Source organism: Bradyrhizobium sp. SZCCT0153 (genome assembly GCF_018129995.1).
GTDB classification, from domain to species: domain Bacteria; phylum Pseudomonadota; class Alphaproteobacteria; order Rhizobiales; family Xanthobacteraceae; genus Bradyrhizobium; species Bradyrhizobium japonicum_G.
In genome coordinates, this window is the sequence record NZ_JAFCKS010000004.1 from 115,344 (window position 1) to 173,014 (window position 57,671).

Sequence of the window (57,671 nt, forward strand, 5' to 3'; positions counted from 1 at the left end):
GAACGCCCAGGTCTCGCCGCTCTGGAGATGATAGGGCAGCAGGTCGGGCGTGCTCACGAACAGGTTCGGCCGATAAAAGTCGCGCTCGGGATAGCGCGTCAGCTCGCCGAGATATTGCTCCAGTTCCCACCTTGCCGTCCGCCACGGGAAGTAGCTGAAGGATTGCGCAAAGCCGAGCTTGGCGAGGCCCTTCATCAGCTTCGGCCGCGCAAAAGTCTTGGAGAACAGGATCACCTCGGGATGCCGGCGGCGGATGTCGCGGATCAGCCACTCCCAGAATGGAAGCGGCGCGGTATCGTGATTGTCGATGGCGAAGATGGTGACGCCATGGTCGATCCAGAACAGCATGGCGTCGCGGAAGGCGTTCCAAAGCCCGATCCGGTCGACCGAGGCGAAATCGGGGATGATGATGTCCGAATAGGGGCCATCTGCCGTCCGCACCGAACGGTCCGGCCGCCATTTGAACCATTCCGGATGCTGCGTCAGCCAGGGATGATCCGGCGAGCATTGCACGGCGAAGTCGAGCGCCAGCTCGAGGCCGTATTCGAGGCAGGTCGCGACCAGCGCGCGAAAATCCTCGATCGTGCCGAGCTCGGGATGCAGCGCATCGTGCCCGCCCTCGGCGGCACCGATTGCATAAGGCGAGCCGGGATCGCCCTCGGTCGCCACCGGCGCATTGTTGCGGCCCTTGCGGCGGGTGCGGCCGATCGGGTGGATCGGCGTGAGGTAGAGCACGTCGAACCCCATCGCGGCGATGTCGGGCACGCGCGCAATGCAATCGCGGAGCGTGCCGTGCCGGCCCGGGATCCGGCTCTGGCTCCGCGGCATGATCTGATACCAGGCCCCAAAGCGCGCCTTGTCGCGGTCGACGATCAGCGGGAAGGGCACCGAGCGGGTGAGGTCGGGCCGCGACTGGCTCTCGGCCATGGCTTCACCGAGCTCGGTTGAAAGCAACGGGGCGACGTCCCCGGTCTGAAGATAATTCTCGCACTGTCTGACGATGACGGCCGCGGCGTCCTGCTGCGCGCCATGCGCCTTGGTCAGAAGGCCGGCGCCCTCGATCGCGTCGAGGCTGACATCCGCGCCGGTGCGTTGCTTGCGCGCGACCCCATGAGACCAGGTCGCGAACTCGTCGGTCCAGGCTTCGATGGCGTAGACATACTGGCCGGGCTCGACTGGCGTGAATGCGCCGGACCAACGATCATTGCCGCGATGGATCATCGGCTCGCTCCGCCAGTCCCGGTCCTGCTCACCGCGCCAGATCAGCGCGGCGCCGATCACGGCGTCGCCGTCGCGATAGACGTCGGCCCAGACCTCGACCCGTTCGCGCGCGATCCGTTTCACGGCAAAGCGACCGCCGTCGATCGAGGGGTAGACGTCTTCGATGAGGAAAGCGCTGCCGGCTGCGGCACTTTCGACAGTTTGAATTGTCTTGTTCACGGTGATGCCATTGACAAGAAAGCAGGACCCCGTTTCCCTTGTCGGGAACCTACGCTTGGTACCTATATAGAAAGCCGGTTGTGTGTCATTAGTTCCCTGGGAACGGTCAGCGCGGTTTGCGAGTTGACTCCGACTAACGTCTTCCACCACCTCGTTAAAATCGATGCCCCCGGCCCAAAAATGGCCTGCAAGCTGCGTGCCGAATGGATCTTTTAGCTCAAGCCCGGATCAAGGGCGTTCAGTCCGAATTCGTCGATGCCCTCGGAAAGTTGCGGGTTACCGATCCCGTGGCGCTCAAATCCATCCTCGACGCCCTGCCGGAGAAGCGGGTTTACCGCTTCGTCAGCGGGCCCGTGGTGGTCCGGGCCCTGGGACATCCGCGCACCGAATTGGCGACGATGGGCGCGCCGCCGCTGCAATGGACATTGCGCGCAAACGGCAATGTGATTGCGCAGGGCGAGACGCGCGAGCCCGTGATCGCCTGGCCCGCCGATCTGCCGCTCGGATATCACCGGTTGACGCTGACCGATGCCGAGGGTGTTGCGGAAGAGGTGCCGATGATCGTGGCGCCCGAACGGGCCTTTGGCGGCGAGTTCGACCGCGGCTGGCTGCTCGCCGTGCAGCTCTACGGCGTCCGCTCGGAGCGCAATTGGGGCATCGGCGATTTCACCGACCTTGCCGATCTCGTCCGGCTCGCCAAGCAGCTCGGTGCCGACGGTGTCGGGCTCAATCCCCTGCATGTGCTGTTCGACAATCATCCGGCCGATTGCAGTCCTTATTCGCCGAACAGCCGGTTGTTTCTCAATCCGCTCTATATCGACGTCGAGGCGATCCCGGAATTTACCGCGGATCTCGTCCCCGACGCGGCCGCGACCGCCGCGCGCCTGCGTGAAGGCAATCGTGTGCCCTACGCCGACATGGCGGCCTTGAAGTGGCTGGGCTTGCGCGCCGCCTATGGCAGCTTCGTGACCAGCGCGAGCGGCGTCCGCCGCAACCAGTTCGACGCCTTCCGGGCCGACCGCGCGCCGCTATTGTCCCGCTTTGCCTGCTTCGAGGTGCTGCGGCATCGCTTCACTGGACCGTGGTGGGAATGGCCGTCCGAATGGCAGCAGCCTGACGAGGCCAAGTGCGCCGAGTTGCGCAACGGTCCCGACAAGCGCGATGTCGAATTCATCGAATTCGTGCAATGGACGGCAGATTCGCAGTTGCAGGCCGCCAAGGAGCTTTCCATCCAACTCGGCATGCGCGTCGGGCTCTATCTCGACGTCGCCGTCGGCGTGCAGTCCAACGGCTTCGATGCCTGGAACGAGCAGGCGGCAATTTCCCGCCATCTCGCCGTCGGCGCGCCGCCCGACGTGCTCAACACCGTCGGCCAGGATTGGGGTCTTGCCGGCTTCAATGCGGGCGGCCTCGAAGCGCAATCCTTCGTGCCGTTCGCCGACATGCTCGCCGCCTCGATGCGCCACGCCGGCGCCATCCGGATCGATCACGTGCTGGGATTGAAGCGGCTTTATCTGGTGCCACGCGGCTTCAAGCCCGACAATGGCGCCTATGTGCAGATGCCGTTCGAGGCGCTGCTCGGCGCCATCGCACGCGAGAGCACGGTGCATCAATGCATCGTGATCGGCGAGGACCTCGGCACCGTGCCGGAAGGTTTTCGCGAGACCATGCAGGATTTCGGCATCTGGTCCTATCTCGTCATGATGTTCGAGCGCGACGATGCCGGCCATTTTCGCAACGTCGACTTCTATCGGCCGAACGCGCTGGTGACGCTGAACACGCACGACCTCTGCACCTATGCGGGCTGGCGCTCTTTCAGCGATCTCAGGGTTAAGCTGTCGCTCGGGCTGGACCCCGGCGAGAGCGATCAGGCGCGCTGGGACGCGCTCGGCAGGCTCGACGAGATCCTGCGCCAGAACGGCATCAGCGCCAACGATCTCTATTCGGTGCTCGCCTTCCTGTCGCGCACGCCGTCGCGGCTGCTGGCGGTGTCGATGGAGGATCTGCTCGGCGTGATCGACCAGCCCAACATTCCCGGCACGATCGACGAGCATCCGAACTGGCGCCAGCGCCTGCCCGTTGCGCTCGACAAGATCGCGACCAAGGTCGATCTCGCAGCTTTGAAGGCCGCCACACGGGAACGTTCCTTGATCGGCGGGAGTTGATCGCCGGGGATTTTTTAGGCTCGCAAAACATTGTCTCAGAAGATCGAAGACTACGCGCTGATCGGCGACTGCGAGACGGCGGCGCTGGTCGGACGCAACGGCTCGATCGACTGGCTGTGCTGGCCGGCCTTCGATTCCGATGCCTGTTTTGCCGCGATCCTCGGCACGCCCAAGAACGGGCGCTGGCTGATCGCGCCGAGCGAGGACGTCACCGCGACCTCGCGCCGCTATCTCGGCCATACCCTCATCCTCGAGACGCGCTTTGAGACGAAGACCGGCACCGTCGCGCTGATCGACTTCATGCCGCCGCGCGGCAAGGCCTCCGACATCGTGCGGCTGGTGCGCGGTGTCAGCGGCACTGTGAAGCTGCGGATGGAGCTCGTGATCCGCTTCGGCTTCGGCGTCGATATCCCCTGGGTGCGGCGGATCGACCATTCCCTGCTGGCGGTCGCCGGCCAGGATATGACCGTGCTGCGGACGACGGCGAAGACTCGCGGCGAGGATATGACCACGGTGTCCGATTTCGAGGTGAAGCAAGGCGACACCGTGCCGTTCGTGCTGACCTACGGCCCCTCGCATCTCGATCCGCCCGCGCCGATCGACCCGGAGCTCGCGCTCCAGGAGACCGAAAAATTCTGGAATGACTGGTCAAGCCGCTCCACGCATGACGGCGAGTATCACGATCTGATCATGCGCTCGCTGATCACGCTGAAGGCGCTGACCTTCGCCCCGACCGGCGGCATCGTCGCGGCGCCGACCACGTCATTGCCGGAGAAGCTCGGTGGTGCCAGGAATTGGGATTACCGCTTCTGCTGGCTGCGCGATGCCACCTTCACGCTGCTGGCGCTGATGAACTCGGGCTATACCGAGGAAGCCTCGGCCTGGCACAATTGGCTGTTGCGCGCCGCCGCGGGGTCGCCGGCGAACATGCAGATCATGTACGGCATCTGGGGCCAGCGGCGGCTTTTGGAATGGGAGGCCGACTGGCTCGACGGCTACGAGGGCGCGCAGCCGGTGCGGGTCGGCAATGCCGCGCATGCGCAGCTGCAACTCGACGTCTACGGCGAGTTGATCGACGCCTTCCACCAGTCGCGCATGGCCAAGCTGAAGCTCGACGATGAAGCGACCTGGGCGCTGGAATGCGCCGTGCTCGATCATCTCGCCGAAGTCTGGGACCAGCCCGACCACGGCATCTGGGAGCGGCGCGGACAGCCGAAGCACTATGTCTTCTCCAAGGTGATGACCTGGGTCGCCTTCGACCGCGGCATCAAGAGCGCGGAGACCTTCGGCTTCAAGGCGCCGCTGCTGCACTGGCGGACCCTGCGCGATGCGATTCATCGCGACGTCTGCAACAGGGGTTTTGACGCGGAGGAGAATGCGTTCGTCGAATCCTACGGCTCAAAACTGCTCGATGCCAGCGTGCTGCTGCTGCCGGCGGTGGGCTTCCTGCCGGCGCAGGACCCACGCATCCGCGGCACCGTCGCCGCCGTCGAAAAGCACCTGCTGCGTGACGGCTTTGTGCTGCGCCACGATCCGCGGGAGATGTCCGAGGAGACCCAGCCGATCGAAGGAGCGTTCCTCGCCTGCAGCCTGTGGCTGGCCGACGCCCATGTGCTGTCCGGCAATCTCGACAAGGCGCAGGCGCTGTTCGACCGCGTGGCTGCGCTTGCGAACGATGTCGGACTGCTGGCCGAGGAGTATGACTCCCTTGCGCGGCGCCAGACCGGAAATTTCCCGCAGGCGCTGACCCACATCGCGCTGATCAACACTGCGCACAATCTGTCGGCGGCGAGGCAAGAGTGCGATAAGCCGGCAGTACAGCGATCGAAGCAGTGAACGCCTTGACTGCATCGCCAGCGACGGTTCGCTCCCTCTCCCGCCTGCGGGGGGAGGGCTGGGGTGGGGGTGTTTCCGCCGGGCGAGAACCCCCGAGAGGAGAGAACCCTCACCCGCCGCTACGCGGCGACCTCTCCCGCAAGCGGGGAGAGGTGAAGCGAGCCGGAAGCCCGTTCAGCCAACCCCGTTCCGCTTCAGGATCATCTCCATCGCCTCGGCAAAACCATCCCGCTCGTTGCTCGAGGTGACGTTGGTCGCCTGCTCCTTGACGGTGTCGGTGGCGTTGCCCATGGCGATCGAGGTGCCGCTGACGCGGAACATCGCGAGATCGTTCTGCATGTCGCCGATGGTGGCGACCGCGTCGGTCGAGATACCGAGCCGCTTGGCCATGGCCTGCACGAACGTGCCCTTGTCGAAGCCGGGCGGGGTGATGTCGAGATAGTAGGTCTGCGAGCGAACGGCGGTGGCCGCGCTGCCGAGCGCCTCCTGCATCGCCTTCTCGCAGGCCTCGAGCCCGGCCGCATCGGCGCTGGCGCCGACGATCTTGCAGGCGCCGGAGAGATACGGCGTAAAATCCGTCACGACGGTCGGATCGGACCGGATCGTGTGCTGTTCATGGGGGACGTACTTGCCATCGGGATTGTCGATCAGCCATTTGTCGGTGGTGAACAGCCAGATGTCGGCGCCGAACTCGCGCAGGATCTGCAGCGACCGTTCGGCCGCGGTCGCCGGGATCAGATGCTGCTCGACCGGGTGCATCTCGGGATCGACGATGGAGGAGCCGTTGAACGGGCCGACCGGGAGCCAGAGCGCCAGCGGCTCGATCAGGAACCGCATGCCGATCGCGGGGCGGCTCGACGTGATCGTGAAGCCGATACCGGCCTGGTGCAGCCGCTGCACCGCGGACCTCGCACGTTCCGTCAGCGTCTTGTCCTTGGTCAGCAGCGTGCCGTCGACGTCGGAGACCACGAGTGCGATTTTCGTCATGGCAGGACCTTGGCTTTCCCGAGGATGATTGGCCTCAGCGTTTCGTGCCGCGCGGTTTCAGTTGCCGCACGATGCCGTCCACGATCGCTTCGACGGATTCGTCGATCGAGACGGTGATGACGTGCTCGCCCGTCGCCGGCGGCTCCAGCGTGTTGAACTGGCTCGTCAGCAGCTCCGGTGGCATGAAGTGACCCTTGCGGTGCGCGAGCCGGTCGGCGATCAGTTCCTTCGTGCCCTTCAGGAAGACGAAGCGGACGTCGTCGCGCCCCCGCAGCAGCACGTCACGATAGGTGTGCTTCAGCGCCGAGCAGGCGATGATGACATGCCCGCCGCGTTCGCAGACCCGTGCGATCTCGTCGGCGATGGCGTTGAGCCAGGGCCAGCGGTCCTCGTCGGTGAGGGGGTGGCCGGCCCGCATTTTCTCGACATTGCTGGCGGGGTGAAAGCTGTCGCCGTCCTCGAAGCGCCAGCCGAGCCGCTGGCCCAGCGCTTCCGCAATCGTGCTCTTGCCCGAGCCCGACACGCCCATCACGATCAATGCACAAGGTGCTTCAGCGCGGCCCACGAATTCCCTCCGGAAGCGCGGCCTGGTCGACCAGCCAGACGGTCTCGCCATTCGAGCGCGCGCGCAACGCCGGCAGAGTCTCGCCATTGAGGAGGCGCGTCAAGATCGGCTGCTTGTCATGCCCGGCAATCTCGAACAGCATTTCACGGCAGGACGCCAGCGCGGGCAGGGTGAGCGAGACCCGCGGCACGAACGGCGCCACATTGGCCTTGGGCACCCCCACCACCCAGCGTTCGGTCTCCTCGATCGCGGGATAGCCGGGAAACAGCGAGGCGGTGTGGCCGTCCGGTCCGGCGCCCATCAAGACCAGGTCGAACAGCGGCCGTGCCGGATCGAGCCGGTCCGCGCCGTAGAAAGCCTGCAGCTCGCGCGCATAGGCCTCGGCGCTTTGATCCGGATTGTCAGCCGTGGTCGGGATCGGGTGGATATGCCCGGAGGGCGCGTTGCGATCGAGAAAGGCCGCGCGCGCGACCGCCATGTTGTTGAGGGGATCGCTTTCGGCCACGAAGCGCTCGTCGCCGATGAACCAGTGCACGCGATCCCACGGGATTTTCTCGCGCCAGGCGTCGCTGCCAAGCAGCTGATAGAGCCTCTTCGGGCTGGAGCCGCCGGTCAGGCAGATCGCGATGCGCCCGGGATTGGCCGCGATTCGCGCCGTCACCCGTTCGGCCGCGGCCTGTGCGAGGGCTTCGGCGTCGGCTGCGACGATCAGCTCGGGCTGGCCGGCCGCCGTCATCGCGAAAACTTCCGCCAGCTTCGTCCGTCGCGCCGGAGCAGCTCGTCGGCGCAGGCCGGGCCGTCGCTGCCGGCTTGATAGGTCTCGATGCCGTTGGTGCCGGCCTGCTTCCAGGCGTCCAGGAAAGGCTGCACCGCCTGCCATCCGGCCTCGACGCCGTCGGCGCGCTGGAACAGGATGTTGTCGCCGATCATGCAGTCGTAGATCAGGGTTTCGTAGCCGGTCGAGGGATCGGCCTGAAAATAGTCGCCGTAGCGAAACTTCATCTCGACGCCGTCGATGGTGATGCTCGGCCCCGGAATCTTGGCGTTGAACTGCAGCTCGATGGTCTCGGTCGGCGCGATGCCGATCGTGAGGAAATTCTGCGACAGGCGGTCGACCGTGGTGCCCGAGAACATCGACAGCGGCGCCTGCTTGAACTTGATCGCGACTTCCGTGCGCTTGTGGCCCAGCGCCTTGCCGGTGCGCAAGTAGAACGGCACGCCGGCCCAGCGCCAATTGTCGATCATCAGTTTCAGCGCGACATAGGTCTCGGTGGTGCTGCCGGGCTTGACGTCCTCGGTCTTGCGGTAGTCCGGAATCTCGTCGTCGCCGATGCGTCCCGCGAGATATTGCGCACGGACCGAATTCTTCAGCGCTTCCTCGTCGGTGGGCTGCTGGATCGCCGAGAGAACATCGGCCTTTTCGGAGCGGACCGAATGGGCGTCGAAATGGGTCGGCGGCTCCATCGCGACCAGCGACATCAGCTGGAACAGATGGTTGGGCACCATGTCGCGCAGCGCGCCGGTGGCGTCGTAGAAGCCGCCGCGATGGCCGACGCCGAGCTTCTCCTCCACCGTGATCTGGATGTGGTCGATATGGTTGCGATTCCAGATCGGCTCGAACATGCCGTTGGCGAAGCGCAGCACCAGGATGTTCTGCACCGTCTCCTTGCCGAGATAATGATCGATCCGGTAGATCTGGTGCTCGTCCATGATCTTCAGCAGCTCGGCGTTCAACGCGCGCGCCGTGACGAGATCGGTGCCGAACGGCTTTTCGATCACGAGCCGGCGCCAGGCGCCGTTCTCCTTCATCATGCCGGTACGGCCGAGCTCGCGCGCGGTCGGCGCGAACGCCGCGGGCGGGGTGGCCAGATAGAACAGCCGGTTGCCGCCGGTGTCCTGCGCGCATTCGAGCGAATCAAGATGCTCGCGCAGGCGGTCGAAGGACGGCGGGTCCTTCGGATCGGCCTCGACGAAGGTCACGCATTGCAGCAGCTTCTGTGCGATGTCGTCGTCCACGGGCCGCGTTGCGAACTGGCGCAGGCCCTTCAGGAGGCTGTCGCGCAGCTCGCCGTCCGACTGGCTCTTGCGGGCCACGCCGACGACGCAGAACTTTTCCGGGAGCAGGTGCTCGGCGGCAAGATTGTAGAGCGATGGCATCACCAGACGGTGAGTGAGATCGCCGGTTACGCCAAAGATGACGAAGGCGCAATTTTCCGGCTTGCGCTTTACTTGCGGGTCTTTTGTCACGAACGATTGGCCTTCGCTTTGTTGCGCCCTATTTGGGTTTCGAAGCACCCGGCTGCTTCGGCTCCTTGTGGCCGCCGAACCCCGCACGCATCGCGGAGAGAATTTTCTCGGCGAAGGTGTGTTCCTTGCGGGAACGGAAACGTGCGTAGAGCGCCGCGGTCAGCACTTCGGCCGGCACCGCCTCGTCGATCGCGGCATTCACGGTCCAGCGTCCTTCGCCGGAATCCTCGACGAAGCCGGAATATTCCGCCAGCGCCGGGCTGTCGGCGAGCGCGGTTGACGTGAGGTCGAGCAGCCAGGACGGGATCACGCTGCCGCGCCGCCAGACTTCCGCGATATCGGCGAGATCGAAATCGTAGCGATGCTCCGCCGGCAACGCCTCGATGCTGGCGTTCTTGAGGATGTCGAAACCTTCGGCATAGGCCTGCATCAAGCCGTATTCGATGCCGTTGTGGATCATCTTGACGAAATGCCCGGCGCCGACCGGGCCGGCATGGATGTAGCCCTGCTCGATGCGGGGATCGCGGCCCTCACGTCCTTCCGTGCGCGGAATGTCGCCGGCGCCGGGCGCGAGCGCGGCGAAGATCGGGTCGAGCCGGTCGACCACCGGTTTCTCGCCGCCGATCATCATGCAATAGCCGCGGTCGAGACCCCAGACGCCGCCGGAGGTGCCGACGTCGACATAATGAATGCCGCGCTCCTTCAGCGCCTTGCCGCGGCGGACGTCGTCCTGCCAGAACGTGTTGCCGCCGTCGATGATGACGTCGCCGTCCTGCATCGCGCGAGCGATCGTCTCGATCGTGGTCTCGGTGATGTGGCCTGCCGGCAGCATCACCCAGGCGGTGCGCGGCCGTTCCAGTTTGGCGACGAACTCTTCCAGCGTCGCCGAGCCTTGCGCGCCGTCTGCGGCAAGGCCGGCGACGGCCTTGGCGTCCTTGTCGTAGACCACGGTCGAATGGCCGTGGCGCATCAGGCGTCGAACGATGTTGCCGCCCATCCGGCCGAGGCCGATCATGCCGAGTTGCATTTGAGGGATTCCCTTAGTTCAGCGCGTCGTTGAGCGCCGCGTTGAGCGCCGCGAGACCTTTCTTGAGCCCGCCCTTCAGATGGACGCGGAGCGCGCGACGGCCGCGCTCGGTGAGCACGTCGAAGTCGCCGCGCGCCTGCGCCGCCTTGATGACGCCGAAGCTCGCTTTCTGGCCTGGAACGGCCAGATCCTTGGCCTCGTCGGCGGTGATCTGGAGGAACACGCCGCTGTCGGGTCCGCCCTTGTAGGCCTGCCCGGTCGAGTGCAGGAAGCGCGGCCCGAACTCGGCGCAGGTTGCGACATGCCGCTTCTCGCGCACTTCGAGCCGCATGGCCTGAAGTGCGTCGATCGTCGCCTTGTCGCGCGCGATGTAGCCGAGCAGGGCGACGTAATCGCCATGACCGGAGCGGGAAAGATGCGCCTTCAGCCATGAGGTGAGGTCGCCATTGGCGCCGGCGGCGCGGAGCGCCGCGGCGTTTGCCTCGTCGGTGTAGAGATCGGCATCTGCGGTGCTGACCACCGGTTCCTCGGCCGGCAACGAACCGGTCTTCTCGAACGACGCGGTGAGTTCGCGGGTCTTGATCTTGGCCGCTTCGACGTCCGGCTGGTCGAACGGGTTGATGCCGAGAATGCTGCCGGCGACGGCCGTTGCCATCTCGAAGCGGAAGAACTCCTGGCCGAGATGGTCGATCGACTTCATGACGATGCGCACGACGGGATGGCCGGCCGCTTCGATCGCAGCCAGCTGCGAGTCATGGGCGGCGTCGGCCTCGCCCTCGATACGGATGTCGATGAAGAGCCGGTCGTTGCCGTAGACCGAGGGCTCGCCCAGCGGCTCGCCGTCGATCGGGATCAGGCCCTTGCCTTCCTTGCCGGTCGATTCCGCGATCAGCTGTTCGGCCCAGGCGCCGAAATCGGCGATCTTCTTCGACGACAGGATCGTCACCTTGTCGCGGCCTTCGAGCGCCGCAAGGCCCATGGCAAGGCCGAGCTGCACGCCGGGGTTCTCGGCTGGCGGCACGTCCGGTCCGCAGGAGCGCGCCATCGCGAGCGCGTGCTTGATGAAGGTCTTGACGTCGATGCCCGCGGTTGCCGCCGGCACCAGGCCGAACGGCGAGAGCACGGAATAGCGACCGCCGATCGAGGGCTCGCCATGGAAGATTCGCGCGTAGTTCAGCTTCTTCGCCGCCTTCTCCAGCGAGGAGCCGGGATCGGTCACCGCGATGAAGCGATGGCCGGTCTTCACCTTCGGGCCGACCGCCTGCGCGACGCGCTCATGGAAATAGTCCTTCATCGCATTCGGCTCGGTGGTGCCGCCGGACTTGCTGGAGACGATGAAGACGGTGTTGGCGATGTCGATCTTCGCCTCCATCGCCCGCACCTGCGCCGGATCGGTGGAATCGAGCACATGCAGCTTCGGGAAGCCTGACTTTCGCGCGAACGTTTCGGCCAGCACTTCGGGCCCGAGGCTCGATCCGCCCATGCCGAGCACGACGGCGTCCGAGAACTTCTGGCCCTTCACGCGGCTGGCATAATCCTCATAGTCGGCGACGTCGGCCTTGGCGGCGCTGTCGAGCCAGCCGAGCCATTTGTCCTCGTCCGTGCCTGTCCAGACCGATTTGTCGCGCTGCCAGAGCCTGCGGATCCTGGCTGACGCCCGCCATTCCTCCGTGCTCTTGGCCACCGCCTTGCCGAGCCCGTCGCCGAGCGAGAGAAGCTGGCGGTCGATCGCGGGGCCGAGCACGGTGGCGCGCTTATGGGCGACCGCGCCATACAGCTTGTCGGCCGCGTCGGCGAACTGCCTGACGCCGTCCTTGACGAGTTCCTCGGTGATGGCGTCCAGCGAGACGCCGGAGCGCTCCAGCTCCTCCAGCACGCGCCGGGCGTCGTCGACGTTCTCTTCCAGGCTGTCGCGCGGCTTGCCGTGGTCGCGGAACGCATCCAGCGTGGCCGGGGGCACGGTGTTGATGGTGTCGGGGCCGATCAGCTCCTCGACATACAGGACGTCGCTATAGTCCTTGTTCTTGGTGCCGGTGGAGGCCCAGAGCATCCGCTGCGGCTTGGCGCCCCTGGCGGCGAGCTTGTCCCACCGCGCGCCCGAGAACAGGCGTTTGTAATCCTGGTAGGCGACCTTGGCGTTGGCGATCGCGACCTTGCCCTTCAGCGCCGCGAGCCGCTCCTTCTCGGATGGATCATTGGCGCGGGCGATCTTCTCGTCGAGCTGCTTGTCGACCACCGAGTCGATGCGGCTGACGAAGAAGCTCGCGACGCTGGCCACGTGCGAGGGGTCGCCGCCACCTGCGACATATTTCTCCAGACCGGCGAGATAGGCCTTGGCGACCTCCAGATAGACGTCCCTGGAGAACAGCAGCGTGATGTTGATGCTGATGCCGTCGCCGATGAGCTGTTCGATCGCCGGCAGGCCTTCCGGCGTCGCCGGCACCTTCACCATCAGGTTCTTGCGATTGACGTCCTTCCAGAGCCGCCGTGCCTCGGCGACCGTGCCGGCGGTGTCCATCGCCAGATAGGGCGAGACTTCCAGGCTGACATAGCCGTCGCCGCCCTTGAGGCGATCATAGACCGGCCGCAGCACGTCGGCGGCGTTCTGGATGTCGTCCACCGCGACAGCCTCGAACAGGTCGGCGACCGACCGATCGCCACGCTTCAACGCCTTGCCGATCGGCGCGTCGTACTCGTCCGAGCTGCCGATCGCCTTTTCGAAGATCGAGGGATTGGAGGTGACGCCCTTGACGCCATCGGTTTCGATCAGCCGCTTCAGGTCGCCGTTGGCGATGAAGCCACGGGCCAGGAAGTCCAGCCAGACGGCTTGTCCGTGCTTTTCCAGTTCTTTGACGGGATTCATGGTGCTTATTTATCTCCAAGCCTGCGGGCGAGGGGTTTCCGCGCCGGTCCTGACGCGCTATCCTCTAGCTTACATGCTTCCTTGAGGGAACCAATCAAGGGTATGGGAGTCATACCCTCCAGTGTAACTCCGTCGCCATGATGGCGATCCCGGTGGAAGAAGCCGAGTTGCGTAAATAGTCGTTGGCCGTGAGTTAATCGGCCGAAGTCTGGTTGCGTAACGTCAGCTGCTTCGCCTCGTCGCTCGTGGCTGCGCGGATTACCATCGGCGGATTCCGGTCCGCCTGATGCATTGTGGCTCGGTCGCGAATGGCCATGCTGGGGGTAAGCATGCACGCACATCATGACCGTCTGACGCTCGCGATCGCGGAGAGCCCGCCATCGACCGCGGCGACCCCATGCGTCGACGCGTCCCCCGACCTCGAAATCGGTCCATGTACCGTCCAACTGCGGCTGCTGATCGCGGCGGGCTTCGCGATGACGTTGCTCAGCGCAACCCTCGCCTTCGACTGGTGGGACGGTCTTGGCGATTACGATACCGTGGCCGGCTCTGCCGGCGTCGCGGTGTTCGCCCTGTTGACCATCCGGCTGATCTGGATGCTCCCCGCCGAGCGGGGACCGGTGGTGGTCGTCACCCCCTATGGCATCCGCGACCTCCGCATCGGCAATGAATTTCTGCTGTGGGACTCGATCGCGAGGATCTCGGCTGAAGAACGCCGCGGGCGCAAGATGATCGTGCTGACGCCGACGCCGGCCTTGCAGCGGCAGCTCCGCAGCATCCGCACCCTGGCCCGAAGTGCGCAGGGCGATCGGATCGTCATCCGGACGGAGGACCTGGCGACCGATTTTGATACACTGCTTCGCGCCTGCCGCGACTGTCACGCGGCCAGAGCTCCGCGCACCGCATTGCAGCAGGAAGATGAACGCGGCGCGCAAGGCTTCGCCGTACAAGCGTCATAAGATCGCCGCTCGCCGATCGCTATGCTGCGGCGCCGGATGGCCTCATATCCGGTAATGCCCGGATGTTGCGACCGAGTGACATTTTCTGGAAATGCGCCAATATAGAGAGAGATTCGCACAAATTACAGGCATGTGCCTGTTCGTAACTCAACGAGTGCCTACGTTGTGCGTTGCGTCGAGTCGACACCCGGGTGTCCAATGATCGTCATGTGCTCACGCTGATTCGATCCGGCCTGAGGAACGGTCCGGTAACTGCTTTCGTTTCAGCTTGTAGCGGAACTCACGCGGAGAGGGATCATGTACAACGATTCGCTATTCAACGCTTTCGCTAAGTCGTTCGAGGCGAGAAGCCAGCACGACATGTCGATGGCGGAATATCTGGAATCGTGTCGAAGCGATCCCATGAAATACGCGAATGCGGCCGAGCGACTGCTAGCAGCGATCGGTGAACCCCAGACGATTGACACGGCCAAGGACCCACGCCTTGGCCGTATTTTTTTGAACCGCACGATCCGCACCTATCCGGCCTTTGCCGGCTTCTACGGCATGGAAGAAACCATCGAGCGCATCGTTGGTTTCTTCCGTCACGCGGCGCAGGGCCTCGAAGAGCGCAAGCAGATCCTCTATCTGCTCGGCCCGGTCGGCGGCGGCAAATCCTCGCTCGCCGAGCGGCTGAAGTCGCTGATGGAAGTGCACCCGATCTACGTGCTCAAGGCCGGCGACGAACTCTCGCCCGTGTTCGAGAGCCCGCTCAGCCTGTTCGATCCGGATCAGCTCGGTCCGATGCTGGAAGAGAAGTACGGCATTCCGCGCCGCCGGCTCACCGGCCTGATGAGCCCGTGGTGCTACAAGCGGCTGGAAGCCTTCGGCGGCGACATTTCCCAGTTTCGGGTCGCAAAGATCCAGCCGTCGCGGCTGCGCCAGATCGCGATCGCCAAGACCGAGCCGGGTGACGAGAACAACCAGGACATCTCCTCGCTGGTCGGCAAGGTCGACATCCGCAAGCTCGAGACCTACGCGCAGAACGACCCCGACGCCTACAGCTATTCCGGCGGCCTCAACCGCGCCAACCAGGGCGTGCTCGAGTTCGTCGAGATGTTCAAGGCGCCGATCAAGATGCTGCACCCGCTGCTCACCGCGACGCAGGAAGGCAACTATATCGGAACCGAGAACATCGGCGCGATTCCGTTCACCGGCGTCATTCTCGCGCACTCCAACGAGGCCGAGTGGTCGAGCTTCAAGGCCAACAAGAACAACGAAGCCTTCATCGACCGCATCTGCGTGATCAAGGTGCCATACTGCCTGCGGATCACCGAAGAGCAGAAGATCTACGAGAAGCTGATCCAGGGCTCCGAGCTCGCCTCCGCGCCTTGCGCGCCCTCGACGCTGGAGACGCTGGCGCGGTTCTCGGTGATGTCGCGGCTGCGCCGGCACGAGAATTCCACGGTGTTCGCCAAGATGCGGGTTTACGACGGCGAGAGCCTGAAGGAATCCGATCCGAAGGCGCGCAGTGTCCAGGAATATCGCGACGCCGCCGGCGTCGACGAGGGCATGGACGGCGTCTCCACGCGCTTTGCCTTCAAGATCCTGGCCGCGACCTTCAACCATGATCCGCAGGAAGTCGCCGCCGACGCCGTGCACCTGATGTACGCGCTGGAGCAGTCGATCAAGCGCGAGCAGCTGCCCGAGGAAGTCGAGAAGCGCTACCTCGAATTCATCAAGGCGGATCTGGCGCCGCGTTATGCCGAGTTCATCGGCAACGAGATCCAGAAGGCCTATCTCGAATCCTACTCGGATTACGGCCAGAACCTGTTCGATCGCTACGTCGACTATGCCGACGCCTGGATCGAGGACCAGGACTTCAAGGATGCAGATACCGGCCAGCTGCTCGATCGCGAACTGTTGAACCAGGAACTGACCAAGATCGAGAAGCCGGCGGGCATCGCCAACCCCAAGGATTTCCGCAACGAGGTGGTCAAATTCTCGTTACGGTCGCGGGCCCAGAACGGCGGCAAGAATCCGACCTGGATCTCCTACGAGAAGATTCGCGATGTGATCGAAAAGCGGATATTCTCCCAGGTCGAGGACCTGCTTCCGGTCATCTCGTTCGGGTCGAAGAAGGACGGCGAGACGGAGAAGAAGCACGGCGAGTTCGTCGCACGCATGGTGGAGCGCGGCTACACCGAGCGTCAGGTTCGCCGTCTGGTCGAATGGTACATGCGCGTGAAGCAAGCCGGTTGAGGCGGATGAGAAAGTGGCCATTCACATCATTGACAGGCGCCTGAATCCAGGCGGCAAGAGTCTTGAGAACCGGCAGCGGTTCTTGCGTCGGGCCAAATCCCTGGTGCAGGGCGCCGTCAAGAAGACCTCGCAGGAACGCGACATCAAGGACGTCCTGGAGGGTGGTGAGATCACGATACCGCTCGACGGCATGCACGAGCCGCGTTTCCGCCGCGAAGGCGGCACGCGCGACATGGTGCTGCCCGGGAACAAGAAGTTCATTGAAGGCGACTACCTCCAGCGCTCGGGGCAGGGCAGCGCCAAGGATTCCGGTCCGGGCGAAGGCGACAGCGAGGACGCCTTCCGCTTCGTGCTGAGCCGCGACGAGTTCGTCGATCTCTTCCTCGACGACCTCGAGCTGCCTGATCTTGCCAAGCGCAAGATCGCGCAGACCGAGAGCGAGGGCATCCAGCGCGCCGGCTACACCACGTCCGGCTCGCCGGCGAATATCTCCGTCAGCCGGACGGTGCGGCTCGCGCTCGCGCGCCGCATCGCGCTCAAGCGTCCGCGCAAGGACGAGATCGAGGAGCTGGAAGCCGCGATCGCCGCATGCACGGACGAGGACGAGCGGGTGGTGCTGCTCGCCCAGCTGGAAAAGCTGAAGGCGAAGACCAAGCGCATTCCCTTCATCGATCCGCTCGACATCCGCTACCGCCGCTTCGAGACGGTGCCCAAGCCGGTCGCCCAGGCGGTGATGTTCTGCCTGATGGACGTGTCAGGCTCGATGTCCGAGCACATGAAGGATCTGGCCAAGCGCTTCTACATGCTGCTCTACGTGTTCTTGAAGCGCCGCTACAAGCATGTCGACATCGTCTTCATCCGCCACACCGACCGCGCCGAGGAGGTGGACGAGCAGACGTTTTTCTACGGCCCGGCCTCTGGCGGCACGCTGGTCTCCAGCGCGCTCCAGGCGATGCACGAGATCGTGCGCGAACGCTTCAATCCCTCGGACTGGAACATCTACGCCGCGCAGGCCTCCGACGGCGACAATTCCTATTCCGACGGCGAGCTCACGGGCATGCTGCTGACCGACAAGATCCTGCCGGTCTGCCAGTTCTTCGCCTATCTCGAGGTCGGCGAGTCCGGCGGCAGCGCCTTCGATCTCTCCGACTCCTCGCTCTGGACCCTCTACGAACGCCTGCGCAACAGCGGCGCACCGCTCTCGATGCGCAAGGTCAGCGAGCGCAGCGAGATCTTCCCGGTGTTCCACGACCTGTTCCAGCGCCGCGAAACTGCCCAGGAGAAAGCCGCTCCATGACGGAACGCTTGTTCGAAGGCGCCGATTGGGATTTCCACACCTTGCAGCGCATCACCGATGCCTGCGAGGAGGTGGCATTCAAGGATCTCGGGCTCGACGTCTATCCGAACCAGATCGAGGTCATCACCGCCGAGCAGATGCTGGATGCCTATTCCTCGGTCGGCATGCCCTTGTTCTACAAGCACTGGTCGTTCGGCAAGCAGTTCGCGTACCACGAAGCGTCCTATCGCAAGGGCCTGATGGGGCTCGCTTATGAGATCGTGATCAACTCCTCGCCCTGCATCTCCTATCTGATGGAGGAGAACACGGCGACGATGCAGACGCTGGTGATCGCGCACGCGGCTTTCGGCCACAACCACTTCTTCAAGAACAACTATCTGTTCAAGCAGTGGACCGATGCCGACGGCATCCTGGACTACCTCGATTTCGCCAAGAACTACGTCATGCAATGCGAGGAGCGCTACGGCCGCACCGAGGTCGAGCGCACGCTGGATGCTGCGCATGCGCTGATGTCGCACGGCATCGACCGCTATCCCGGCAAGAAGAAGCTCGATTTGCGCGAGGAAGAGAAGCGGGCAGGGCGCCGCCGCCAGCACGAAGAGGAAGTCTTCAACGATCTCTGGCGCACGGTGCCAAAGGGAGCGTCGAAGACCCGGTCCGCGATCTCGCTCGAACGCCGCCGCAAGCTGCTCGGCCTGCCGCAGGAAAACCTGCTCTATTTCCTTGAAAAGAGCGCGCCGCGACTGGCGCCATGGCAGCGCGAGCTGCTCCGCATCGTCCGCCACATCGCGCAATATTTCTATCCGCAGAGCCAGACCAAGGTGATGAACGAGGGGACGGCGACCTACGTCCACTATCGCATCATGACCAAGCTGCATCAGCAGGGCCGCATCACCGACGGCAATTTCCTCGAATTCCTGGGATCGCACACCAATGTGGTGTTCCAGCCCGAATTCGACGATCAGCGCTTCTCAGGCTTCAATCCCTATGCGCTCGGCTTCGCGATGATGCAGGACATCGAGCGCATCGTCACCAGGCCGGAAGACGAGGACCGCGAATGGTTCCCGGACATCGCCGGCAAGAACGACGTGATGGGCGTGCTGCGCGACGTCTGGGCCAATTATCGCGACGAAAGCTTCATCGCGCAGTTCCTGAGCCCGAAGCTGATGCGGCAACTCCGCATGTTCCACCTGCATGACGATCCCGAGGAGCGCGCCGGCATAAGGGTCGATGCGATCCACGACGAGCGCGGCTTCCGCCGGGTGCGGCGCGAACTGGCGCGGCAGCACGATGTCGGTTACATCGACGCCAATATCGAGGTGGTCGACGTCGATCTGTCCGGCGACCGCCGGCTGATCCTGCATCACCATGTCATCAAGGGCGCGCAGCTCAACGAAACCGACGCCAAGCGGGTGCTGCAGCATCTCGCCGATCTCTGGACCTACGACGTCGCGCTGATCGAGGTCGACGCCAACGACAAGGTCCTGCGCGAATATGTGGTGAGCCCGCGCCCGATTCCGGCGGCGGCTTGACGCCGCCGTCTATGCCGAACGTTTGGCCGGCTTCTTCCTGGCCTTGGACCTGTTCAAGTCCACGGCCGCGCGGATCAGTGCCTTCAGCGCCGTCTCGTTGATCTTCTCGCCCTCGCGAAAATCGATCGCGCGCCGCACATTGCCCTCGAGGCTGGAATTGAACAGGCCGGTCGGATCGTCCAGCGCCGCGCCCCTGGCAAACGTCATCTTCACCACCGCCTTGTAGGTCTCGCCGGTGCAGATGATGCCGTCGTGCTCCCACACGGGAACGCCGCGCCATTTCCATTCCTCCACGACCTCGGGATCGGCCTGCTTGATCAGGCCGCGGATCTTCCCCAGCATTTCGCCGCGCCAGTCGCCGAGCTCCTTGATCCTGCCGTCGATCAATTTGGAGGGTGAGGCTGCCTTTGCTTCCGTCGGACCACTCCTGGTCGCGGTCACGGCTTTCTTCATGATCTCGCCTCGCTTCGCACAGCGTCGCTGCGGCCGAGATAGGGCAGTGCGAACAGATACAGCCCGGTCGCGAGCAGCGGGATCAGCGGGACCAGCGCCATCAGGCCGATCCACACGGCCTGGAGCTGCATGATCATGGCGACGATGTTCGCGATGACGGCGATCGTGAAAGCCATCGACAGCCAGCGATGAATCTGTCGAATCCACATGTTCGTGCTCAATGAGACCTCCTTGGCAAATGATCGGAACGGACGCCGGCCGAGCTACTCAGCCCGTGCCAGCACCTCGTCCAGCTTGGCGAAAAACTGCTTCCAGCCGGCATGCGCGCCGCCAAAAGCCTGCTTCTGCGTCGGGCTGAAGCCGGCTTGCTCGACACGCAGGTGCGTGCCCGCACCCGTCGGCGTCAGCGTGAAGGTCACGACGCTCTTGAGATCGAACGCTGCGTCCTCATGCGCAAAATTCCAGGTGTAGGCGAGGGTGCGCTGAGGCTCGATGGCAAGCACCTCGCAGTCCAGCACGCCGCCCCACTCGCCGCGCAGGTTGAAGCGATGGCCGACGGTCGGCTTGAAGTCATTCTTCATCAGCCATTCCTCGATCAGATGCGGCTGCGTCAGCGCGCGCCAGATCCGCTCTGCGGGAAAGGCAAATTCGCGCTCGATGACGACGGAACGTGTCTCGGTTGCAGCTTCGGTCATTGGTCCATCCTCTTCAGGAGATCGTCGAGTGCGTCGAGCCGGTTCTGCCAGAAGCCGGCCATCTGGCTGGTCCAGTCGACCAGCGGATTGAGCGCACCGGGCTGCGCGCTGTAATGCGTCTGGCGTCCTTCATGCCGGTCGCGCACGAGGCCAGCCTGCTTCAGCGCGCCGAGATGTTTCGAGACCGCCGGCTGGGAAACGCCCGATCGCAGCGTCAGTGCCCCGACGGTCTGCTCGCCCTCGCGGCAAAGCCGTTCGAAGATCGCTCGCCGCGTCGGATCGGCGAGCGTTCTGAAAAGAAGGTCGGGTGCGGCGGACATAAGATCCATAACCAGAAAGTTATGGATTTACTCATAACCGTAGGGTTATGGGTGTGTCAAGCCCGATGGGGGATGTGGACTCGTTGGCGCAACGCGCACTACCGTCATTGCGAGGAGCCCTTGCGACGAAGCAATCCAGTCTGTCTCCGCGGACGGACTGGATTGCTTCGCTACGCTCGCAACGACGGAGGAGGTGGCGGCGCCTACGGCCGCAGATAGAGGTAGCCCTGCGATTGAAGCTCGGCGAGGCGGACCACGCCGCCTTTCTCCGCGCTGACGAAGCCCGGCAGCAGATCCGTCAGCGTGATGTTCTGCGCCTTCATCGTGTTGCCGCAGGCGGCGAGTTCGACGCCGTCCTTGGAGAAATCGCCGACGCGCTTGCTGACGTCGGGGTTGGCCTGCGCCGCGTGAAACGCCTTCAGCGCCGGCCCATGGATGACCAGCGCGATCGTGACGTGATCCGGGCCGCCGACACCGTCGATGTGGTTCTGGATGTTGCCGAGCACGAAATTGACCTTCTCGGCGTCACTGAGATGGTAGACCACCTTGAGCTTGTTGCCCGGGCCCGCGTCCGTCGCGGCCTTGGCGCTGGAGGCGCCAAGCGCGACGCCCAACGCCGAGACGGCGCTCCACAAGATGTTCCGGCGGTTCATGGCGATCTCCCTCGGCTGACCTGAATTTGCCGGAGACATATCATTTGTGACGGAGGGCGGCGAGTTCCTTGCGGTCGGTCACGAGCGAGGCGCACTCCGCGGTGTCGGTGCGGTCGAGGCGGAAAATGCCGTCGTCGGCGCCGGCGACCAGCGACTGCTCGGCATCGTCATCCGGCTTGTTGTTCTGCCAGACCCTGACCCGTGCCAGCCGCACGATTGCCGATTTGTCGTCCTTCGACAGCGCCACGCCGATGCCGCCGCCTTCGCAGTCGACGCCGCAGCCGAGGCGGATCTCGGTGCCGTCCTTGGTGAACACGGCGTGGTTACAGGAGCCGCTGGAGTCGAAATCGCCCGAGCGATGGCGATATCTGAAGCCGAGGCGGAAGGAGTTGTGGAGCTGCTTGTCTTCCTGGTCGGCCTCCGCGGAGATCAGCAGCTTCATGGCGGCGACCTTCTGCTTCGGATGCCGCGCCAGATGCCCGGCATCGTAGCGGCGCACGAAGCAGGCGTAGGCCTTGCTGCCGGGCGTGCCCGCATACATGCGCGCGTTGAAGGTCTCGGCCTCGGCCTTGGTGGCTTCGCGGATGTCGTCGGCCTCATCGGCCCGGGCAGCGCCGACGTAGGCGGCAAGAGCAAGCGGAAGGACGAGGGCAAGCTTCATGATCGCACCGGATGCGTGAGCCGTCGGCGGCCCGCCTGGTGAGGCGGGGCCGGTTGGCGGTTAGTCGCAGGCGGAGCGGCCCGCGTTCAAGTGCTTCCGCCTCACCCTGCTGCGGGGAGCCTCGCGCAAGGTTCCAGCCCTAGAAGGAGGGCGTTGATATTCCCCTGGTTGTTGCAGATGGCTGGTGGCGGTCACGATGTCCGTAAGTCAGAACTTGCCCAACCTTGCGATCGGCTATTCCCTGGCGCGGCTGCTCGGGCTCCTCGGAGCCAGCCTGTTGCTGACGCTGCTGTGTGCCGCACTCGCATTCAACTGGCACGACGCCAAGAACATCACCGCGTTCCAGATCGCGATCTGCTATTTCGGCGTCGCGTTGTTCGGCCTGGCCACCTGCAAGATGCTCCGGACGCTGATCTCCTCGCGGGAGCCGGTCGTCTTCGTCACCCGTGTCGGCATTCGCGATATCAGGATCGCCGATGACACCATCTCCTGGCGTTCGGTGCGGGACATGTCGATGTGGCGATACCGCAGCCAGAAGATCGTTGTGCTCCAGCTCGATCCTCTTCTCGCCGACCGGTTCGCCGGGAGCTTTCTGAAGCGCGTCTTGTCGCTGATGAACAAGCCGATCGGCGCGGACGGCGTGCTCGTCAATGCAGGCGGCCTGACCATGGACGGCGAAGCGCTATTCGAAACCTGCCGGCAATACTGGACGGCCGGCCGGTTGGCATATTCGGGCCGCTCCGCAACCGAGCCCGAACCCGAGCCGGTCCATTAAAGCGCGATGCGCCGAGTCCGGGCACAGCGTGCCCGCTTCCAGCGAGCTGTGATCGAGGCTCCGTGCGTTGCCTTAGTCGCAGGCCGGGCCAGGAAGGTTCACGCAATGCAAGCCCTCGGTTCGCTGGAACTCGATGTCGGCTGATCCTTCGACATTGTCCCGATTCGTCAGTGTGATAGCCTTCACAGACGAATGCCTCTCGAAGTCGTAGGGTGCGGCTGCCTCTTGCAAGTTTGTGGAGTGCCCCGCAATGGGCGAAATTCGCAACTTCAGATCCGGAAGCCACGATGACCCGCCGCCAAACGGCAGGATGTCTCGTCGTCTCGCCGCGATTATTGTCGGAGACATTGCTTCCTACAGTCGCTTGATGCAGGCCGACGAGGAAGGCACGCATGTTCGCGTCAAGCGGATCGAGCGGGACCTCATCGAGCCCAGTATCGTCGAGCATCACGGCAGCCTGGTGAAGACGACGGGGGACGGCTTCATCGCTATTTTCGACAGTCCGGTTGAGGCCGTCCGCTGCAGTATCGTCATCCAGCAAAATCTCATTGGCCGCAACGCCTCGCTGGCGAAGGAGTCCCGGATCGAATACCGGATTGGAGTCAATCTCGGTGACGTCATCGTGGAGCCGGACGACGTCTATGGCGATGGCGTCAACATCGCCACGCGGATCGAGGGCATCGCCGAGCCCGGTCAGGTCTATATCTCGGGCGCGATCTACGAGCAGATCAAGCACAAGGTGGTGTGCGGTTACGAAGCGCTTGGCGACCGCAAGGTGAAGAACATCACCGATCCCGTGCGCATCTACCGTGTGCTGCCGGATGCGGATGCCGTCGGCAGGACGCGCGGTCGGCGCGAGAATGTGCTGATATTCCTGCTGGGACTGACACTGCTTGTTATTGCGAGCGGCGTACTTTGGTATCTGCTCATGCAGTCACACAGCCCCGGCGAGCAGGCTGCGGCTCCCCCGCTGCCGGTTCCGGCAGCATCCCCGACGTCGCAATCCGCTCAAGCCGAACCCGGTTCTTCGACCCAGACGCCGCAGGCAGCACCTGCGGCTTCTCCCTCGACCGCAGCAGCGCCCGCAACCTCGCCATCGCCAGTTCCGACGCAATCCGCGATGTCGGTCCAGGAGCCGGAAATGGTTGCGATCCGCGGCGGCAGTTTCGCGATGGGCAGCAACGATGACCCGACGGAAAGACCCGTCCACCAGGTCGCGATCAAGCCGTTCGCGATCGGCAAATACCCGGTGACGGTGCAGCAGTGGAACGAATGCGCAGCCGCAAAGGCGTGCGCCTTCACTGCCGTCGGCAAGGACGATGCGCCGATCACCAATGCGAGTTGGACCGACGCACAGCAATATGCTGCGTTCCTCGCGCAGGCGACCAAGAAGTCGTACCGGCTCCCAAGCGAAGCCGAATGGGAATATGCGGCGCGGGGCGGAACGCAGACCAAATACTGGTGGGGCGACAAGCTCCAGCCGGGCATGGCCGGGTGCAAGGATTGCGGCGACGCCGCGGCCGAGCAGCCGGCGAAAGTCGGCAGCTTCAAGCCCAATCCATTCGGGCTCTACGATATGGGCGGCGGCGTCGACCAATGGGTCGAGGATTGCTGGCACAAGACCTATCAGGGCGCGCCCAATGACGGCTCGGCATGGAGTGGGGGGGACTGCAGCTCGCACGTCCTGCGCTCGGGCTCCTGGAAGAACGACTCGCGATACGTGCGACCGTCCAACCGCGATGGTTACGATACCAATGTTCGTTACCCGACGCATGGATTCCGCGTCGCTCTCAGTCCCTAGGTGCTGGAGTAAATCTGATGCAAATCCTTCGCTGCGTTGTGCTGTCGGCTGCGCTCGCATTGATTCCAGGCATCGCCTGTTCGCAGGGCAAGACCGCTCCCAAGGACGCAAAGCTCTATTTCATCACCCCGTATGACGGGCAGAAGGTGCGCGGCGGATTCCTGGTTCGGTTCGGCCTGCGCAACATGGGCGTGACGCATGCCGGCGACGACTACCAGAACGCCGGCCATCATCATTTGCTGGTCGACGTCAGCGAACCCCTCGATCCGAAGGAGCCGATCCTGCAGGACAAGTCGCATCTGCATTTCGGGGCAGGGCAAACCGAAACATTTCTCGAGCTTCCGCCCGGGACCCATACCCTTCAGCTGGTGCTGGGCGACGCGAAACACTATCCGTTCGAGCCGCCTGTCGTGTCGGACAAGATCACCGTGCGAGTCAGGCCGCCGCTTCAGCGCGGCAAATGATCAGCGCAGGCTGGCGTTGAACTTGTCCAGTGCCGCCGAGCCCGGGCACAGCGTGTCCGCTTCCAGCGTGTTGAGCGGCGTCTCGACCGTGTTGAGATGCGCGTGCATATCTTCCGCATCGGGGTCGACATAGAGGAGCCCGGTGACGATCTGCCCCTTGGCGGCGTGCCTCGCGAGGAACGTCTGCGCGCCGAGCCGGTCGTGCGGATCGTAGTCGGCGTCGATCTTGCGCAGCGCGATCTTGCTGCCGTCATGCTGCTCGACCATTTGCACGGTGCCCGGCGCGTAATCCACCGCGATCGGGTCGCGGCCGACCAGCACGTCGAGCCGGTTGACCGCGTCATTGTGCTCGCGGACGTAGTCGAAGCTCTTGGTCGAGCCGGCGTGGTTGTTGAAGGCGATGCAGGGGCTGATGACGTCGATGAAGGACGCGCCCTTGTGGCGGATCGCCGCCGCAATCAGCGGCACCAGCTGGGTCTTGTCGCCGGAGAACGAGCGCGCGACGAAAGTGGCGCCCAGTTGAAGTGCGATCGCGACGAGATCGATGGCGTTGTCGGTATTGGTGACACCCTTCTTGGACTTCGAGCCGCGGTCGGCGGTCGCCGAGAACTGCCCCTTGGTCAGGCCGTAGACGCCGTTGTTCTCGACGATATAGGTCATGTTGACGCCGCGCCGGATCGAATGGGCGAACTGGCCGAAGCCGATCGAGGCGGAATCGCCGTCGCCGGAGACGCCGAGATAGATCAGGTCGCGGTTGGCGAGGTTGGCGCCGGTCAGCACCGACGGCATGCGGCCGTGCACGGAGTTGAAGCCGTGCGAATTGCCGAGGAAATAGTCCGGCGTCTTCGACGAGCAGCCGATGCCGGAGATTTTTGCCACCCGGTGCGGCTCGATCGACAGCTCGTAGCAGGCCTCGATGATCGAGGCCGTGATCGAATCGTGGCCGCAGCCGGCGCACAGCGTCGAGATCTTGCCTTCGTAGTCGCGGTGGGTGTAGCCGAGCTCGTTCTTCTTGAGGCCCGGATGGTGGAATTTCGGCTTTGCAATGTAGGTCATGATACGGCCTTGCGGAGCGGGGTCACCTTGAGGTGATCCTGGTGGTCGCCAATGGCTTTTGCGATGAAACGGGCGGTGATCGGCGAGCCGTCGTAATGCACGATCGGCACGAGCCGCACCGGGTCGATGCCGTTCTCGTTGACGATGAGCTGGCGCAGCTGGCTGTCGCGGTTCTGCTCGACCACGTAGACGAAATCGTGCTCGGCGAGGAAGCTCGCGACGCTGGAGTGGAACGGGAAGGCGCGGATGCGCAGGCGGTCGAGCTGATGCCCGCGTGCTTCCAGGAGGGCGATCGCCTCGTCCATCGCCGGCGAGGTCGAGCCGAAATAGATCACGCCGTATTTGGTCGGACGTTCGGCATTGGCCTGGAGCGGACGCGGCACCAGATCCTGCGCGGTCTCGAACTTGCGCATCAGGCGCTGCATGTTGTCGGCGTAGACCGAGCCCTCCTCGGAGTAGCGCGCATAGCGATCGCGCGACGTACCGCGGGTAAAATAGGAGCCCTTGGTCGGATGCGTGCCGGGATAGGTGCGGTAGGGGATGCCGTCGCCGTCGACGTCGAGATAGCGGCCGAAGTCGCGGCCTTCCTCCAGCATCGCCGCGGTCATCACCTTGCCGCGGTCGTACTGCCTTGCGTCATCCCATTTCAGCGGACGGCAGAGCCGGTGGTTCATGCCGATGTCGAGGTCGAGCATCAGGAAGATCGTGGTCTGGAGCCGCTCGGCGAGATCGAAGGCGGCGGCCGCGAATTCGAACGCTTCTGCGGGATCTTCCGGGAACAGCAGCACGTGCTTGGTGTCGCCGTGCGAGGCATAGGCACAGGCGATGATGTCGCATTGCTGGGTGCGGGTCGGCATCCCGGTCGAGGGGCCGGCGCGCTGGATGTTCATGATCACGGCCGGAATTTCGGCGAAGTATGACAGGCCGATGAACTCGGTCATCAGCGATATGCCGGGGCCGGAGGTCGCGGTGAAGGCGCGGGCGCCGTTCCAGGAGGCGCCGATCACGATGCCGATCGAGGCAAGCTCGTCCTCGCCCTGGACGATGGCGTATTTCGCCATGCCAGTATCAGGGTCGTGCCGGTACTTCTTGCAATGGGCGGTAAAGGCTTCCGCCACCGACGACGACGGCGTGATCGGATACCAGGCGCACACCGTCGCGCCGCCATAGACGGCACCGAGCGCGGCGGCGCTGTTGCCCTCGATGAAGATGCGGTCGCCGACCTTGTCGGACTTCTTCACGCGCAGACCGATCGGGCATTTGAGGTTCTGCAGCGCCCAGTCGCGGCCGAGATGCAGTGCGTGGACGTTGGAGGAGAGCAGCTTCTCCTTGCCCTTGTACTGCTCGCCGATCAGCTGCTCGATCAGCTTCGGGTCCATGTCGAGCAGCGCACTGAGCGCGCCGAGATAGATGATGTTCTTGAACAGCTGGCGCTGGCGCGGATCGGTGTAGGTCGAGTTGGTGATCGCCGTCAGCGGCACGCCGATCACGGTGATGTCGTCGCGGAATTTGGTCGACGGCATCGGCTTGGTGGAATCGTAGAACAGATAGCCGCCGGGCTCGATGCCGGCGACGTCCTTGTCCCAGGTCTGCGGGTTCATCGCCACCATCATGTCGACGCCGCCGCGAGCGCCGAGATGGCCGTCTTCGGTCACCCGCACCTCGTACCAGGTCGGCAGCCCCTGGATGTTGGAAGGGAAGATGTTGCGCGGTGACACCGGAACGCCATGGCGCAGGATCGCGCGCGCGAACATCTCGTTGGCGCTGGCCGAACCCGATCCGTTGACGTTGGCGAAACGGACGACGAAGTCGTTTACGCTGCTGATCGGCTTCTTGTCGGACATGATGATCCCGCTTGAGTCATTTCGATCAAATATTTCTGCATGTCCCAGGCTCCGGTGGGACAACGCTCGGCGCACAGCCCGCAATGCAGGCAGACATCCTCGTCCTTGACCATCACGCGTCCGGTCTTGAGGTCACGGGAGACGTAAAGGTCCTGGTCGGGGTGCAGCGACGGTGCCTTCAGGCGCTGGCGCAGATCGGCTTCCTCGCCATTCTCCGTGAAGGTGATGCAGTCCATCGGGCAGATGTCGACGCAGGCATCGCACTCGATGCAGAGCGAAGTCGAGAACACGGTCTGGACGTCGCAGTTCAGGCAGCGCTCGGCCTCGCCCAGCGCCAGCTTGACGTCGTAGCCAAGCTCGACCTCGGTGCGGATGTCCTTCAGCGCGATCACCTTGTCGCGATGCGGCACCTTGAAGCGCTTGTCGTTGGAGATGTCGTTGTCATAGCTCCATTCGTGGATGCCCATCTTCTGCGAGGAAACATTCACCTCCGGCAGCGGCCGTTCGGTGATGTCCTCGCCCGACAGCAGCTTGTGGATCGACAGCGCGGCGTCATGGCCTTGGGCCACGGCCCATATGATGTTCTTCGGACCGAACGCGGCGTCGCCGCCGAAGAAGACCTTGGGGTTGGTCGAGACGAACGTCTTCGGATCGACCTTGGGCATATGCCATTTGTCGAACTCGATGCCGCAATCCTGCTCGATCCAGGGGAAGGCATTCTCCTGGCCGACCGCGACCAGCACGTCGTCGCATTCGATGGTCTGGTCGGGTTCGCCTGACGGAACGAGATTGCGGCGGCCCTTGGCGTCGTACTCGGCCTTCACCTTCTGGAAGGTGATGCCGGTGAGCTTGCCGTTGTCGTGGATGAAAGAAACCGGAACAAGGAAGTTGAGGATCGGGATGTCCTCGTGGATCGCATCCTCCTTCTCCCAGGGCGAAGCCTTCATCTCCTCGAAGCCGGAGCGCACGACGACCTTGACGTCCTCGCCGCCGAGCCGGCGCGCGGTGCGGCAGCAATCCATCGCAGTGTTGCCGCCGCCGAGCACGACCACGCGCTTGCCGATCTTGTCGGTGTGGCCGAACGACACCGAGGACAGCCAGTCGATGCCGATATGGACGTGGGCGGCAGCTTCTTTCCGGCCGGGAATGTCGAGCTCGCGGCCGCGCGGCGCGCCGGAGCCGACGAAGATCGCGTCATACTTCTCCGCGAGCAGCGCCTTCATGCTCTCGATGCGGTGGCCGCCCTTGAACTCGACGCCGAGATCCAGGATGTAGCCGGTCTCCTCGTCGATCACCGAGTTGGGCAGGCGGAATTTCGGGATCTGCGTGCGCATCATGCCGCCGGCTTCCGGATCGCCGTCGAACACGGTGCAGTGATAGCCGAGCGGCGCGAGGTCGCGCGCCACCGTCAGCGACGCGGGGCCGCCGCCGACGAATGCGACGCGCTTGCCGTTTTTCGCCGAGGGCTTCGGCAGGCGATGCGTGATGTCGTCCTTGAAGTCGGCAGCGACGCGCTTGAGGCGGCAGATCGCGACCGGCGTTTCCTCGACGCGTCCGCGGCGGCATGCCGGCTCGCATGGACGATCGCAGGTGCGTCCCAGAATTCCGGGAAACACGTTCGATTTCCAATTGATCATGTAGGCGTCGCTGTAGCGGCCTTGGGCGATCAGTCGGATGTATTCGGGAACGGGGGTGTGCGCAGGACAGGCCCATTGGCAATCGACCACTTTGTGAAAGTAGTCGGGGGCCGCGATATCGGTCGGTTTCATTCCTACCCTGTCCGCGCAGGCTCAAAGACCCGGCGGCCTCTTCTGAGCTTGGCGAACGCTTAACGTGCGTCGATCTGGTTTCTGAATGACGTCATTGGGTTAGCTTATTAGAACCGGTCCGAAGTACAACGGCAAATTTTCGCGCTTTCCCTCTTTCATGGGAGCTGCGCGCGCACAGCATTAACGGAAGCGCGCAGCAATGCGGCGGTGCAACATGTTGCGCTGCGCTGCTTCAGCCGCGCGCGATCTCGCTCTTCGCCAGATCCCACATCAGCGCGTAAGTGCCGACCGAGACCGGAAGCGGGAAGGGCGCTGCCGCAGGACCGGTGAAGCTTTCGGCGATGACCGCCGAGACCGCGCCGACACGGGTGCCGTCGATCAGCACGAACCAGTCGCGTGCACCTTCGTTGCGCATTGCCGGAATCTCAGGCGTCGCACCCGACAATTCCGGCTCGCTTTCGAGCAGATGCATCGAGATGATGCCGTCGTGTTTTTCCGGCGCCAGCCTTTCTTGCAGTGCGTCACGCCACGCCACGGCATTCTCCGGGGTCGGCCGCAGCCGCACCACGCCGAGCGCGGCGCCGCGCCCTGCTCCGTTGCTGATGGTGATCCGCGCGACGACGCGCAGCATGTCCTTGAACCGCGCCATGCTCTGCCGCGACCAGTCGGTCGGGTTGGCGAGCCGCGCCCGGTAGGCAGGGCTGTCGAGCACGTCGAGCGTCGCGGTCGAATACAGGCAGAGATATTTGGGATTGGCGGCGTGCGCGACATAGCGCCGCGCTTCGAGGAATCCCTCGATCGCAACGCGCTCTTCCAGATGCTCGCGATCGTACCAGCGGTTGAAATCGGCCTCATCGGCCGCGTCGATATTCATCGACGTCAGCAGCATGCCTTTCCCGGCGAGCGGCATTTTTCTTGTCCTGTTATCGTGCGGCCTTTGATGCGAGGTCTGCGATCGACTTCATGACCGCGTCCCGCACGCCGGCATCATAGAGCGAATGCCCGGCTTCTTCCACGATGCGAATCTCGGAACCCGGCCACGCCTTCGCCAGCGCCTGAGATGTCTCAGGAGGGCACAACAGGTCGTAGCGGCCCTGAACGATGATGCCGGGAATGCCATCGAGCTTGCCGGCGTTCCGCAACAGCTGGTCCTCCGTCATGAAGCTGTCGTGGACGAAATAATGCGCCTCCATGAACGGCGTCGCCGGCAATGTGCGCCACACGTTCAGCGACGCCAGGTCCAGCCGCGTCTTTGCCGCCTTGTGTTCCGACAACGCGCGTTCGGTGTCGTGCCAGGCGCGCGCCGCGGGCCCGTGCACGGCGGGATCGGTATCGAGGATGCGGCGATAGTAAGCTTCCACCGGCCGCTCGCGCTCCTCTAGCGGCAGTACGCTCAGAAAATCCTCGTAGAGCGCGGGATAGAATTGCGACAGGCGCGAGGTAAAGGCCGTCTCCACTTCCGCGCGCGTGCCGAGAAACGTCGCGCGCAGCGCAATGCCGCTGACGCGCCCGGGATGCGCCTGCGCATAAGCCAGCGCCAGCGTCGCGCCCCAGGAGCCGCCGACCACTATCCAGCGTTCGAAGCCGAATTTTTCGCGGATCTTCTCCATGTCCGCGATCAGGTGCGCCGTGGTGTTGTGCTGGCGCGATCCTTTGGGACGGCTGCGGCCGCAGCCGCGCTGGTCGAACAACACCGCGCAGAAGCGGTCGGGATCGAACAGCCGGCGATGATCGGGCTGGCAGCCGCTGCCGGGGCCGCCATGCAGATAGATGGCGGGAATGCCGTCGGCCCGGCCGACGCTTTCGACATAGAGCTCGTGGCCCTCGCCGACATCGAGCATTTCGGAGGTCAGCGGCGCAAAGGGATCGGCGCGCCTGGCGGATGCGGCCGCGTCGGCGTCAGGCGCCATTCTCGGATTCCAAGGTGCCACCGGCAAAGTTGCGGTAGAGGAAGCGGTTGGTCTCGCCTTCGGCCTCGCGCTCGGCCTGCTTGAAGATGGTTTCGTGCAATGGCGACAGTGCGCAGGCGGGGTCGGTGTTGGCGGCGTCACCGGTCAGCGCAAAGGCCTGGCAGCGGCAACCGCCGAAATCGATCTCGCGGAATTCGCAGGACTTGCACGGCTCCTTCATCCAGCCGGTGCCGCGATAGCGGTTGAAGGCCTCGGAGTTCTGCCAGATCCAGGCGATCGAATGGTTGGAACGCACCGATTCGAAGTCGAGCCCGGTGATGCTTTCGGCGGCGTGGCAGGGCAGCACCTTGCCGGCGGGCGAGATGTTGAAGAACTGCCGGCCCCAGCCGCCCATGCACTTCTTCGGCCGCAGCGCGTAATAGTCGGGAACGACGTAGTCGATCGTCAGCCGCCCCTTCAGCCGCTCGCGCGCCTCTTCGACGATCCGGGTGCACTCGTCGAGTTGCGCCACTGTCGGCATCAGCGCGGCACGGTTCTTCAGCGCCCAGCCGTAATATTGCACGTTGGCGACCTCGAGCCGGTCGGCGTCTAGATTAACCGACATCTGGACGATGTCAGGGAGCTGATGCAGGTTCTGCCGGTGCATCACCGCATTGACGGTCAGCGGCAGATCCAGCTCGCGGGTCCATTTCGCCACTTCGAGCTTCTTGCGATGCCCGTTTTTATAACCGGCGACGCGATCGGCGAGGCCTTCTTCGACGCCCTGGAAAGAGATCTGGACATGGCAGAGCCCGGCGTCCGCCAACTCGCTCAGCCGCTCGCGCGTCAGCAGCACGGCCGAGGTGATGAGGTTGGTGTAGAGGCCGACGTCGCTCGCATGCTTGACCAGCTCGACGAGATCCTTGCGCGCCGTCGGCTCGCCGCCGGAGAAATGCACCTGCAGCACGCCGATCTCGGCAAGCTCGCTCAGGACCTTCTTCCATTCCCCGGTGGTCAGCTCCTTGCCCGAGCGGTCGAGCTCGACCGGATTCGAGCAATAGGGGCATTGCAGCGGGCAGCGATGGGTGATCTCGAGCAGCACCGCCAGCGGAATGCCGAAGGTTTCCGCCGTCGAGCGCTGCTTCTCCAGCACCGCGAGGCTGTCGCTGGCGTCGGGTGGAATTGCCGGGTTGCCGAGCACATCGCTCATGACGTCTTCTCCCGGGCCTCCGTGAGGAAGCCCTTGTCGGCGAGATCCTGCAGCATGACGATGACGTCGGCCAGGATCGCCTCGCGCGGTGCGGCATATTTCGCGGCCAGCTGATCGGCGATATCGCCGACATTGCGCTCGCCGTTGCAGAGCTGCAAGACCTCGACCGCAATCTCGTCCGGCGCCAGCACCCGTTCCGGGGCCAGGATCACCCAGACTTGTCGCGTCTCGTCGTATTTCAGCCTGGCGTGCCGCGGCAGCACCGGGCGGCTTGCCTCGCTGACGCTGATATTGCGCGGCCCGGCCATCGCTTTATCCCTTAACCCGCTTTGGGCACGAACGCGCCCGGCGGAATGTGGCCCTCGACATAGGCGTGCTGGAGCGCATCGAGCTGCACCCACAGCACGTTGGTCTTGAAGATCAGCGCATTGCAGACCTGCGCGCGCTGCTCCGGCGTCGTGGCATGCGCCTTGACGTAATCGAGCGCAAAGCCGGCATCGCGCGGCGCCTGGGCCAGGCGCCGCTTGAAGTAGCTCATGATATCGGGATTGACGAAGTCGTAGTGCTCCAGCATGCCGGAGATACGCTCCTCGTGCAGGTTCGGCGCGAACAATTCGGTCAGCGAGGACGCGATCGCCTCCAGCGGGCTCTTTTCGCGGCAGTAGTGGACATAGGCTTCGACCGCGAAGCGCGTCGCCGGCAAGATGCCCTCGGTCGATTCCACATAGGCCGTGTCGAGCCCGAGGCCTTCGGTCAGCTTCAGCCAGCGTTCGATGCCGCCCTCGCTGCCGACATCGCCGTCATGGTCCTCGATGCGGTGGCGCCATTCCAGCCGGGTGGCGCGGTCGCGGAAGCGCGAGATCACCACCGCGTCCTTGATCGGGATCGTGCTCTGGTAATAATAGCGGTTCAACGCCCAGGCCTGCACCTGGCCCTTGTTCAGCTTGCCGCCATGCAGCAGCCTATGGAACGGATGCAGGCTGTGATAGCGCGTCGCGCCGATATGGCGCAGCGTCGCCTCCAGCTCCTCGGCGCTAGTGAGCCTGATGTCCTTGCCGATCGAGAGCGCGGTCATTCCAGTCGGTGACGCGGCATTCACAGCACGATCTCCGTTCCGTCGGCGGGTATCTGCCAGCCCGCCCGCTCGGCAGACTTGCGCTCGGGCGAGCCAGGCAGCAGCGCCGGGTTCGAGTTATTGATATGCAGAAACATCTTCCTGTCGAGTGTGAGGTCGGCGAGCCGCGCGATCGCGCCGTCGTCGCCGGACATCGCGACATGACCCATGCTCTTGCCGGTCTTGTGGCCGAGCCCGGCCCTGATCATCTCGTCGTCCCGCCAGACCGTGCCGTCGAAGAACACCAGCGCAGCGCCGTCGATCTCGGCCTTGAGTGCGTCGGTCACCTCGGCGCAGGCGGCGATGAAGTAGAAGCACTTGCCGGTCGACTTGTCGGTGATCTTGAGCCCCAGCGTGTCGCCGTCGCCGCTCTCGCCGCCGGGATGTGCCTTGCCTTCCAGATACCACGCCGATTTGCCCGGCACCGCGAAAGGCAGCACCTCGAGCCCCGAGCGCGCGCCGTCCGGCAGCCGCGGCTCGAACGGCTCGTTGATGGCGATCGGCTGGCGCCTGACGTTCTTCTCGTTCAGCACGTTGAAGATGCTGTTGCTGTTCAGGATCGCCAGCACCTTCTCGTGCGCATAGACCGTGAAGGGCGAGCCCTCGCGCATCGACAGCAGGCCCGCGACCGCGTCCACTTCGCTGTTGGTCAGGATCACGCCCGCAATCGGCGTATGGCGCAACGCGCCTGCCTTGGGATGCAGCTGCGGCGTGGCATTCAATTGCTGGCGGAGATCAGGGGAAGCGTTGATCAAAAACCAGTGCTCGCCATCGCCGCTGAAGGCGACCGAGGCCTGGGTTCGATGAAGCTCTTGGCCGTGGCTGCGCGCCGCCCGGCAGCCCTCGCAACCGCAATTCCATTGCGGAACTCCGCCGCCGGCCCCGGCGCCCAGGACGACGACGCGAAGCATGATCCGTCTCCTGGAGGCAATGTCGCGAGGTGGACCTCACGCCGACACAAATCCTGTCTTCCGGACATGCATCGTGACCGAAAGATCCACCTGCGCAGAACGCAGATCACCAACCGCTTACTTGCGGGTGGCGCTCACATACATGTTGATTTCCATGCCACAGGGCACTTCGACGATCTTGGGGGCTTTCCAGGCCATTTTGGCTCTCCATTTTCGAGATTTCGGACGTATCCGCCCGAGGCTAAGTTACTGCGAGCACAAAAGTTCGCCAGTGAAATTTTCCCGAGCAGGGCCATATTGCGCCGCGAAAAATGCGCGGGGAACAGTACTTTCTGGTGATGCGGCCCTGCGCCTGGCGCATTCGGTCGTGAACGCTGTCCTGATAAAGCAGTTGTGAGTGCAGTGCAGCTTTCAATCCGGTACAGGCGACTTTAGCTGGATCTCGTGATGCCCAAATATTTCTTCAACACCCGCATCGGCGACGAATTGATCGTGGATCCCGAGGGAGAGGATCTGCGCAATCCCGATCGCGCCTGGGAGGTCGCCCGCCAGATGATCCTGGAAGTGGTGAAATCGGAGGGCGCCCAGCCGGCCCTGATGGAGGCGGTGATCGAGGTCACCGACGTCGAAGGCGAGATCGTGCTCGAATTCCCCTTCACCGAGGCGCTCCTGGACATCCCGGACCAGTCTGCGACGCGGCATTAACCACGGCTCTCTCCGCCGTCATTGCAATGACGGCGGTTGCGGCCATAGTCCGCGCATCCCACCCCCTTCGCCGCTGCGAAATCCGCATGGCTTTGCCGCGTTCCCGGCGCTAAAAGACGGTGGTTACACGGAGTTCGCCATGCAAGATCTCTGGCGCCTGTCGGCCGCCGACCTCGTCACCCTCGTCAAAGCCAAAAAAGTCTCCGCCAGGGAGGCGGCCCAGGCCGGGCTCGCCCGGCTCGACGCCGTCAATCCCAGGCTCAACGCCGTGATCGACCACCGGCCGGACGACGTGCTCAAGCAGGCCGACGCCGTCGATGCCGCCATCGCGAGGGGCGAGGACCCCGGTGTCCTCGCCGGCGTGCCCGTCACCATCAAGGCCAATGTCGACCAGGAGGGCTTTGCCACCACCAACGGCCTGAAACTCCAGCGCGACCTGATCGCGCGCGAGGACAATCCCGTGGTCGCCAATTTCCGCAAAGCGGGCGCCGTTCTGCTGGGGCGCACCAATTGCCCGGCCTTCTCCTATCGCTGGTTCACCACCAATCTGGTCCATGGCGACACCAAGAACCCCCGCGATGCCTCGCTGACGCCGGGCGGCTCGTCCGGCGGCGCCGGCTCGGCGGTTGCGGCCGGCATCGGCCATATCGCCCATGGCACCGACATTGCCGGCTCGATCCGCTATCCCGCCTATGCCTGCGGCGTGCACGGCCTGCGCCCGACGCTGGGCCGGATTCCCGCCTTCAACCCGGCGCTGCCGGAGCGCCCGATCGGGCCGCAGATCATGGCGGTGTCGGGTCCGCTGGCGCGTACCGTCAACGACATCAGGATCTCGCTCGCCGCGATGTCGGCCCGCGACGCCCGCGACCCCTGGTTCGTGCCGGCGCCGCTGGAAGGCCCGGCGCGGCCGAAGCGCGCCGCGCTCTGCCTCAACCCGGACGGCCTTGCGACCACGCCTGAGGTGAAGGCCGCGGTGATTGACGCCGGCAAGCGCCTGGAGCGGGCGGGCTGGACCGTCGAGACAATCGAGAACACCCCGCCGATGCGCGAAGCGGTCGAGTGGCAGATCAAGCTCTGGCTCGGCGACGGCTACGAGGCGCAACTCGAAATGGCCGAGCGCGAGGGCGATCCCGGCGCGCTGGCGTGCCTGCGCGGCAACCGCAGCAGGGTGACGCCGATGGACCAGGCGAATTACGCCAAGGCGCTGACCCGAAGAGCCACGCTGACCCGCGACTGGATGGCGTTCTTCGAGACCTACGCGGTACTGTTGACGCCGGTCTCCGGCGAGCTGCCGTTCCCGGATCACCTCGACCGCAAGGACGACGAATCCTTCAAGCGCGTCTGGGAAGCGCAGCTGCCGCAGATCGCCATTCCCTTCATGGGGCTGCCGGGGTTGGTGGTCTCCACCGGCCTCGTCGGCAAGGCGCCGGTCGGCGTGCATATCGTGTCCGGCCGCTACCGCGAGGATCTCTGCCTCCTCGCCGGCGAAGCGATCGAGGCGGGCGGCGTGCCGCCGTCGCCGATCGATCCCGTGGGCTAGCGATGTCCGCGATCTACGACTTCAAGGCCAACTCGCTTGCCGGCGACGAAGTCGCCATGCGCCGTTTCGAGGGACAGGTGCTGCTGATCGTCAACACCGCGAGCAAATGCGGCTTCACGCCGCAATATCGCGGCCTCGAGGATCTCTATCGCGACTTGTCGCCGCGCGGCTTCTCCGTGCTCGGCTTCCCCTGCAACCAGTTCGGCGCGCAGGAGCCGGGGCGGGCGAGCGAGATCCAGGCGTTCTGCTCGGCCAATTACGACGTCACCTTTCCCCTGTTCGAGAAGATCGACGTCAATGGAAGCAACGCGCACCCTTTGTACGAGTACCTGAAACGCCAGCAATCCGGCCTGCTCGGCGCCGCCATCAAATGGAATTTCACGAAATTCCTGGTGGACCGTGCCGGCAAGGTGATCGCGCGCTACGCGCCGACCGCCCGGCCCGAAGGATTGCGGCAGCAAATCGAGACCCTGTTATGAGCGAGACAATCATGAGCGACGAATTTCCCGACCGCCTGTCGGTCGATCCGAACAGCCCCTATTACAACGCGGACATCCTGGCGCGCGACGTCGGCATTCGCTTCAAGGGCGTCGAGAAGACCAATGTCGAGGAGTACTGCATCAGCGAAGGCTGGGTCCGCGTCACCGCCGGCAATGCCAAGGACCGCCACGGCAACCCGCTGACCATCAAGGTGCACGGGCCGGTGGAGCCGTATTTCAGGGACAAGAAGTAAAGTCCAACCGCCGTCATTGCGAGCGAAGCGAAGCAATCCAGAATCTTTCCGCGAGTGACAGTCTGGATTGCTTCGTCGCAAGAGCTCCTCGCAATGACGAAAATGACCATCGAAGGCTGAACCCCATGTCCGTCCGCATCGTCGACGTCCGCGAGATCACAAAACCGATCTCGTCCCCGATCCGCAACGCCTATATCGACTTCACCAAGATGACGACGAGCCTGGTGGCCGTCGTCACCGACGTCGTGCGCGACGGCAAGCGGGTCGTCGGCTACGGCTTCAACTCCAACGGCCGTTACGGGCAGGGCGGCCTGATCCGCGAGCGTTTCGCCTCGCGCATCCTGGAGGCCGATCCGAAGTCGCTGCTGAACGCGTCCGGCGACAATCTCGACCCCGACAGGGTCTGGGGCGCGATGATGACCAACGAGAAGCCGGGCGGCCATGGCGAGCGCTCGGTCGCGGTCGGCACCATCGACATGGCGGTGTGGGACGCGGTGGCGAAGATCGCCGGCAAGCCGCTGTTCCGCCTGCTCGCGGAGCGTCACGGCGTCAAAGCCAATCCGCGCGTGTTCGTCTACGCCGCCGGCGGCTATTACTATCCCGGCAAGGATCTCTCGATGCTGCGCGGCGAGATGCGCGGCTATCTCGACCGCGGCTACAACGTCGTCAAGATGAAGATCGGCGGCGCGCCGATCGAGGACGACCGCACCCGCATCGAGGCGGTGCTGAAGGAGATCGGCAAGGACGCGCAACTCGCCGTCGACGCCAACGGCCGCTTCAATCTCGAAACCGGGATCGCCTACGCCAAGATGCTGCGCGACTATCCGTTGTTCTGGTACGAGGAAGTCGGCGACCCCCTCGACTACGCGCTGCAGGCCGCGCTCGCCGAATTCTATCCGGGCCCGATGGCAACTGGCGAAAACCTGTTCAGCCACCAGGACGCCCGCAATCTGATCCGCTACGGCGGCATGCGCCCCGACCGCGACTGGCTGCAGTTCGACTGCGCGCTGTCCTACGGCCTGTGCGAATACCAGCGCACGCTGGAGGTGCTGAAGACCCATGGCTGGTCGCCCAGCCGCTGCATCCCGCACGGCGGCCACCAGATGTCGCTCAACATCGCAGCAGGCCTTGGCTTGGGCGGCAACGAAAGCTATCCCGACCTGTTTCAGCCCTATGGCGGCTTCCCCGACGGCGTCCGCGTCGAGAACGGCCACATCACCATGCCGGAGCTTTCAGGGATCGGCTTCGAAGGCAAGTCCGATCTCTACAAGGAGATGAAGGCGCTGGCGGAGTAACGTTGGGGGCGACGGCCGCGCCACATTCTCCGTCATTGCGAGCGTAGCGAAGCAATCCAGATTCTCTCCGCGGCGGAAGTCTGGATTGCTTCGTCGCAAGGGCTCCTCGCAATGACGTGCAATGAGAGTCCGCATATTTTTATCGCGCCGATCGCGGCCGTTGCTCACAATCATCTCTTGGTTGTGATAGTCTTGAAGCTCTCTCAAATGAGGGTGATCATGAAGCAGCCTTGCGTGTACATGTTCGCCAATCGCCGCAATGGGACGATCTACACGGGCGTTACCTCCAATCCGCCGCGCCGCGCGTTCGAGCATCGCGAGGGTCTCGTGAAAGGCTTCTCCTCGAAGTACGGCTGCAAGCTCCTCGTCTGGTACGAGCTAAATGCCACCATGACCGACGCGATTACGCGCGAGAAGCAGATCAAGGCTGGCAGCCGGGCAAAGAAGCTTGCTCTGATAGAGAGCATCAATCCGGATTGGACGGATTTGTACGAGACGCTGATCTGACCTCGAGCCCGGGTGCCCGCCACATTCTCCGTCATTGCGAGCGAAGCGAAGCAATCCAGAGTCTTTCCGCGGCGACAGTCTGGATTGCTTCGTCGCAAGTGCTCCTCGCAATGACGACGGAGCGGGCGATATTGCTTGTGGGCGCCTGGGCCTGCGGCGGACAGCGGCCGGGATCGCGCGAGGGCACTCGTCATTGCGAGCGAAGCGAAGCAATCCAGAATCTTTCCGCGAAGCCAGTCTGGATTGCTTCGTCGCAAGTGCTCCTCGCAATGACGGTGTGGAGCGAGCGTCTACGACAGCCTCATATCCAGCAGCCGCCTGCCTTCGCCCTTCAGCAGCTTCTTCACCGCGCTCGACGCCACGACCTCGCCGTCATTGGCGTACGCTTCGTGGTTCTTCTCGATGTCGTCGAGGCGGTAGAGATAGTTGACCATGACGCCGGCGGATTCCCGCAGGCCCTTCGGCGAGAGGTCGCCGAGCCAGTTGATGCGTTCGAGCCGCGCGCCGTTGCCGAGATGGAAGCGGGCGACGGAGTCGATCAGCTTGCCCTTCGGCGTGCGCGCCTTGAGGAAGTAGTGCGCCGCGAGCGGCTCGATCACGGCGCGGAGCAGCGCGGTCGTCTCGGGGTTCTCGAACCATTTGGGATCGTCGAGGCGCTTGAGCACCTCGCGGTCCTCGTCCGACAGCGGCATGTCCTTGTCCTGCTTCACCCATGACATGAAGCCCGGCACCGGCGACAGCGTCACGAAAGTGTCGAGCTTCGGCGTTTCGCGGCGCAGCTCCTCGACCACCTGCTTGATCAGGAAGCTGCCGAAGGAGATGCCGCCGAGGCCGCGCTGGGTGTTGGAGATCGAATAGAACACCGCGGTGCGCGCCTTCTCTATGGGAAGGTACTGGCGATCGACGGCAAGCAGCGGCGCGATTGCGCCCGGGATCGTCTCGGTCAGCGCCACCTCGACGAAGATCAGGGGCTCGTCGACCATCGCGGGATGGAAGAAGGCGTAGCAGCGGCGGTCGACCGGATCGAGGCGGCGGCGCAGATCGTCCCAGTCGCTGATCTCGTGCACGGCTTCATAGCGGATGATCTTTTCGAGGATGTTGGCCGGGGTCGACCAGTCGATCCTGCGCAGCACGAGAAACCCCCTGTTGAACCACGAAGAGAGAAGATGCGAGACGTCGCGATCGAGCGCGGCGAGATCGGTGTGCCCGTTCATCATGCCGAGCAGGTCGGCGCGCATGTTGACGAGGTCGCCGGTGCCGCCCGGCGCGCGGTTGAGGCGGCGGATCAGCTCCTGCCGGCGCGGCTCCGAGGCGAAGTGCAGGAAGCTCGCGTCCTCGTCACTGGGCTTGGTACGCCATGCCTCGATCGCCTTCGACAGACGCTCCCGATCCGGGCCGAAATCGCGCACCAGGGCGTCGAAGAAGGCACGGCGTCCCGTCGCATCCAACTCCTGGTAGATGTCGAGCACCTCACGCGCCATGGCGGTGCCCGAAGCTTCGCCCCGGCCCGACAGCAGCGCGCCGCACAGCTCGATCAGCCCGTCGGCATCCTGTTTGGTGTCCTGGCCGTCACCGCGGCGAAGCAGCGTGCGGCCGCGCTCGGAAATCGTTGCGAGCAGGTCGGAGAAGAAGGCGTTGGCCATCTGGGCTTTCGAATCCGGTTTGTGCGATGCGGTAAGCTTACACGGGATTTAGGCGGAAGCCGATCACAATCAAGCGGAGGAATTTGGCAACTTTAGCTGGGCCGTGCGTTTCGAGAATGCTGTCATGCCCAATCTTGACCGGTTCACCCATTTGGAGAACAAGGCGGCTGCCTCACCCGCCGTCATTGCGAGCGTAGCGAAGCAATCCAGGGTCTTTCCGCGGCAAAAGTCTGGATTGCTTCGCTACGCTCGCAATGACGGAGGTTGGGGACCTACCCCTTCCGCGCAAACTCCTTCGGCGTCCGCCCCGTCACCTGGCGGAACGCTGCCGAAAAGGCCGGCACGCTGGCATAACCGAGCTGGGTCGCGAGCTGCTTCACCGATACACCGGCATCCGTCGACAGCCGGTGGATCGCCGCCGCGATGCGGGCGCGCTGGCACCAGCTCTTGAAGCTCAGCTGCGTCTGCGTCGAGAACAGCCGCGACAGCGTGCGGGCGGAGGTTCCGACCTCGCGCGCCAGCGTGTCGATGTCGTGCAGGCCGGTGGGATCGTCGAGCACGATCATCGCCGCGCGCCGGCAGCGCGGCTCGTGCGGCAGCGGCACGAAGGTCGCGGAATCCTCGGCCTGATGCAGTTCCAGCATCACCAGGCGCACCAGCAATTCGGTGCGTTCTTCCGTATTGCGCGCGTCGAACAGCGCCAGGATCGCCTGGTTCAGCAGCGGCGACACCCGCACCACGAACTCCTTCGTGAGTCCCTCATGGCGCTTCTGGCGCTTCAGCCAGGGCAGGTCGAAATACAGCGTGCGCATCTCGATGTCGGCGAGCAGATCGATGGCGTGCTGGAGCCCGGCCGGCACCCACACCGCGCGGTCCGGCGGCACCAGCCAGCGGCCCCCGGGCGTCGTCACCTGCATCGTGCCCTTGGCGGCATAGATCAGCTGTGCCTCGCGGTGCATGTGCGGATCGATCCGCATGCCCTTGGGATAGTCGCGGGCGACCAGATGCACGCCCGCCGGCGAGCGGTGGTTGCTCCGGACCTCCCGGAGGATTGGCGTTTCGACGACAGTCATTGGCAGCATCCCGTCATGGGGTGGACATATAACTCATTTCGGAGCAGGAGAGGATTCGCATGAACAGCCCCAGCCGGGTGATCAGCTTCGTCAACGCAGGCCATTTCATCGACCATTATGCGATGCTGATCTTCGCCGCCGCCGTGATCATCATGGGGCCGGCGCTCGGCATGGCCTATTCTGAACTGCTGCCGTATGCGACGCCCGGCTTCGTCGCCTTCGGCGCCGGCTCGCTGCTGACCGGCTGGCTCGGCGACCGCTGGAGCCGCCGCCACATGATGCTGATCTTCTTCGTCGGCATCGGCCTGTCCATGATCTCGGTCGGCTTCGTTCAGACGCAGGCGCAACTCGGCGCGGCGCTGCTCGCCATCGGCATTTTTGCCTCCATCTATCATCCGGTCGGCACCGCGATGATCGTGTCCTACGCCGACAAGCTCGGCCGCGAGATGGGATTGAACGGCGTCTGGGGCAATCTCGGCGTTGCTTCCTCCGCACTCGTCACCGGCGTGATCGGCCAGTATCTCGGCTGGCGTTTCGCCTTCATCGTCCCCGGCATCGTCACCATCCTGATCGGTATCGCGTTCGCGATGACGGTCGTGCATGAGGATCGCAAGGGCTCCAGGCAGGCGGCAGCTCAGGCGCGCGTGGCCAAGCAGGACATGTGGCGCGTGATCCTCGCGCTGCTGATCGTCGTGATCGCGATCTCGACGACGTTCAATGCCGTCACCGTCGCGCTGCCAAAGCTGTTCGCGGAGCGGCTTGCGGATCTGACCAAAAGTCCGGCGCTGCTCGGCGTCATCGCGGCCTGCGTCTACGTGTTCGGCGCGATGACGCAGTACACGATCGGCCGGCTGCTCGACCGCTACTCGCTGAAGACGGTGGCGCTGCCGCTGTCCTTCATGCTGGCGCCGTTCCTGTATCTCGCGGCGAGCCTGAACAATCTGCCGCTGATCCTGGTTTCGATCGGCATCGTCATGGGCGCGTTCGGGCAGGTCACGGTGAACGATGCCATGGTCGGCAAATACACCAGCGAGGAATGGCGCTCGCGCGCCTACGCCGTGCGCTATTTCATCGGCTTCACCGCCGCCGGCGCCTCGGTCGGCCTGGTCGCCTGGCTCTACGAGCAGGGCGGCTTCGTCACCATGCTGCATGCCTTTGCCGGTCTCTGCCTGCTGGCGATCGCGGCGGCGATCATCCTCCCGCGCGAGATCAGGACGCCGCAGGCGGCGTGATCTCGTCCTTGCGAGCGTAGCGAGGCAATCCATACTGTCTCCGCGGAAGGACTCAGGATTGCTTCGCGGAGCCTGTCATCGGGCCGCGCGTTCGCGCGGACCCGTTGGCTGGCAATGACGGAGAAGCTCGCAATGGCGGGGAGACGGCGTGCGTTGCGCCACGTCACGTATGCCGCCGCATGATGCCATCATGCCGGTGTTTTGCCCGACGGAGCAAGTAGTTTCGGTAAGACCGAAATTTCTTAAGCTTTTTCGACCCCGTCTCTACTGTGCATGGGGTTGTTTTCGACTTTTCTGTTGGAGGGAACTCCCTCTGCCTCCCGCGGGTTCTGTCCCTGTCGCCGCCGGCACCTCGCCGCGGCGAATGAAGGGGGAAAGACACCTGCATGCAGTGGCGCCTGTTCCGACCGGTCGGTCTTGTCCCCGCGGCGCTTGTCCTCACCACCATTGCGGCCAGTGCCGAGGGAGGCAAATCCGCCGGCCCGTCCGAATTCCTGCTGGTGGCGCAGATCGTGCTGCTGATCGCGGTCGGCCGCGGCCTTGGCGAGATCATGCAGCGCATCGGCCAGCCCTCGGTGATCGGCGAATTGCTCGCCGGCATCATCCTCGGGCCGTCGCTGTTCGGCTGGATCTGGCCGGAGGCGCAGCACGCGATCTTTCCCAAGACGCCCGAGCAGAAGGCGATGATCGACGGCATCGCCCAATTCGGCATCCTGCTGCTGTTGCTGCTCACCGGCATGGAGACCGACCTGAAGCTGGTCAGGAAGGTCGGCAAGGCCGCGATCGCGATCTCGATCGCCGGCATCCTCGTGCCCTTTGCCTGCGGCTTCGCGCTGGGCGAGTTCCTGCCCGATGCGCTGCTGCCCCAACCGGAGCAGCGCCTGGTGGCCTCGCTGTTCATGGGCACGGCGCTGTCGATCTCCTCGGTGAAGATCGTCGCCGTGGTCGTGCGAGAGATGAACTTCATGCGCCGCAATGTCGGCCAGATCATCGTCGCTACCGCCGTGATCGACGACACTATCGGCTGGATCATCATCGCGGTCATCTTCAGCCTGGCCTCGCACGGGGCGCTGGATATCGCTTCGGTGGCGAAAGCCGTGCTGGGCACGCTCGCCTTCCTCGCCATCAGCTTCACCATCGGCCGCAGGCTCGTGTTTCAGCTGATCCGCTGGGCCAACGACAACCTCGTCAGCACGGCGCCTGTCATCACCGTGATCCTGCTGCTGATGAGCGGCATGGCGCTGATCACGCACCTGATCGGCGTCCACACCGTGCTCGGCGCCTTCGTCGCCGGCATTCTGGTCGGCGAGTCCCCGATCCTGACGCGGCAGATCGACGAGCGCCTGCGCGGATTGATCTCGAGCTTCTTCATGCCGGTGTTCTTCGGCCTTGCCGGGCTCAGCGCCGATCTCTCGGTGCTGCGCGACCCCAATCTGCTGATGCTCACCGGCCTGCTGGTCGTGATCGCCAGCGTCGGCAAGTTCGGCGGCGCCTTCGTCGGCGGCACCTTGGGGGGCCTGAGCACCAGGGAATCGCTGGCGCTGGCGAGCGGGATGAACGCGCGCGGCTCGACCGAGGTCATCATCGCGACCATTGGCCTCTCCATCGGCGTGCTCAGCCAGAACCTGTTCACGATGATCGTGACCATGGCGATCGTGACCACGATGGCGATGCCGCCGATGCTGCGCGCCGCGCTGGCAAAGCTGCCGATGAACAAGGAGGAGAAGGAACGGCTGGAGCGGGAAGAATTCGAGAAGCGCGGCTTCGTCGCCAATCTCGAGCGTCCCCTGCTGGCGGTGGACGAGAGCGTCAACGCCACCTTCGCAGCCCACATCGCCGGCCTGATCGCCGGCATGCGCGGCCTGCCGATCACGGTGCTGCATGTCGGCCAGCGCGCCAAGGATCAGGAGAAGGCCCGCGGCGAGGAGAAGAGCCACGAGGTCGTGGTGAAGAAGGCCGCCGACACCGTCTCCGCAAATGGCGACGGCGATGCCGGCAGCGTCGATGTCACGACCCGGGTTCGCAAGTCCGGGCTCGGCGAGGCGATCGGCGACGAGGCGAAAAAGGGCTTCGATCTCCTGGTCGTCGGCGTCGACAGGGTCACCGCGACCAACGAGCGCTTCGATCGCAAGATCGAGGACATCGCGGCGGAGTTCGAGGGGGCGCTCGCGATCGTGGCGGCCAAGGGCAAGCACCTGAAGCAACCGATGCCCGACGCTCTCAACATCCTCGTCCCGGTCTCGGGCAGCGGCGTCTCCAAGCGCGGCGCCGAGGTCGCGGTCGCGCTGGCGCAGGCCGGATCAGGCTCGCTCCGCGTGATCTACGTGGCGACGACGCGGGACAAGGGCGCGCAGCGCGGCGCGTCCCGCGGGCTGAGCCAGGAGGAGGGAATCCTGAAAGACACCAGCGACCTCGCCGCCCGCTACGACGTCGACATCACCACGACGTTGCGCGTGAACAGGGCACCGGAAGCCGCGATCCTGCGCGAGATCGACACAACGGATATCGATCTCGTGGTGATGGGCGTCGATCGCATCCAGGGCGACCATCTCTCATTCGGCGGCGTCGCCGACGCCGTGCTGCGGCAGTCGAAGGTCTCGGTGCTGCTGGTCTCGAGCGGCGAGGCGCGGCGATCGCCGGCGGAGAGTGCCTAGGACTTCACCTCCGCGGCCGGTTGTGCCACCTGCGTCTTCGCCACCTTCTTCGACGCGCGCCAGTTCTCGAAGCGCTGCACCACCACGAAGAAGGCCGGCACGAACAGCACCGCGAGGCAGGTCGAGGCCAGCATGCCCGAGAACACCGTGATGCCGATCGATTTGCGGGCGCTGGCGCCGGCACCGGTCGCGATCACCAGCGGCACCACGCCGAGGATGAAGGCGAACGACGTCATCAGGATCGGGCGGAAGCGGGCGCGGGCCGCCTCGATCGCGGCTTCCAGCACCGGCTTGCCGTCGCGGCCGTGCAGCTCTAGGCCCACCTCCACGATCAGGATGGCGTTCTTGGCCGAGAGCGCGATCAGCAGGATCAGGCCGATCTGGCAATAGAGGTTGTTGTCGATCTTCAGGCCGTTGAGGATCAGCATGGGTCCGATCAGCGACAGCGGCACGGCGAGGATCACCGAGATCGGCGCGTACCAGCTCTCGTACTGGCCGGCGAGCACGAGATAGACCAGCAGCATGGCGAGGCCGAACACCCAGTAGATCTGGTTCGAGACCGCCTTCTCCTGATAGGACATCGCGGTCCATTCGTAGCCGGTGCCCGGCGGCAGCGTCTTGTCCGCGATCTCCTCCATCAGCTTCAGCGACTGGCCGGACGAATAGCCCTGCGCGGGAAGGCCGATGACGGTCGAGGAGGGATAGAGATTGTAGAGGCTGATCAGCGACGGACCGGTGGCCGGCGTGATCGTGGCGACGGTGCCGATCGGGATCATGTCGCCGTTCGAGTTGCGTACCTGCATGTTGGCGATGTCGCGCTCGGTGACGCGGAAGGCGGGATCGGCCTGGGTGTAGACCTGGAATACGCGGCCGAACTTGTTGAACTGGTTGACGTAGGACGAGCCGAGATAGGTCGACAGCGCCGCGAACACCTGATCGGTGGTGACGTGCAGGGTCTGGGTCTTGATGCGGTCGATCTCGACGTTGAATTGCGGCACCGACGAGCGGAACGAGGACTGCACGCGCTGCAGCGCGCTCTGGCTCTGTCCGTTGGAGACCATCGCGCCGGTGATTGCTTGCAGCTTGGCGAAATCACTGTTGCCGTCGCGCAGCTCGACCTGCATCGAGAAGCCGGCGGCGTTGCCGATGCCCTGGATCGGCGGCGGCGGCAGCACCAGCGTGCGCGCCTCCATGATGGCCGCGAGCTTGTCGTTCAGCCCGTACACCAGCGAGCGCAGATCCTCGCCCGGTCCCTTGCGCGCCTCCCAGTCCTTCAGGATGATGTAGGCGACGCCGGCATTGGCAAGGCTGGCGCTGTTGTCGAGCGCGGAGATGCCGGCGATGGTGATGACCTGCTGGACTCCGGGCGTCTCCTTGATCAGCTCGCTCGCTCTGTCGAGCACCTTCTGGGTCCGCTCCAGCGCGGCGCCGTCGGGCAGCTGCACGGCGGCGATCAGATAGCCCTGGTCCTCGATCGGCAGGAAGCCGGTCGGCACCCGCGACAGGCCGTAGCCGCCGATTACGATCAGCACCAGCGCGAACGCGACCGAGATCGTGCTGTTCCTGCACAGCACGCCAATGAGCCGCGTGTAACCCCGCTCGACGCGGTTATAGACCGCGTTGAAGCCGCGGTAGAAGAAGTTGCGCCGCTCCGGCGGCACCGTAGGCCGCAGCCACAGCGCGCATTGCGTCGGCTTCAGCGTGGCCGCGTTGATGGCAGACAAAAGCGCGGTTGCGGCGATCACCAGCGCGAATTGCGAATAGATGCGCCCCGTCAGGCCGGCGAGGAACGAGGCCGGCAGGAACACCGAGATCAGCACCAGCGTGATGCCGACGATCGGCGCGAACAGCTGGTCCATCGCCTTGATCGCGGCGTCGTGGCCGTTCATGCCCTGCTCGATGTTGTGAGCGGCGCCTTCCACCACGACGATGGCGTCGTCGACGACGATGCCGATCGCCAGCACGATCGCGAACAGCGTCGACATGTTGATGGTGAAGCCGAGCGCCGCCATCGCGGCGAATGCGCCGATGATGGTGACCGGCACCGTGGTTGCCGGCACCAGCATGGCACGCCAGTCCTGCAGGAACACCAGGATCACGACCAGCACCAGGAGGCCGGCCTCGATCAGCGTCATGTAGACCTCGTGCACCGAGGCCTGCACGAACTTCGTGGTGTCGAACGGCGTATCGTACTTCATGCCTTGCGGGAACGCCTTTGCGAGCTCCGCCATCTTCTTTTCGACGGCCTGCTCGACCTGGAGTGCGTTGGCGCCCGGCGACTGGAACACGCCGATGCCGGTGGCGGGCTGCTTGTTCAGCGAGAAGATCTGGCTGTAGGTCTGCGCGCCGAGCTCGACCCAGCCGACGTCGCGCACCCGCGTGACGTCGCCGCTGGTGCCCGACTTCACGATGATGTTCTCGAACTCGCTGGTGTCGTCGAGCCGGCCGTTCACATTGAGCGTGTACTGGAACGCCTGGCCCGGCGGCGTCGGCGGCGCGCCGACCTGGCCGGCGGCGACCTGCTGGCTCTGCTGCTGGATCGCCTGGATGACGTCCTGCGGCACGAGGCCCCGGACCTGCAGCTTGTTCGGATCGAGCCAGACCCGCATCGAATACTGGCCGGCGCCGAACACCGTGACATTGCCGACGCCGGGCAGGCGGGAGAGCTCGTCGCGGATGTTGATGGTGGCGTAGTTGCTCAAGTAAAGGCTGTCGAACCTGGAGTCCGGCGAGGTCAGGGTCACGAACAGCAGGATCGAGGTCGACCGTTTCTGCACGGTGACGCCTTGATTCTGCACCGAGGTCGGTAGTTGCGACAGCGCGCTGGAGACGCGGTTCTGCACCAGCACCTGCGCGAAGTTGAGGTCGGTGCCGATCTTGAAGGTCACCGTCAGCGTGTAGGTGCCGTCGGAGCCGCTGTAGGACTGCATGTAGAGCATGTCCTCGACGCCGTTGACCTGCTGCTCGATCGGCAAGGCAACCGTGTCGATCACGGTCTTGGCGCTGGCGCCGGGATAGCGCGTCGTCACCTGCACGGTCGGCGGCACGACGTCGGGATATTGCGCGACGGCGAGATTGAACAGCGCGACGCCGCCGATCAGGATCATCAGCAGCGCGATGACGTTCGAGAGGACCGGCCGCTCGATGAAGAACTTTGAGATCATGGCTGGCGCTCCCTACTTGGCAGACGCCTGCGGCTGCTCGATCTTCGTCACCTGCGGGTCGATCTTCTGGCCCGGGATAACCCGCAGCAACCCTGCGATCACGACGCTGTCGTCGGGTTTGAGGCCGCTTTCGATCACGCGCAGGCCGTTGTCGACGGGGCCGATCTGGACCTTGCGCTGCTCGACGATGTTGTCGCTGCCAACGACGAGGAGATAGCGGCCGCCCTGGTCGCTGCCGAGTGCGGTGTCGGGAACGAGCAGGGCGTCCTTCTCCTGGGTGAACGGCACGCGGACGCGGACGAAATAGCCGGGCAGCAGCACCCGCTTGTCGTTGGGCACGAGGCCGCGCACCGCGAGCGTGCCGGTCGACTGGGTGAGGGTCGGCGCGACGTAGTCGAGCTTGCCCTCATGTGGATAGCCGGCTTCGGTCTGCAGGCCGACTTGAATCGGGAATTGCTTCATGTCGGCGGCGGTCAATCCGCGTCGGGCGGCCTCGGCGCGGATGCGCAGCACGTCTTGCTCGTTGACGGTGAAGTTCACATAGATCGGGTCCATCGCGACGATGGAGGCGAGCTGGGTCGGGGAGGAGACGCCGACGAGCTCGCCGACCGAGACCATGTGAGCGCTGACGATGCCATCGAAAGGCGCGGTCACGTTGGTGTAGCCGTAGTTTACCTGGGCGAGCCTGGTGTTGGCCTGGGCCTGCTGGAGATTGGCCTGCGCGTTGTCGCGGGTGGATGTCGAGGTATCGAGCGTGGCCTGCGACACCGCCTGGCGCTGCACCAGATCGCTTTGTCGCTTGAAATCGGCTTCGGCCTGCCGGACCGAGGCCTGCGCGCCGGCCTCGGCCGCCTGCGCCTGCTCGAGCTTGACCTTGTAAGTCTCCGGCTCGATGGTGAACAGCTGGGTGCCCTGCTTGACGAAGGTGCCGTCCTGATAGTCGATCGATTGCAGGAAGCCCTGCACGCGCGCGACGAGATCGACGCTCTTGATCGGCGCGGTGTTGCCGGTGGCCTCGACATAGCGCGTCACCGGGCGTTGCACCGGCGTTGCGACGTCCACCTTGGGCGGTGGCGGGGCCACGAAGCTGTTCTTCTCCTCGCAGCCGGCAAGCGCCGCCAAGGCCATCGCGGCGGCGAGCGCCCGCCCGACACCTCTCCACGCTCCGTTGCGCCGTGCGGGAGATGCGGGATTCGCGCAGGTCATTCGGTGGCCCCCGATTATTGTCTGTCGGTGCGGCAGGCTATCAACAAATGTCCTGCCGTGGAACACCATAGCCATGGCGGTCAGCGGCCTTGCACTGCAAACAGCGCTGTGGCCTTTGACAGTTTTGTCACGACAAACCGCTTTTCATCGTGCGCACGATCGACCAGAATTGTGTCAAAGGCCGAGCGACGGCGCGCGGCGCGGTCGGGACGAAGAAGAGAAGAAAAAGAAGAGACTCAGAAGAAACGAAGAAGAAAAGGTCAGGAGATTATGGCATGCCAAGGTCGCTCCCGTCGGCTCTCGCCGGCCTCGTTCTCGCAGCGTTGGTCGCCATGCCTGCGCTAGCGGACGGTTTGAAGGAGGAGATCGCGCCGACCGGCAGGCTCCGGGTCGCGATTGCGATCAGCCCGGCGGGCGGCGCGTTCTGGTCGACCAAGACCGAAGCCGGCTATGCCGGCGTCCCCGTCGATCTCGGCCGGGAGATGGCGGCCCAGCTCGGCGTCGCCGTCGAATATGTCGTGCACCAGAATTCCGGTCAGATCACCGATGCGACGTCGAAGGGGACCTGGGACGTCACCTGGCTCCCCAAGGATCCCGAGCGCGAGACCATGATGATGTTTGGCCCGGTCTACGAGGTTGCGGACGCCACCTACATCGTCAAGGCCGGTTCGAGCGTTACCAACTTTGCCACGCTCGACCAGGCGGGCATCAAGGTCGCGGCCGTCAACGCCACCACCACCATGCGCGGCGCGATCGCGCATTTGAAGAATGCGAAAGTCACGGGCTATCAGACCTATGACGAGATATTCGGTCTCCTGAAGAGCGGCGAGATCGATGCCTTCGCCCTGTCGCGCGACCAGCTCAACAAGATGGCGCAGAAGATTCCCGGCACACGGGTGCTGGACGAGACGTTCAAGAAGACGGTGACGGCCGTCGCCGTGCCGCTCGGCCATCCGCAGGCGCTGAGCTTCGTCACCAGGTTCATGAACGAGGCGACGACGAACGGCACCTTGCGCAAGGCCTATGACAATAACGGCCTGAAGGACGCGCCGATCCGCATCGAGTAGGGCAGGCAGCCTCGGGTAAAGCGCCCATATTGAAAAAAATGTCTGAACAACTGCGCAAAGTGTCTCTTGCGTCAAACTGACACAGCTCTGTCATCGCGCGCCATTAACGTCCCGAGGGTCGGTGTCAATCTTTCGGGGCAACACAACAATGAAATCCAGACTTCTGACGACGGCCGCGATTTTCGCGGCCGCGACTGCACTCGCGTGCGCCATGCCGGTGCTCGCGGGCGATTTCGGTCGGGACCGGGATCATGATCATGACCAGGATCATCATCGCCATCCACATGGCATCCACACCGAGACGCCGATCAAGCATCTCGTGATCATCTTCAACGAGAACCGCTCGTTCGACCACTACTTCGCGACCTATCCGAACGCGGCCAATCCGTCCGGTTCGATTCCCTTCGCGCCGAAGCCGCATACGCCGAAGGTCAACAACCTCGTCACGGCGAACCTGCTGGTCAACAACCCCAACAACAGCCCGGCCAACGGCACCGGCGCGACGGATCCGTTCCGCCTCGACCGCACCCAGGCCAATACGCGCTCGCAGAACCATTCCTACACGCCCGAGCAGCAGGCCGTGGACAACGGCAAGGAAGACCTATTCCCGAAATTCACCGGTCGCGGCACCGCCGGCGGCGCCGGCGCCTTCGGCACCAACGGCCAGGTGATGGGCTATTTCGACGGCAACACCATCACCGCCCTCTGGAACTACGCCCAGCACTTCTCGATGAGCGACAATGCCTGGACCGACACCTTCGGCCCGTCGACGCCGGGCATGCTCGAAGTGATCTCCGGTCAGACCAACGGCGTGCAGAACATCGTCGGCACGTCAGCGTCGATCGCCGACGGCCAGGGCGGCCTGACGCTGATCGGCGACACCGATCCGGGCAACGATCCCTGCTCGAGCAAGACCAGCACGATCCTGATGGACGGCAAGAACATCGGCGACCTGCTCAATGCCGAGCACATCAGCTGGGGCAGCTTCATGGGCGGCTTCGACCTGACGCTCAAGAACGCCAATGGCACCACCGGTTGCGGCCGAAGCACGTTCTCCAGCAACGTCAACGGCAGCATCGTCGACTACATTCCGCACCACGCCTGGTTCCAGTACTACAAGTCGACCGCCAATCCGAACCATGCGCGGCCAAGCTCCGTGCGTGCGATCGGCCACACCCATGACTTCAACGGCAACGTCGATCCGGCCAACCACGGCTACGATCTCGAGGACTTCTACGCTGCGGTGAAGGCCGGCAATTTCCCGGCCGTGTCATACATCAAGATGCCGGCCTTCCAGGACGGTCATGCCGGCAACTCCGATCCGCTCGACGAGCAGGTCGGCAATGTCGAACTGATCAATTTCCTGCAGAGGCAGCCGGAATGGCGCGAGACCGCGGTCATCATCACTTATGACGATTCCGACGGCTGGTACGACCATCAATACGTCGCGCCGAAGAGCGCGTCCTACGACCCGACGGCCGATCAGGTCAACGGTCCGGGCCTGTGCGGCCTGGGTGCGCAGAAGCAGCCGGCACCGAAGGGCCTTGGCGGCAAACCGGTGAACGGCCGCTGCGGTCCGGGTACGCGCATTCCCTTCATCGTGGTCTCGCCCTATGCGAGGTCGAATTTCGTCAGCCACACCTACATCTCCCAGGCCTCCGTGGTGCGGTTCATCGAGGACAATTGGCTGCATGGCCAGCGTCTCGGCGGCGGCTCGTTCGACGCCAGCTCTGGCTCGATCGTGGACCTGTTCGACTTCGATCATGATCACAGCCATGACCTCCGGACGGATGCGCTGTTCCTCGACCCGACCTCGGGCACGGTGATCACCAGCCCGCCAGACGAGCACCATCATTACTAGTCCAACGGGACGCTTTATGAACAGCCGCACCATGTGGCTTCTCGGCGCCGGCCTGCTCTGTCTGGCCGGCGCCGTCTTTGCTGTCGAGACGCAAGGATTCGCGGAGGCGATTCCTGCCGGCGCGAATCCCAACCCGGTCCGCCTCATGCGCCCGCCGGTCGCGCCGTTGTCGGCGATGGCACAGCTTGGCAAGGAGATCTTCTACGACGCCTCGCTGTCCTCGTCAGGCGCGCTGTCATGCGCCTCCTGCCACAGCCCGGATCACGCCTACGGTCCGCCCAATGACGGACCAGTCATGCTCGGCGGCGCGGCCCTGTCGCGGCAGGGCGCGCGCGCGGTGCCGTCGTTGACCTATCTCGATCGCCATCCGAATTTCAGCATCGGCCCCGACAAGGGCGATGACGACAACGTCATCGATCTCGCGCAGATGGCAGCAATCGGCCAGCAGGCGGCGCGCACGACGAAAACCGCGGGCGGCACCGGCGCGTCCGCGAACATCGTGCCGCAAGGCGGCCTGTTCTGGGACGGTCGCGCCGACACGCTGCAGGATCAGGCGCTGTTTCCGCTGCTCGACCGCAACGAGATGGACGGCGGCAGCGCCGAGATCGTCGCCGACAAGCTGCGCCATGCGTCTTATGTGCAGCGCTTCGTCGAGCTGTTCGGAGCGGGTGTGCTCAAAAATCAGCGACTCCTGATCGCGGAGGCGATGTTTGCGGTGGCGCGCTATCAGGTGGAGGAGCCGAACTTCCATCCTTACACCAGCAAGTACGATCATTGGCTCGAGGGCAAGGCGCGGCTGTCCGAGAGCGAGCTGCGCGGCCTGCAATTGTTCAACGACCCCGACAAGGCCAATTGTGCCGGCTGCCATACCTCGGCGCCGACGCGCGACGGACTGCCGCCGCTGTTCACGGATCACCAGTACGAGGCGCTCGGCGCGCCGCGCAATGCCGCGCTCGCGGGCAATCGCGATCCCGATTACTTCGACCTGGGCGTCTGCGGTCCGCATCGCACGGACATTGCCGAGCAGACGCAGTATTGCGGCATGTTCCTGACGCCGACGCTGCGCAACACGGCCACGCGCCACGCCTTCTTCCACAACGGTGTCTTCCATACCCTCGAGCAGGTGCTCGACTTCTATAATTTCCGCGACACAAATCCGGAGAAAGTCTTTCCGCGCGCGGCCGAGGGCACGGTTCAGAAGTACAACGATCTGCCGCAAAAATATCACGCCAATGTCGATGTCACCGATCCGCCGTTCGACCGTCACCCCGGCGACAAGCCGGCGATGACGGAGCAGGACGAAGCCGACATCATCGCGTTCCTGAAGACGCTGACGGACGGCAACAAGCCGGAGAACTAGGCCGCGGACTCATTAAGACGCAGCCGTAGCCTGATTGACGCAAGTTGAACGAAGGCGAGGTAGTTTTCGGCCAGCCTGTCGCAGCGCGTCGCCACCCGACGACATTGTTTGATCTTGTTGAAGAACCGCTCGACACGGTTGCTCTCTAATCCAGTCGGCGTCATAGCCACGGTCGGCAAGCAGTATTGACCCGGATTTAAGGCGAGACAGCAGTTTTCCGGCAAGCCGAACGTCGTGGGCCTCGCCGGGGCTCAGCGCCAGCCGTACCGGTGGACCATTGCTATCGACTACAGCATGAATTTTGCTCGTCAAGCCGCCGCGTGATCTTCCCATCGATTGGCGCTGGTTACTTGTGACGCACGCTCCATGCTGATGCACGCGGACAATGGAGGTGTCGATCATCTGAACAGCGTCATCATGGGCAGAAGCAAGTACGTCCATGATGCGGCCCCAGACACCAGTCCGCCGCCAGCGTACGAAGCGGTTGTAACACGTGGTGTATGGCCCCAACGCTTCGGGCAGATCACGCCATGGTGCTCCGAATCGCAGGACCCAGAAGATGCCATTAAGAATACGACGGTCGCTTACCCCAGGAACGCCGCGCGGCTTGTTCGGCAGCATCGGCTTGATGGCAACCCATTCATAGTCGGCGAGTTCGTAGCGCATGATTCGAGCTCCCCAATTTGGGAGTTTGAATCACAGGGGTCCAGCCGAACGCAATGCCACTCACCTAACCCGGTTCGGGGCTCTTGTGACAGAAGCGCACATCAATTAGCCGGCAAACCACCGCCGCATCCGTCGAAAACGACCCAGAATGGACAGGGGCCTCAGTGTCGATCTATCGGACGCTACTCGATGACTCGGTCTGCGCGCTTCAGCAGCTCTTCGGGGATGGCTACGCCGATCGCATGCGCAGTCTTCAGATTCACCACGAACTCGCGCCGTGTAATCGTTTCGATCGGAATCATGCCCGCAGCGGTGCCCTTCAGGATTTTGTCTGCCAGCACCGGCATGCGGGGCCACGTATCGAGGACACTAGTGCCGTAGGCAATCAATCCCCCGGTGCTGGATTGGCCTCCAGGAAAAATCGACGGCATGCGCCGCGCACTCGCGGCCTCCGCGACGATCTTGCCGTCGCGCAGCGGCATCGGAACCTCCAGCACCAGTAGGGCCTCGGCACCGTTCTTGAGCATATCGTCCAGCGCGGCCGCATAATCGGGGGTGGGTCCCCCGGCAACCTTTCGGACGATGGGCTCGATGCCGAGCTTGCGCGCGGCCGCAGAATTGGCGCGATCGATCGGAGCAAGCCCGCTCGCATCTGCGCCCGGGATCGTGTCGTCGCTGAGAACGCCCACACGGGCGAGATTCGGGAACATGCTGCGCAGAAGAGCCAACTGGCGGTCAGCCTGCTCGGGGTCAAGGCTGGTCAACCCCGTCAGGTTGCCGCCGGGACGCTCCATGTTTTCCACAAGGCCCAGCAGCAGGGGATCTGTGACGATCGAGAAGACGACGGGAATGGTCGAGGTAGCGCCCTTGGCCGCCCGCGATGCCGGCCCGCCGGCCGCAAGGATCACGTGGACGCCGGCCTGCACCAGTTCGCCCGCAAGTGCTGGCAATCGATCTAGTTGACCGCGGGCAAACCGGTGCTCGAAGATTAGGTCGCGCCCCTCGGCGTAACCCAGCGTCTCGAACGTCTCCTTGAAAACCTGCAGGATTGGACCGGGACCACCGTTGATCAGCGAACCAACCCTGACCACCCGGCCCGCAGACTGTGCACGCGCCATGATGGTGGAGATGCCTAAGGCACTCGCAGCAACGATGAATTCACGGCGCTCGATCATGCGACTCTCTTCCGGACGTCTGTTAGAACGATACGGCTCCGCGGGGCATTTGACTTCACCAATGCTTGGTTTTTTCTAATCGACACCTCACCGCGGCATGTTACTGTGCCGCGGGACCGCCTTGGTGGGTGCGCCATGCGCTTCTGCTTTGAAGATTTCGCGCTCGATACGTCTCGGCAAGAGCTGAGCCGTCACGGTCTGGTCATGCCGGCCTCGCCTCAGGTGCTTGCGTTGCTCGTTCACCTGATCGAGCACCGAGACAACGTGGTCACCAAGCAGCAGCTCGTGGAGTCGGTATGGAACTGCCGCATCGTAAGCGATGCTGCCGTGACGACGCGCATCAACGTCTTGCGAGAGCTGCTGGGCGACAACGGGCGGGAGCAGAGGCTCATCAAGACCTACCCGCGCAGGGGATTTCGCTTTGTTGGTGATGCGCGGGTAGAATGGCACGCCTCGCCGCAGCCGGCCTTGGCTAGAAGGGACCTGCCGTCCATTGCTGTCTTGGCGTTCGCGAATCCTCTCGGCGACCCTGCGCAGGCTTTCTTCGGCGATGCGCTGGCCGAGGAGGTGCTGACCGAACTGGCGCGCCTTCGCTGGCTTCTGGTGATCGCTCGCAACTCGAGCTTCATCTATCGAGGCCGCGCCGTTGATGTTCGTCAGGTCGGCACCGAGCTCGATGTGCGGTATGTCCTTGAAGGCAGCGCTTGGCATGACAACGGCCGCGTCCGGGTTACGTGCAGGCTCATCGACGCAACAACTGCACTGCAGATATGGTCAGCGCGCTACGATCGCAATCTCACGGATCTGTTCCAGGTGCTGGACGAAATAGGGGAAGCCGTGATCAGCGAAATCGGGCCGGCAATCCTCGATGCAGAGCGAAGCCGCATCGCGCGCCTGCCACCCGATAGCCTGACCGCGTGGGAAGCCTATCAGCGTGGCGTCGCATACATGCTCACGCCGTCGATAGAAGGGAACGTTTCGGCCAGGCAATCATTTCAACAGGCCGTCTCGCTCAA

General features: G+C 64.2%; 49 protein-coding genes and 1 pseudogene (2 of these 50 cut by a window edge). 21 read left to right on the plus strand and 29 right to left on the minus strand.

Features of this window, described 5'->3' with window-relative positions:
* On the minus strand, positions 1–1,440 hold the 5' portion of the coding sequence (locus tag JQ572_RS18965; RefSeq protein WP_211384341.1) for a maltotransferase domain-containing protein. The gene continues 507 nt to the left of window position 1, outside the view; 1,440 of the gene's 1,947 nt are visible here — the first part of the coding sequence; its start codon is at positions 1,438–1,440; the stop codon falls past the left edge of the window.
* A gap of 203 nt (positions 1,441–1,643) precedes the next feature.
* On the opposite strand from JQ572_RS18965, the gene malQ reads away from it, so the two are divergent.
* Entirely contained in the window at positions 1,644–3,605 is a 1,962-nt protein-coding gene (gene malQ, locus JQ572_RS18970) for a 4-alpha-glucanotransferase (RefSeq protein ID WP_211384342.1), read from the plus strand.
* Between the two features lie 30 nt (positions 3,606–3,635).
* Entirely contained in the window at positions 3,636–5,441 is a 1,806-nt protein-coding gene (locus JQ572_RS18975; protein WP_211384343.1) for a glycoside hydrolase family 15 protein, read from the plus strand.
* 174 nt (positions 5,442–5,615) lie between these two features.
* Here the strand turns inward: JQ572_RS18975 and JQ572_RS18980 are convergent, their stop codons facing one another.
* From JQ572_RS18980 to JQ572_RS19005, 6 genes are read right to left on the minus strand one after another with little or no spacing between them, the layout of a single operon-like run.
* The gene (locus tag JQ572_RS18980) at positions 5,616–6,428 is read right to left on the minus strand and encodes an HAD family hydrolase (RefSeq protein ID WP_211384344.1); all 813 of its coding nucleotides are present in this window, start codon (positions 6,426–6,428) and stop codon (positions 5,616–5,618) included.
* A gap of 34 nt (positions 6,429–6,462) precedes the next feature.
* Entirely contained in the window at positions 6,463–6,993 is a 531-nt protein-coding gene (locus JQ572_RS18985) for a gluconokinase (protein WP_211384345.1), read from the minus strand.
* On the minus strand, positions 6,980–7,729 hold the full coding sequence (gene pgl / locus JQ572_RS18990) for a 6-phosphogluconolactonase (RefSeq protein ID WP_211384346.1): 750 nt from the start codon (positions 7,727–7,729) through the stop codon (positions 6,980–6,982). The genes JQ572_RS18985 and pgl overlap by 14 nt, the downstream gene beginning before the upstream one ends.
* Positions 7,726–9,240, minus strand: a complete 1,515-nt coding sequence (gene zwf, locus JQ572_RS18995) for a glucose-6-phosphate dehydrogenase (RefSeq protein ID WP_211384347.1) — start codon at positions 9,238–9,240, stop codon at positions 7,726–7,728. The genes pgl and zwf overlap by 4 nt, the downstream gene beginning before the upstream one ends.
* A 28-nt stretch (positions 9,241–9,268) precedes the next feature.
* Entirely contained in the window at positions 9,269–10,267 is a 999-nt protein-coding gene (gnd, locus tag JQ572_RS19000; protein WP_211384348.1) for a phosphogluconate dehydrogenase (NAD(+)-dependent, decarboxylating), read from the minus strand.
* 13 nt (positions 10,268–10,280) lie between these two features.
* A complete protein-coding gene (locus JQ572_RS19005) occupies positions 10,281–13,130 on the minus strand; it encodes a bifunctional transaldolase/phosoglucose isomerase (protein WP_211384349.1) in 2,850 nt (949 codons plus the stop codon).
* A gap of 308 nt (positions 13,131–13,438) precedes the next feature.
* Between JQ572_RS19005 and JQ572_RS19010 the strand changes: the two genes are divergently transcribed.
* The 4 genes from JQ572_RS19010 (at position 13,439) to JQ572_RS19025 (ending at position 19,159) form a co-directional block, all read left to right on the plus strand.
* On the plus strand, positions 13,439–14,089 hold the full coding sequence (locus tag JQ572_RS19010) for an STM3941 family protein (RefSeq protein ID WP_211384350.1): 651 nt from the start codon (positions 13,439–13,441) through the stop codon (positions 14,087–14,089).
* 297 nt (positions 14,090–14,386) lie between these two features.
* Complete coding sequence (locus tag JQ572_RS19015) at positions 14,387–16,330, plus strand: PrkA family serine protein kinase (protein ID WP_211384351.1); 1,944 nt, start codon at positions 14,387–14,389, stop codon at positions 16,328–16,330.
* Positions 16,331–16,349: 19 nt separating this feature from the next.
* Entirely contained in the window at positions 16,350–17,627 is a 1,278-nt protein-coding gene (locus tag JQ572_RS19020) for a YeaH/YhbH family protein (protein WP_211384798.1), read from the plus strand.
* Positions 17,624–19,159 (plus strand): SpoVR family protein, encoded by a 1,536-nt coding sequence (locus JQ572_RS19025; protein WP_211384352.1) that lies wholly within the window; start codon positions 17,624–17,626, stop codon positions 19,157–19,159. Before JQ572_RS19020 ends, JQ572_RS19025 begins: the two co-directional genes overlap by 4 nt.
* A 9-nt stretch (positions 19,160–19,168) precedes the next feature.
* Here JQ572_RS19025 and JQ572_RS19030 read toward each other — a convergent pair whose 3' ends face one another.
* The 6 genes from JQ572_RS19030 to JQ572_RS19055 all read right to left on the minus strand — a co-directional run bounded on the left by JQ572_RS19030 (position 19,169) and on the right by JQ572_RS19055 (position 21,941).
* A complete protein-coding gene (locus tag JQ572_RS19030; RefSeq protein ID WP_211384353.1) occupies positions 19,169–19,612 on the minus strand; it encodes a DUF1801 domain-containing protein in 444 nt (147 codons plus the stop codon).
* Positions 19,609–19,821 carry a hypothetical protein gene (locus tag JQ572_RS19035; RefSeq protein ID WP_372702963.1) on the minus strand — a complete coding sequence of 71 codons (213 nt, stop codon included), beginning with the start codon at positions 19,819–19,821 and terminating at the stop codon, positions 19,609–19,611. The genes JQ572_RS19030 and JQ572_RS19035 overlap by 4 nt, the downstream gene beginning before the upstream one ends.
* Before the next feature lie 54 nt (positions 19,822–19,875).
* A complete protein-coding gene (locus JQ572_RS19040) occupies positions 19,876–20,307 on the minus strand; it encodes an SRPBCC family protein (RefSeq protein ID WP_211384355.1) in 432 nt (143 codons plus the stop codon).
* Positions 20,304–20,627 (minus strand): ArsR/SmtB family transcription factor, encoded by a 324-nt coding sequence (locus JQ572_RS19045; RefSeq protein ID WP_211384356.1) that lies wholly within the window; start codon positions 20,625–20,627, stop codon positions 20,304–20,306. The genes JQ572_RS19040 and JQ572_RS19045 overlap by 4 nt, the downstream gene beginning before the upstream one ends.
* A 203-nt stretch (positions 20,628–20,830) precedes the next feature.
* Positions 20,831–21,280, minus strand: coding sequence for a DsrE family protein (locus JQ572_RS19050; protein WP_211384357.1), 450 nt, complete (start codon positions 21,278–21,280; stop codon positions 20,831–20,833).
* A 40-nt stretch (positions 21,281–21,320) separates the two neighbouring features.
* Positions 21,321–21,941 (minus strand): hypothetical protein, encoded by a 621-nt coding sequence (locus JQ572_RS19055; RefSeq protein ID WP_211384358.1) that lies wholly within the window; start codon positions 21,939–21,941, stop codon positions 21,321–21,323.
* Positions 21,942–22,137: 196 nt separating this feature from the next.
* Between JQ572_RS19055 and JQ572_RS19060 the strand changes: the two genes are divergently transcribed.
* The 3 genes from JQ572_RS19060 (at position 22,138) to JQ572_RS19070 (ending at position 24,981) form a co-directional block, all read left to right on the plus strand.
* Positions 22,138–22,716 carry an STM3941 family protein gene (locus JQ572_RS19060; RefSeq protein ID WP_211384359.1) on the plus strand — a complete coding sequence of 193 codons (579 nt, stop codon included), beginning with the start codon at positions 22,138–22,140 and terminating at the stop codon, positions 22,714–22,716.
* A gap of 250 nt (positions 22,717–22,966) precedes the next feature.
* A complete protein-coding gene (locus JQ572_RS19065; RefSeq protein ID WP_211384360.1) occupies positions 22,967–24,517 on the plus strand; it encodes an SUMF1/EgtB/PvdO family nonheme iron enzyme in 1,551 nt (516 codons plus the stop codon).
* A 17-nt stretch (positions 24,518–24,534) separates the two neighbouring features.
* A complete protein-coding gene (locus tag JQ572_RS19070; RefSeq protein ID WP_211384361.1) occupies positions 24,535–24,981 on the plus strand; it encodes a DUF4399 domain-containing protein in 447 nt (148 codons plus the stop codon).
* Here the strand turns inward: JQ572_RS19070 and JQ572_RS19075 are convergent, their stop codons facing one another.
* From JQ572_RS19075 to pqqA, 10 genes are all read right to left on the minus strand, one after another.
* Positions 24,982–26,037 carry a 2-oxoacid:ferredoxin oxidoreductase subunit beta gene (locus tag JQ572_RS19075; protein WP_211384362.1) on the minus strand — a complete coding sequence of 352 codons (1,056 nt, stop codon included), beginning with the start codon at positions 26,035–26,037 and terminating at the stop codon, positions 24,982–24,984.
* Positions 26,034–27,881: a 2-oxoacid:acceptor oxidoreductase subunit alpha gene (locus JQ572_RS19080; RefSeq protein WP_211384363.1), complete on the minus strand. Its 1,848-nt coding sequence runs from the start codon at positions 27,879–27,881 to the stop codon at positions 26,034–26,036. The genes JQ572_RS19075 and JQ572_RS19080 overlap by 4 nt, the downstream gene beginning before the upstream one ends.
* Entirely contained in the window at positions 27,851–29,650 is a 1,800-nt protein-coding gene (locus JQ572_RS19085; RefSeq protein ID WP_211384364.1) for an FAD-dependent oxidoreductase, read from the minus strand. Before JQ572_RS19085 ends, JQ572_RS19080 begins: the two co-directional genes overlap by 31 nt.
* Before the next feature lie 232 nt (positions 29,651–29,882).
* On the minus strand, positions 29,883–30,560 hold the full coding sequence (locus tag JQ572_RS19090; RefSeq protein WP_211384365.1) for a DUF4286 family protein: 678 nt from the start codon (positions 30,558–30,560) through the stop codon (positions 29,883–29,885).
* Positions 30,561–30,573: 13 nt separating this feature from the next.
* Positions 30,574–31,560 carry a prolyl aminopeptidase gene (gene pip, locus JQ572_RS19095; RefSeq protein ID WP_211384366.1) on the minus strand — a complete coding sequence of 329 codons (987 nt, stop codon included), beginning with the start codon at positions 31,558–31,560 and terminating at the stop codon, positions 30,574–30,576.
* Positions 31,550–32,749, minus strand: a complete 1,200-nt coding sequence (pqqE, locus tag JQ572_RS19100) for a pyrroloquinoline quinone biosynthesis protein PqqE (protein WP_211384367.1) — start codon at positions 32,747–32,749, stop codon at positions 31,550–31,552. Before pqqE ends, pip begins: the two co-directional genes overlap by 11 nt.
* Entirely contained in the window at positions 32,746–33,057 is a 312-nt protein-coding gene (pqqD, locus tag JQ572_RS19105; RefSeq protein WP_211384368.1) for a pyrroloquinoline quinone biosynthesis peptide chaperone PqqD, read from the minus strand. Before pqqD ends, pqqE begins: the two co-directional genes overlap by 4 nt.
* A gap of 11 nt (positions 33,058–33,068) precedes the next feature.
* Positions 33,069–33,824 (minus strand): pyrroloquinoline-quinone synthase PqqC, encoded by a 756-nt coding sequence (gene pqqC, locus JQ572_RS19110; protein WP_249129158.1) that lies wholly within the window; start codon positions 33,822–33,824, stop codon positions 33,069–33,071.
* A gap of 20 nt (positions 33,825–33,844) precedes the next feature.
* Positions 33,845–34,774, minus strand: a complete 930-nt coding sequence (gene pqqB, locus JQ572_RS19115; RefSeq protein WP_211384370.1) for a pyrroloquinoline quinone biosynthesis protein PqqB — start codon at positions 34,772–34,774, stop codon at positions 33,845–33,847.
* A gap of 117 nt (positions 34,775–34,891) precedes the next feature.
* A complete protein-coding gene (gene pqqA, locus JQ572_RS19120) occupies positions 34,892–34,972 on the minus strand; it encodes a pyrroloquinoline quinone precursor peptide PqqA (RefSeq protein ID WP_007595659.1) in 81 nt (26 codons plus the stop codon).
* Between the two features lie 249 nt (positions 34,973–35,221).
* Here pqqA and JQ572_RS19125 point away from each other — a divergent pair, with 249 nt between their 5' ends.
* From JQ572_RS19125 to JQ572_RS19150, 6 genes are all read left to right on the plus strand, one after another.
* Complete coding sequence (locus JQ572_RS19125) at positions 35,222–35,479, plus strand: DUF6894 family protein (protein ID WP_211384371.1); 258 nt, start codon at positions 35,222–35,224, stop codon at positions 35,477–35,479.
* 139 nt (positions 35,480–35,618) lie between these two features.
* The gene (locus JQ572_RS19130) at positions 35,619–37,019 is read left to right on the plus strand and encodes an amidase family protein (protein ID WP_211384372.1); all 1,401 of its coding nucleotides are present in this window, start codon (positions 35,619–35,621) and stop codon (positions 37,017–37,019) included.
* A gap of 2 nt (positions 37,020–37,021) precedes the next feature.
* Positions 37,022–37,498: a glutathione peroxidase gene (locus tag JQ572_RS19135; RefSeq protein WP_211384373.1), complete on the plus strand. Its 477-nt coding sequence runs from the start codon at positions 37,022–37,024 to the stop codon at positions 37,496–37,498.
* Entirely contained in the window at positions 37,495–37,752 is a 258-nt protein-coding gene (locus JQ572_RS19140) for a DUF3297 family protein (protein WP_018318553.1), read from the plus strand. The genes JQ572_RS19135 and JQ572_RS19140 overlap by 4 nt, the downstream gene beginning before the upstream one ends.
* A 125-nt stretch (positions 37,753–37,877) precedes the next feature.
* On the plus strand, positions 37,878–39,047 hold the full coding sequence (gene tarD / locus JQ572_RS19145) for a D(-)-tartrate dehydratase (protein WP_211384374.1): 1,170 nt from the start codon (positions 37,878–37,880) through the stop codon (positions 39,045–39,047).
* A 219-nt stretch (positions 39,048–39,266) separates the two neighbouring features.
* Positions 39,267–39,554, plus strand: a complete 288-nt coding sequence (locus JQ572_RS19150) for a GIY-YIG nuclease family protein (RefSeq protein ID WP_211384375.1) — start codon at positions 39,267–39,269, stop codon at positions 39,552–39,554.
* Between the two features lie 290 nt (positions 39,555–39,844).
* On the opposite strand, the gene JQ572_RS19155 is transcribed toward JQ572_RS19150, so the two are convergent.
* Both JQ572_RS19155 and JQ572_RS19160 read right to left on the minus strand, forming a co-directional pair.
* Positions 39,845–41,197, minus strand: a complete 1,353-nt coding sequence (locus JQ572_RS19155) for a malonyl-CoA decarboxylase (RefSeq protein WP_211384376.1) — start codon at positions 41,195–41,197, stop codon at positions 39,845–39,847.
* A gap of 272 nt (positions 41,198–41,469) precedes the next feature.
* The gene (locus tag JQ572_RS19160; protein ID WP_211384377.1) at positions 41,470–42,270 is read right to left on the minus strand and encodes an AraC family transcriptional regulator; all 801 of its coding nucleotides are present in this window, start codon (positions 42,268–42,270) and stop codon (positions 41,470–41,472) included.
* A 59-nt stretch (positions 42,271–42,329) separates the two neighbouring features.
* On the opposite strand from JQ572_RS19160, the gene JQ572_RS19165 reads away from it, so the two are divergent.
* Both JQ572_RS19165 and JQ572_RS19170 read left to right on the plus strand, forming a co-directional pair.
* A complete protein-coding gene (locus tag JQ572_RS19165; protein WP_211384378.1) occupies positions 42,330–43,502 on the plus strand; it encodes an MFS transporter in 1,173 nt (390 codons plus the stop codon).
* Positions 43,503–43,888: 386 nt separating this feature from the next.
* A complete protein-coding gene (locus JQ572_RS19170) occupies positions 43,889–46,156 on the plus strand; it encodes a cation:proton antiporter domain-containing protein (RefSeq protein ID WP_211384379.1) in 2,268 nt (755 codons plus the stop codon).
* On the opposite strand, the gene JQ572_RS19175 is transcribed toward JQ572_RS19170, so the two are convergent.
* A complete protein-coding gene (locus JQ572_RS19175) occupies positions 46,153–49,320 on the minus strand; it encodes an efflux RND transporter permease subunit (protein ID WP_211384380.1) in 3,168 nt (1,055 codons plus the stop codon). The two genes, JQ572_RS19170 and JQ572_RS19175, sit on opposite strands and share 4 nt — an antisense overlap.
* Before the next feature lie 12 nt (positions 49,321–49,332).
* Positions 49,333–50,526, minus strand: a complete 1,194-nt coding sequence (locus tag JQ572_RS19180) for an efflux RND transporter periplasmic adaptor subunit (protein ID WP_211384381.1) — start codon at positions 50,524–50,526, stop codon at positions 49,333–49,335.
* Between the two features lie 275 nt (positions 50,527–50,801).
* Here JQ572_RS19180 and JQ572_RS19185 point away from each other — a divergent pair, with 275 nt between their 5' ends.
* The 3 genes from JQ572_RS19185 to JQ572_RS19195 all read left to right on the plus strand — a co-directional run bounded on the left by JQ572_RS19185 (position 50,802) and on the right by JQ572_RS19195 (position 54,814).
* Positions 50,802–51,593, plus strand: coding sequence for an ABC transporter substrate-binding protein (locus JQ572_RS19185; protein WP_211384382.1), 792 nt, complete (start codon positions 50,802–50,804; stop codon positions 51,591–51,593).
* Between the two features lie 148 nt (positions 51,594–51,741).
* Positions 51,742–53,454, plus strand: a complete 1,713-nt coding sequence (locus JQ572_RS19190) for a phospholipase C (protein WP_211384383.1) — start codon at positions 51,742–51,744, stop codon at positions 53,452–53,454.
* Positions 53,455–53,470: 16 nt separating this feature from the next.
* Positions 53,471–54,814, plus strand: a complete 1,344-nt coding sequence (locus tag JQ572_RS19195; protein ID WP_211384384.1) for a cytochrome-c peroxidase — start codon at positions 53,471–53,473, stop codon at positions 54,812–54,814.
* Here the strand turns inward: JQ572_RS19195 and JQ572_RS19200 are convergent.
* Both JQ572_RS19200 and JQ572_RS19205 read right to left on the minus strand, forming a co-directional pair.
* A pseudogene (locus JQ572_RS19200) lies at positions 54,811–55,480 on the minus strand (IS5 family transposase). The gene JQ572_RS19195 and the pseudogene JQ572_RS19200 overlap by 4 nt on opposite strands.
* A 182-nt stretch (positions 55,481–55,662) precedes the next feature.
* Positions 55,663–56,655 (minus strand): ABC transporter substrate-binding protein, encoded by a 993-nt coding sequence (locus tag JQ572_RS19205; RefSeq protein ID WP_211384385.1) that lies wholly within the window; start codon positions 56,653–56,655, stop codon positions 55,663–55,665.
* 135 nt (positions 56,656–56,790) lie between these two features.
* Here JQ572_RS19205 and JQ572_RS19210 point away from each other — a divergent pair, with 135 nt between their 5' ends.
* Positions 56,791–57,671, plus strand: partial view of a winged helix-turn-helix domain-containing tetratricopeptide repeat protein gene (locus JQ572_RS19210; protein WP_211384386.1) — the 5' portion only. 655 nt of this gene lie beyond the right edge of the window; the window shows 881 of its 1,536 coding nt (coding positions 1–881); its start codon is at positions 56,791–56,793; its stop codon lies off the right edge, out of view.

Bases quoted from the DNA above. Each gene is read 5' to 3' on its own strand.
- tarD (WP_211384374.1), top strand. From the start codon at position 37,878: ATGTCCGTCCGCATCGTCGACGTCCGCGAGATCACAAAACCGATCTCG.
- JQ572_RS19135 (WP_211384373.1), top strand. From the start codon at position 37,022: ATGTCCGCGATCTACGACTTCAAGGCCAACTCGCTTGCCGGCGACGAA.
- JQ572_RS19170 (WP_211384379.1), top strand. From the start codon at position 43,889: ATGCAGTGGCGCCTGTTCCGACCGGTCGGTCTTGTCCCCGCGGCGCTT.
- JQ572_RS19010 (WP_211384350.1), top strand. From the start codon at position 13,439: ATGGCCATGCTGGGGGTAAGCATGCACGCACATCATGACCGTCTGACG.
- JQ572_RS19040 (WP_211384355.1), bottom strand. From the start codon at position 20,307: ATGACCGAAGCTGCAACCGAGACACGTTCCGTCGTCATCGAGCGCGAA.
- JQ572_RS19155 (WP_211384376.1), bottom strand. From the start codon at position 41,197: ATGGCCAACGCCTTCTTCTCCGACCTGCTCGCAACGATTTCCGAGCGC.
- JQ572_RS19075 (WP_211384362.1), bottom strand. From the start codon at position 26,037: ATGACCTACATTGCAAAGCCGAAATTCCACCATCCGGGCCTCAAGAAG.
- JQ572_RS19165 (WP_211384378.1), top strand. From the start codon at position 42,330: ATGAACAGCCCCAGCCGGGTGATCAGCTTCGTCAACGCAGGCCATTTC.
- JQ572_RS19030 (WP_211384353.1), bottom strand. From the start codon at position 19,612: ATGAAGAAAGCCGTGACCGCGACCAGGAGTGGTCCGACGGAAGCAAAG.
- JQ572_RS19185 (WP_211384382.1), top strand. From the start codon at position 50,802: ATGCCAAGGTCGCTCCCGTCGGCTCTCGCCGGCCTCGTTCTCGCAGCG.
- JQ572_RS19015 (WP_211384351.1), top strand. From the start codon at position 14,387: ATGTACAACGATTCGCTATTCAACGCTTTCGCTAAGTCGTTCGAGGCG.
- JQ572_RS19080 (WP_211384363.1), bottom strand. From the start codon at position 27,881: ATGTCCGACAAGAAGCCGATCAGCAGCGTAAACGACTTCGTCGTCCGT.
- JQ572_RS19175 (WP_211384380.1), bottom strand. From the start codon at position 49,320: ATGATCTCAAAGTTCTTCATCGAGCGGCCGGTCCTCTCGAACGTCATC.
- JQ572_RS19150 (WP_211384375.1), top strand. From the start codon at position 39,267: ATGAAGCAGCCTTGCGTGTACATGTTCGCCAATCGCCGCAATGGGACG.
- pqqA (WP_007595659.1), bottom strand. From the start codon at position 34,972: ATGGCCTGGAAAGCCCCCAAGATCGTCGAAGTGCCCTGTGGCATGGAA.
- JQ572_RS19065 (WP_211384360.1), top strand. From the start codon at position 22,967: ATGGGCGAAATTCGCAACTTCAGATCCGGAAGCCACGATGACCCGCCG.
- JQ572_RS19055 (WP_211384358.1), bottom strand. From the start codon at position 21,941: ATGAAGCTTGCCCTCGTCCTTCCGCTTGCTCTTGCCGCCTACGTCGGC.
- pqqC (WP_249129158.1), bottom strand. From the start codon at position 33,824: ATGACCGCGCTCTCGATCGGCAAGGACATCAGGCTCACTAGCGCCGAG.
- JQ572_RS19130 (WP_211384372.1), top strand. From the start codon at position 35,619: ATGCAAGATCTCTGGCGCCTGTCGGCCGCCGACCTCGTCACCCTCGTC.
- JQ572_RS19085 (WP_211384364.1), bottom strand. From the start codon at position 29,650: ATGAAACCGACCGATATCGCGGCCCCCGACTACTTTCACAAAGTGGTC.
- JQ572_RS19125 (WP_211384371.1), top strand. From the start codon at position 35,222: ATGCCCAAATATTTCTTCAACACCCGCATCGGCGACGAATTGATCGTG.
- JQ572_RS19140 (WP_018318553.1), top strand. From the start codon at position 37,495: ATGAGCGAGACAATCATGAGCGACGAATTTCCCGACCGCCTGTCGGTC.
- JQ572_RS19070 (WP_211384361.1), top strand. From the start codon at position 24,535: ATGCAAATCCTTCGCTGCGTTGTGCTGTCGGCTGCGCTCGCATTGATT.
- JQ572_RS19045 (WP_211384356.1), bottom strand. From the start codon at position 20,627: ATGTCCGCCGCACCCGACCTTCTTTTCAGAACGCTCGCCGATCCGACG.
- JQ572_RS19190 (WP_211384383.1), top strand. From the start codon at position 51,742: ATGAAATCCAGACTTCTGACGACGGCCGCGATTTTCGCGGCCGCGACT.
- JQ572_RS19035 (WP_372702963.1), bottom strand. From the start codon at position 19,821: ATGTGGATTCGACAGATTCATCGCTGGCTGTCGATGGCTTTCACGATC.
- JQ572_RS19180 (WP_211384381.1), bottom strand. From the start codon at position 50,526: ATGACCTGCGCGAATCCCGCATCTCCCGCACGGCGCAACGGAGCGTGG.
- JQ572_RS19090 (WP_211384365.1), bottom strand. From the start codon at position 30,560: ATGCCGCTCGCCGGGAAAGGCATGCTGCTGACGTCGATGAATATCGAC.
- pgl (WP_211384346.1), bottom strand. From the start codon at position 7,729: ATGACGGCGGCCGGCCAGCCCGAGCTGATCGTCGCAGCCGACGCCGAA.
- JQ572_RS19195 (WP_211384384.1), top strand. From the start codon at position 53,471: ATGAACAGCCGCACCATGTGGCTTCTCGGCGCCGGCCTGCTCTGTCTG.
- JQ572_RS19025 (WP_211384352.1), top strand. From the start codon at position 17,624: ATGACGGAACGCTTGTTCGAAGGCGCCGATTGGGATTTCCACACCTTG.
- JQ572_RS19005 (WP_211384349.1), bottom strand. From the start codon at position 13,130: ATGAATCCCGTCAAAGAACTGGAAAAGCACGGACAAGCCGTCTGGCTG.
- JQ572_RS19060 (WP_211384359.1), top strand. From the start codon at position 22,138: ATGTCCGTAAGTCAGAACTTGCCCAACCTTGCGATCGGCTATTCCCTG.
- JQ572_RS19205 (WP_211384385.1), bottom strand. From the start codon at position 56,655: ATGATCGAGCGCCGTGAATTCATCGTTGCTGCGAGTGCCTTAGGCATC.
- gnd (WP_211384348.1), bottom strand. From the start codon at position 10,267: ATGCAACTCGGCATGATCGGCCTCGGCCGGATGGGCGGCAACATCGTT.
- JQ572_RS18980 (WP_211384344.1), bottom strand. From the start codon at position 6,428: ATGACGAAAATCGCACTCGTGGTCTCCGACGTCGACGGCACGCTGCTG.
- malQ (WP_211384342.1), top strand. From the start codon at position 1,644: ATGGATCTTTTAGCTCAAGCCCGGATCAAGGGCGTTCAGTCCGAATTC.
- pqqE (WP_211384367.1), bottom strand. From the start codon at position 32,749: ATGAGCGATGTGCTCGGCAACCCGGCAATTCCACCCGACGCCAGCGAC.
- pip (WP_211384366.1), bottom strand. From the start codon at position 31,560: ATGGCGCCTGACGCCGACGCGGCCGCATCCGCCAGGCGCGCCGATCCC.
- pqqD (WP_211384368.1), bottom strand. From the start codon at position 33,057: ATGGCCGGGCCGCGCAATATCAGCGTCAGCGAGGCAAGCCGCCCGGTG.
- JQ572_RS19160 (WP_211384377.1), bottom strand. From the start codon at position 42,270: ATGACTGTCGTCGAAACGCCAATCCTCCGGGAGGTCCGGAGCAACCAC.
- pqqB (WP_211384370.1), bottom strand. From the start codon at position 34,774: ATGCTTCGCGTCGTCGTCCTGGGCGCCGGGGCCGGCGGCGGAGTTCCG.
- JQ572_RS19050 (WP_211384357.1), bottom strand. From the start codon at position 21,280: ATGAACCGCCGGAACATCTTGTGGAGCGCCGTCTCGGCGTTGGGCGTC.